This is a genomic window from Cryobacterium breve (assembly GCF_004402375.1).
GTDB lineage: Bacteria > Actinomycetota > Actinomycetes > Actinomycetales > Microbacteriaceae > Cryobacterium > Cryobacterium breve.
The window spans coordinates 111,389-168,215 of record NZ_SOGJ01000011.1; the positions used below are offsets into that span (position 1 = coordinate 111,389).

57 protein-coding genes (2 of these 57 cut by a window edge) are annotated in these 56,827 nt (G+C 67.5%); 13 read left to right on the top strand and 44 right to left on the bottom strand.

Annotation, left to right across the window (positions count from 1 at the left end):
- Positions 1–1,250, top strand: the 3' portion of a protein-coding gene (gene nhaA, locus E3O65_RS03700) for a Na+/H+ antiporter NhaA (protein ID WP_134362395.1). 124 nt of this gene lie to the left of the window's left edge; the window shows 1,250 of its 1,374 coding nt (coding positions 125–1,374); the start codon falls outside the window, past its left edge; the stop codon is at positions 1,248–1,250.
- A 202-nt stretch (positions 1,251–1,452) separates the two neighbouring features.
- Here the strand turns inward: nhaA and E3O65_RS03705 are convergent, their stop codons facing one another.
- Positions 1,453–1,785, bottom strand: coding sequence for a hypothetical protein (locus tag E3O65_RS03705; protein ID WP_134362396.1), 333 nt, complete (start codon positions 1,783–1,785; stop codon positions 1,453–1,455).
- 9 nt (positions 1,786–1,794) lie between these two features.
- Positions 1,795–3,075 carry a DNA polymerase IV gene (locus E3O65_RS03710; RefSeq protein ID WP_134362397.1) on the bottom strand — a complete coding sequence of 427 codons (1,281 nt, stop codon included), beginning with the start codon at positions 3,073–3,075 and terminating at the stop codon, positions 1,795–1,797.
- 170 nt (positions 3,076–3,245) lie between these two features.
- Between E3O65_RS03710 and E3O65_RS03715 the strand changes: the two genes are divergently transcribed.
- Positions 3,246–3,806 (top strand): TIGR03086 family metal-binding protein, encoded by a 561-nt coding sequence (locus E3O65_RS03715; protein ID WP_134362398.1) that lies wholly within the window; start codon positions 3,246–3,248, stop codon positions 3,804–3,806.
- Between the two features lie 221 nt (positions 3,807–4,027).
- On the opposite strand, the gene E3O65_RS03720 is transcribed toward E3O65_RS03715, so the two are convergent.
- Genes E3O65_RS03720 through E3O65_RS03745 form a run of 6 tightly spaced genes read right to left on the bottom strand, consistent with a single transcriptional unit; the run spans position 4,028 to position 10,200 of the window.
- Entirely contained in the window at positions 4,028–5,137 is a 1,110-nt protein-coding gene (locus tag E3O65_RS03720) for a VIT1/CCC1 transporter family protein (protein WP_134362399.1), read from the bottom strand.
- A gap of 5 nt (positions 5,138–5,142) precedes the next feature.
- Entirely contained in the window at positions 5,143–5,439 is a 297-nt protein-coding gene (locus tag E3O65_RS03725; RefSeq protein WP_134362400.1) for a hypothetical protein, read from the bottom strand.
- The gene (gene gatB, locus E3O65_RS03730; RefSeq protein WP_134362401.1) at positions 5,439–6,944 is read right to left on the bottom strand and encodes an Asp-tRNA(Asn)/Glu-tRNA(Gln) amidotransferase subunit GatB; all 1,506 of its coding nucleotides are present in this window, start codon (positions 6,942–6,944) and stop codon (positions 5,439–5,441) included. The genes E3O65_RS03725 and gatB overlap by 1 nt, the downstream gene beginning before the upstream one ends.
- On the bottom strand, positions 6,944–8,506 hold the full coding sequence (gene gatA, locus E3O65_RS03735) for an Asp-tRNA(Asn)/Glu-tRNA(Gln) amidotransferase subunit GatA (protein ID WP_134362402.1): 1,563 nt from the start codon (positions 8,504–8,506) through the stop codon (positions 6,944–6,946). The genes gatB and gatA overlap by 1 nt, the downstream gene beginning before the upstream one ends.
- A gap of 3 nt (positions 8,507–8,509) precedes the next feature.
- The gene (gene gatC, locus E3O65_RS03740) at positions 8,510–8,806 is read right to left on the bottom strand and encodes an Asp-tRNA(Asn)/Glu-tRNA(Gln) amidotransferase subunit GatC (RefSeq protein ID WP_166785644.1); all 297 of its coding nucleotides are present in this window, start codon (positions 8,804–8,806) and stop codon (positions 8,510–8,512) included.
- A gap of 38 nt (positions 8,807–8,844) precedes the next feature.
- Positions 8,845–10,200 (bottom strand): alpha/beta hydrolase, encoded by a 1,356-nt coding sequence (locus E3O65_RS03745; protein WP_134362403.1) that lies wholly within the window; start codon positions 10,198–10,200, stop codon positions 8,845–8,847.
- A 261-nt stretch (positions 10,201–10,461) separates the two neighbouring features.
- Here E3O65_RS03745 and E3O65_RS03750 point away from each other — a divergent pair, with 261 nt between their 5' ends.
- Complete coding sequence (locus E3O65_RS03750) at positions 10,462–11,007, top strand: PadR family transcriptional regulator (RefSeq protein WP_134362404.1); 546 nt, start codon at positions 10,462–10,464, stop codon at positions 11,005–11,007.
- Complete coding sequence (locus E3O65_RS03755; protein WP_134362405.1) at positions 11,004–11,798, top strand: alpha/beta fold hydrolase; 795 nt, start codon at positions 11,004–11,006, stop codon at positions 11,796–11,798. Before E3O65_RS03750 ends, E3O65_RS03755 begins: the two co-directional genes overlap by 4 nt.
- A 2-nt stretch (positions 11,799–11,800) precedes the next feature.
- Here the strand turns inward: E3O65_RS03755 and ligA are convergent, their stop codons facing one another.
- From ligA to E3O65_RS03780, 5 genes are all read right to left on the bottom strand, one after another.
- Positions 11,801–14,119 carry an NAD-dependent DNA ligase LigA gene (ligA, locus tag E3O65_RS03760; RefSeq protein WP_134362591.1) on the bottom strand — a complete coding sequence of 773 codons (2,319 nt, stop codon included), beginning with the start codon at positions 14,117–14,119 and terminating at the stop codon, positions 11,801–11,803.
- The gene (gene mnmA / locus E3O65_RS03765; protein WP_174722257.1) at positions 14,112–15,341 is read right to left on the bottom strand and encodes a tRNA 2-thiouridine(34) synthase MnmA; all 1,230 of its coding nucleotides are present in this window, start codon (positions 15,339–15,341) and stop codon (positions 14,112–14,114) included. Before mnmA ends, ligA begins: the two co-directional genes overlap by 8 nt.
- Before the next feature lie 67 nt (positions 15,342–15,408).
- Positions 15,409–15,648: a hypothetical protein gene (locus tag E3O65_RS03770; RefSeq protein WP_134362406.1), complete on the bottom strand. Its 240-nt coding sequence runs from the start codon at positions 15,646–15,648 to the stop codon at positions 15,409–15,411.
- Positions 15,648–16,016, bottom strand: coding sequence for an ArsR/SmtB family transcription factor (locus E3O65_RS03775; RefSeq protein ID WP_241988656.1), 369 nt, complete (start codon positions 16,014–16,016; stop codon positions 15,648–15,650). Before E3O65_RS03775 ends, E3O65_RS03770 begins: the two co-directional genes overlap by 1 nt.
- Before the next feature lie 119 nt (positions 16,017–16,135).
- Positions 16,136–17,320 carry a cysteine desulfurase family protein gene (locus E3O65_RS03780; protein ID WP_134362407.1) on the bottom strand — a complete coding sequence of 395 codons (1,185 nt, stop codon included), beginning with the start codon at positions 17,318–17,320 and terminating at the stop codon, positions 16,136–16,138.
- Positions 17,321–17,402: 82 nt separating this feature from the next.
- Between E3O65_RS03780 and glgX the strand changes: the two genes are divergently transcribed.
- Both glgX and ybaK read left to right on the top strand, forming a co-directional pair.
- Positions 17,403–19,445, top strand: a complete 2,043-nt coding sequence (gene glgX / locus E3O65_RS03785; RefSeq protein WP_134362408.1) for a glycogen debranching protein GlgX — start codon at positions 17,403–17,405, stop codon at positions 19,443–19,445.
- 2 nt (positions 19,446–19,447) lie between these two features.
- Complete coding sequence (ybaK, locus tag E3O65_RS03790) at positions 19,448–19,942, top strand: Cys-tRNA(Pro) deacylase (RefSeq protein WP_134362409.1); 495 nt, start codon at positions 19,448–19,450, stop codon at positions 19,940–19,942.
- 58 nt (positions 19,943–20,000) lie between these two features.
- On the opposite strand, the gene glgP is transcribed toward ybaK, so the two are convergent.
- Positions 20,001–22,574, bottom strand: a complete 2,574-nt coding sequence (gene glgP, locus E3O65_RS03795; protein ID WP_134362410.1) for an alpha-glucan family phosphorylase — start codon at positions 22,572–22,574, stop codon at positions 20,001–20,003.
- An 80-nt stretch (positions 22,575–22,654) separates the two neighbouring features.
- Between glgP and E3O65_RS03800 the strand changes: the two genes are divergently transcribed.
- Positions 22,655–24,730: an alpha-1,4-glucan--maltose-1-phosphate maltosyltransferase gene (locus tag E3O65_RS03800; RefSeq protein ID WP_174722258.1), complete on the top strand. Its 2,076-nt coding sequence runs from the start codon at positions 22,655–22,657 to the stop codon at positions 24,728–24,730.
- On the top strand, positions 24,727–26,943 hold the full coding sequence (glgB, locus tag E3O65_RS03805; protein WP_134362411.1) for a 1,4-alpha-glucan branching protein GlgB: 2,217 nt from the start codon (positions 24,727–24,729) through the stop codon (positions 26,941–26,943). The genes E3O65_RS03800 and glgB overlap by 4 nt, the downstream gene beginning before the upstream one ends.
- A 99-nt stretch (positions 26,944–27,042) precedes the next feature.
- On the opposite strand, the gene E3O65_RS03810 is transcribed toward glgB, so the two are convergent.
- Both E3O65_RS03810 and E3O65_RS03815 read right to left on the bottom strand, forming a co-directional pair.
- Entirely contained in the window at positions 27,043–28,029 is a 987-nt protein-coding gene (locus E3O65_RS03810; protein WP_134362412.1) for a tetratricopeptide repeat protein, read from the bottom strand.
- Positions 28,026–29,819, bottom strand: a complete 1,794-nt coding sequence (locus tag E3O65_RS03815) for a DUF8094 domain-containing protein (protein WP_134362413.1) — start codon at positions 29,817–29,819, stop codon at positions 28,026–28,028. The genes E3O65_RS03810 and E3O65_RS03815 overlap by 4 nt, the downstream gene beginning before the upstream one ends.
- 230 nt (positions 29,820–30,049) lie before the next feature.
- On the opposite strand from E3O65_RS03815, the gene E3O65_RS03820 reads away from it, so the two are divergent.
- Together E3O65_RS03820 and E3O65_RS03825 are read left to right on the top strand one after the other, a co-directional pair.
- Positions 30,050–31,672, top strand: coding sequence for a coiled-coil domain-containing protein (locus E3O65_RS03820; RefSeq protein ID WP_134362414.1), 1,623 nt, complete (start codon positions 30,050–30,052; stop codon positions 31,670–31,672).
- 83 nt (positions 31,673–31,755) lie between these two features.
- Entirely contained in the window at positions 31,756–32,805 is a 1,050-nt protein-coding gene (locus E3O65_RS03825; RefSeq protein ID WP_134362415.1) for an AI-2E family transporter, read from the top strand.
- Here E3O65_RS03825 and E3O65_RS03830 read toward each other — a convergent pair.
- The 9 genes from E3O65_RS03830 to rpsB form a co-directional block, all read right to left on the bottom strand.
- Positions 32,802–33,530, bottom strand: coding sequence for an alpha/beta hydrolase (locus tag E3O65_RS03830; RefSeq protein ID WP_134362416.1), 729 nt, complete (start codon positions 33,528–33,530; stop codon positions 32,802–32,804). The two genes, E3O65_RS03825 and E3O65_RS03830, sit on opposite strands and share 4 nt — an antisense overlap.
- Positions 33,531–33,555: 25 nt before the next feature.
- Positions 33,556–33,852: a hypothetical protein gene (locus E3O65_RS03835; protein WP_134362417.1), complete on the bottom strand. Its 297-nt coding sequence runs from the start codon at positions 33,850–33,852 to the stop codon at positions 33,556–33,558.
- Positions 33,853–33,889: 37 nt separating this feature from the next.
- Entirely contained in the window at positions 33,890–34,513 is a 624-nt protein-coding gene (locus E3O65_RS17100) for an aggregation-promoting factor C-terminal-like domain-containing protein (RefSeq protein WP_241985650.1), read from the bottom strand.
- A 128-nt stretch (positions 34,514–34,641) separates the two neighbouring features.
- Positions 34,642–35,190 carry a DivIVA domain-containing protein gene (locus E3O65_RS03845; RefSeq protein WP_134362418.1) on the bottom strand — a complete coding sequence of 183 codons (549 nt, stop codon included), beginning with the start codon at positions 35,188–35,190 and terminating at the stop codon, positions 34,642–34,644.
- A 47-nt stretch (positions 35,191–35,237) separates the two neighbouring features.
- Positions 35,238–36,236, bottom strand: a complete 999-nt coding sequence (locus E3O65_RS03850; protein ID WP_241985651.1) for a phosphatidate cytidylyltransferase — start codon at positions 36,234–36,236, stop codon at positions 35,238–35,240.
- A gap of 15 nt (positions 36,237–36,251) precedes the next feature.
- Positions 36,252–36,806 carry a ribosome recycling factor gene (frr, locus tag E3O65_RS03855; RefSeq protein ID WP_134362419.1) on the bottom strand — a complete coding sequence of 185 codons (555 nt, stop codon included), beginning with the start codon at positions 36,804–36,806 and terminating at the stop codon, positions 36,252–36,254.
- A 31-nt stretch (positions 36,807–36,837) separates the two neighbouring features.
- On the bottom strand, positions 36,838–37,554 hold the full coding sequence (gene pyrH / locus E3O65_RS03860; RefSeq protein WP_134362420.1) for a UMP kinase: 717 nt from the start codon (positions 37,552–37,554) through the stop codon (positions 36,838–36,840).
- Positions 37,555–37,691: 137 nt separating this feature from the next.
- A complete protein-coding gene (gene tsf, locus E3O65_RS03865; RefSeq protein WP_134362421.1) occupies positions 37,692–38,519 on the bottom strand; it encodes a translation elongation factor Ts in 828 nt (275 codons plus the stop codon).
- A 9-nt stretch (positions 38,520–38,528) separates the two neighbouring features.
- Positions 38,529–39,434 (bottom strand): 30S ribosomal protein S2, encoded by a 906-nt coding sequence (rpsB, locus tag E3O65_RS03870; RefSeq protein WP_134362422.1) that lies wholly within the window; start codon positions 39,432–39,434, stop codon positions 38,529–38,531.
- A gap of 321 nt (positions 39,435–39,755) precedes the next feature.
- Here rpsB and E3O65_RS03875 point away from each other — a divergent pair, with 321 nt between their 5' ends.
- On the top strand, positions 39,756–40,454 hold the full coding sequence (locus tag E3O65_RS03875; protein WP_134362423.1) for a M23 family metallopeptidase: 699 nt from the start codon (positions 39,756–39,758) through the stop codon (positions 40,452–40,454).
- Here E3O65_RS03875 and E3O65_RS03880 read toward each other — a convergent pair.
- The 8 genes from E3O65_RS03880 to E3O65_RS03910 form a co-directional block, all read right to left on the bottom strand.
- A complete protein-coding gene (locus tag E3O65_RS03880) occupies positions 40,417–41,304 on the bottom strand; it encodes a tyrosine-type recombinase/integrase (protein ID WP_134362595.1) in 888 nt (295 codons plus the stop codon). The genes E3O65_RS03875 and E3O65_RS03880 overlap by 38 nt on opposite strands.
- 38 nt (positions 41,305–41,342) lie before the next feature.
- The gene (locus E3O65_RS03885) at positions 41,343–42,242 is read right to left on the bottom strand and encodes a metallophosphoesterase (RefSeq protein WP_134362424.1); all 900 of its coding nucleotides are present in this window, start codon (positions 42,240–42,242) and stop codon (positions 41,343–41,345) included.
- A 46-nt stretch (positions 42,243–42,288) separates the two neighbouring features.
- A complete protein-coding gene (locus E3O65_RS17385) occupies positions 42,289–42,420 on the bottom strand; it encodes a hypothetical protein (protein WP_277870405.1) in 132 nt (43 codons plus the stop codon).
- 128 nt (positions 42,421–42,548) lie between these two features.
- Positions 42,549–43,817 carry a DNA-processing protein DprA gene (gene dprA / locus E3O65_RS03890; protein WP_134362425.1) on the bottom strand — a complete coding sequence of 423 codons (1,269 nt, stop codon included), beginning with the start codon at positions 43,815–43,817 and terminating at the stop codon, positions 42,549–42,551.
- Positions 43,814–45,349, bottom strand: a complete 1,536-nt coding sequence (locus E3O65_RS03895; RefSeq protein ID WP_134362426.1) for a YifB family Mg chelatase-like AAA ATPase — start codon at positions 45,347–45,349, stop codon at positions 43,814–43,816. Before E3O65_RS03895 ends, dprA begins: the two co-directional genes overlap by 4 nt.
- Positions 45,349–45,705, bottom strand: coding sequence for a YraN family protein (locus E3O65_RS03900; protein ID WP_134362427.1), 357 nt, complete (start codon positions 45,703–45,705; stop codon positions 45,349–45,351). The genes E3O65_RS03895 and E3O65_RS03900 overlap by 1 nt, the downstream gene beginning before the upstream one ends.
- A 243-nt stretch (positions 45,706–45,948) precedes the next feature.
- Positions 45,949–46,650 (bottom strand): SGNH/GDSL hydrolase family protein, encoded by a 702-nt coding sequence (locus tag E3O65_RS03905; protein WP_241985652.1) that lies wholly within the window; start codon positions 46,648–46,650, stop codon positions 45,949–45,951.
- Positions 46,651–46,708: 58 nt separating this feature from the next.
- The gene (locus E3O65_RS03910; RefSeq protein ID WP_134362428.1) at positions 46,709–47,866 is read right to left on the bottom strand and encodes a dipeptidase; all 1,158 of its coding nucleotides are present in this window, start codon (positions 47,864–47,866) and stop codon (positions 46,709–46,711) included.
- 129 nt (positions 47,867–47,995) lie between these two features.
- Here E3O65_RS03910 and E3O65_RS03915 point away from each other — a divergent pair, with 129 nt between their 5' ends.
- Both E3O65_RS03915 and E3O65_RS03920 read left to right on the top strand, forming a co-directional pair.
- Complete coding sequence (locus E3O65_RS03915) at positions 47,996–48,808, top strand: metal-dependent hydrolase (RefSeq protein ID WP_134362429.1); 813 nt, start codon at positions 47,996–47,998, stop codon at positions 48,806–48,808.
- Positions 48,809–48,871: 63 nt separating this feature from the next.
- Positions 48,872–49,318: a nitroreductase family deazaflavin-dependent oxidoreductase gene (locus tag E3O65_RS03920; protein ID WP_134362430.1), complete on the top strand. Its 447-nt coding sequence runs from the start codon at positions 48,872–48,874 to the stop codon at positions 49,316–49,318.
- A gap of 40 nt (positions 49,319–49,358) precedes the next feature.
- Here E3O65_RS03920 and E3O65_RS03925 read toward each other — a convergent pair whose 3' ends face one another.
- From E3O65_RS03925 to rpsP, 11 genes are all read right to left on the bottom strand, one after another.
- Entirely contained in the window at positions 49,359–50,828 is a 1,470-nt protein-coding gene (locus E3O65_RS03925; protein WP_134362431.1) for a glyceraldehyde-3-phosphate dehydrogenase, read from the bottom strand.
- A 73-nt stretch (positions 50,829–50,901) separates the two neighbouring features.
- On the bottom strand, positions 50,902–51,225 hold the full coding sequence (locus E3O65_RS03930; RefSeq protein WP_130176401.1) for a DUF2469 family protein: 324 nt from the start codon (positions 51,223–51,225) through the stop codon (positions 50,902–50,904).
- 12 nt (positions 51,226–51,237) lie between these two features.
- On the bottom strand, positions 51,238–51,882 hold the full coding sequence (locus E3O65_RS03935; RefSeq protein WP_134362432.1) for a ribonuclease HII: 645 nt from the start codon (positions 51,880–51,882) through the stop codon (positions 51,238–51,240).
- Positions 51,883–52,629 (bottom strand): signal peptidase I, encoded by a 747-nt coding sequence (lepB, locus tag E3O65_RS03940; RefSeq protein ID WP_134362433.1) that lies wholly within the window; start codon positions 52,627–52,629, stop codon positions 51,883–51,885.
- 85 nt (positions 52,630–52,714) lie between these two features.
- On the bottom strand, positions 52,715–53,059 hold the full coding sequence (gene rplS, locus E3O65_RS03945) for a 50S ribosomal protein L19 (protein WP_134362434.1): 345 nt from the start codon (positions 53,057–53,059) through the stop codon (positions 52,715–52,717).
- 226 nt (positions 53,060–53,285) lie between these two features.
- Complete coding sequence (locus E3O65_RS03950; protein ID WP_134362435.1) at positions 53,286–53,834, bottom strand: MFS transporter; 549 nt, start codon at positions 53,832–53,834, stop codon at positions 53,286–53,288.
- A gap of 36 nt (positions 53,835–53,870) precedes the next feature.
- Positions 53,871–54,635, bottom strand: coding sequence for a tRNA (guanosine(37)-N1)-methyltransferase TrmD (trmD, locus tag E3O65_RS16870; protein WP_174722259.1), 765 nt, complete (start codon positions 54,633–54,635; stop codon positions 53,871–53,873).
- Positions 54,636–54,644: 9 nt separating this feature from the next.
- Positions 54,645–55,499 (bottom strand): formate/nitrite transporter family protein, encoded by an 855-nt coding sequence (locus tag E3O65_RS16875; RefSeq protein ID WP_174722260.1) that lies wholly within the window; start codon positions 55,497–55,499, stop codon positions 54,645–54,647.
- Positions 55,500–55,587: 88 nt separating this feature from the next.
- Complete coding sequence (gene rimM, locus E3O65_RS03960) at positions 55,588–56,274, bottom strand: ribosome maturation factor RimM (protein WP_134362436.1); 687 nt, start codon at positions 56,272–56,274, stop codon at positions 55,588–55,590.
- Between the two features lie 22 nt (positions 56,275–56,296).
- Positions 56,297–56,533 (bottom strand): RNA-binding protein, encoded by a 237-nt coding sequence (locus E3O65_RS03965; protein WP_134362437.1) that lies wholly within the window; start codon positions 56,531–56,533, stop codon positions 56,297–56,299.
- Positions 56,534–56,535: 2 nt separating this feature from the next.
- On the bottom strand, positions 56,536–56,827 hold the 3' portion of the coding sequence (rpsP, locus tag E3O65_RS03970) for a 30S ribosomal protein S16 (protein WP_134362438.1). It continues 134 nt past the right edge of the window; the window shows 292 of its 426 coding nt (coding positions 135–426); the start codon falls outside the window, past its right edge; its stop codon occupies positions 56,536–56,538.

The window sequence follows — 56,827 nt, forward strand, 5'->3', positions numbered from 1 at the left end:
TCGTCGCGACGGTTCTCGCACTGATCCTGGCTAACACCGGGGCCTCCGATTTCTACTATTCCGTGCGGGATTTCCAGATCGGCTACGAGCCGTGGCACCTCAACCTGAGCCTCGGCGCGTGGGCGGCCGACGGACTCCTGGCGATCTTCTTTTTCATTGCCGGGCTCGAGCTTAAACGCGAGTTCGTCGCCGGTGACCTGCGCACTTTCAGCCGCGCGGTCGTTCCCGTCGCCGCGGCCGTCGGAGGCGTCCTCGTCCCGGCACTGATCTTCACCGCGATCGCGTTCAACTCGGGACCGGAAATGCTTCGCGGCTGGGCAATCCCCACCGCTACCGACATCGCCTTCGCCGTAGCCGTGCTCGCTGTGATCGGCTCCAAATTGCCCAGTGCGCTGCGTATCTTCCTGCTGACCCTGGCCGTGGTCGACGATCTGCTCGCCATCGCCATCATCGCCTTCTTCTACACCGGCGACCTTCAGCCCGCTCTGCTGCTGCTCGCAATCATTCCGCTCGGCATCTTCGCGTTCCTGGCCCACAAACACTCGTACCTGTTCGGCACCACGAAATGGGCCGCGGGTGCCATCCTGCTGCCACTCGGCCTCGTAACCTGGGCCCTCGTGCACGGCTCCGGTATCCACGCGACTGTGGCCGGTGTGCTGCTCGGCTTCGCCGTGCCGGTGCTGCGCAGCCGCCGCGGCGGCGGACCCGACGCCGGCCCGGGCCTGGCGGAGAATCTCGAGCACCGCATCCGCCCGCTGTCGGCCGGTTTCGCCGTGCCGGTGTTCGCCTTCTTCTCCGCCGGTGTGACGATCGGCGGTGTGGACGGCCTGGCGACAGCCCTGACCGACCCTGTCGCGATCGGAATCGTCGTGGCCCTGGTCGTGGGCAAGCCGGTGGGCATATTGCTCGCCACCGTTCTGGTGACCAAGACCACCCGGGCGAGCCTCGACCCGGACCTGGCCTGGGTGGACGTGATCGGCGTCGCCATGCTCGCCGGAGTCGGTTTCACGGTGTCGCTGCTGATCAGCGAACTGGCCTTCGGCCAGGGCAGCCCCCACGACGACCACGCCAAGGTGGCCATCCTCACCGGGTCCCTGCTGGCCGCCCTACTTGCGACGGTGGTTCTGCGGAGCCGCAACCGCCATTACGGCCGCATCGCCGACAAGGAGACGCTCGACGCCGACAACGACGGCATTCCCGACGTATTCCAGGCCGACGCGGCTCGCACCGAGCGCAGCACCGGACGCTGATAGAGCCGGTCGTCGAACCGATTCGACGGAGATTTTGGGTCAAACCCGTGTTTTCGGGCGCAAATGCACTCTCTGGAGCAAAATCTCCGTCGAATTCGTTCGAGACGGAGTTGCGGGAGTCGTGGAGCGCAGTCGTCCGCCCAGCCGCCTCAGCCAGTGAGGTCGTGAGGTTGGGAGGTCGGGAGGCTTGTGCTCTTCGCGGCTAGCGCTTGAGGGCGCGAATGATACGGGCGATCGTCTTGCCGGCAACCCAGACGAACGGGATGCCCACGGCGAGCAGAGAGATGACGTTGGGTTCGAAGCGAGCGGTCGTACCGGACTTCACGTAGGCGCCGATGGGCAGAGACGCACCGCCGCCACCACCGCCCGAGCCGCTGCCGGTGGCCGCAGAGTCACCCTCGCCGCCGCCGAAGCCGTAGTAGACGAGCGCGACGGGAATGAGGGTCACGCCGTCCACCTGGACGGGATCGCCGTAGGCCGACCGAACGCCGGCGGAACGGGAGATGTCTGCAAGTCGTTCTGGAAGGCTAGTCATGCTTTCAGGCTACCCCCTGTCGGGTTTGGGCTGGTCAGAGGTGCGGGGTGCCGGTTCGCGGGTGCCGGGCTCCCGGGCGATCGGCTCGAGCAGGGACGCAGGGCGCACCGTGCCCCGCCCGAACCGGGCCGTCAATGTGTCCACCGCGCGTTCCGCGCCGCGCCAGTCGTCGTCGGGGTCCCAGAGGGCCACGCCGGCTCCGTCGCCGTCGCTGAGCTGCTCGACGCGCACACCGATGAGACGCACCCGGATTCCGCGTGCCGCGAGCACCCCGAAGCTGGCGGCCGCCTCCTCGTAGATTCGACGGCCCACATCTGTCGGCTCGGCGAGAGTGCGCGAGCGGGTGACGGTACTGAAGTCGGCGTAGCGCAGCTTGAGCACCACGCAACGACCGACCAGTCCGGCGCGCCGCAGCCGAGCGGCCACCGCGTCGGACTGCCGCAGCAGTTCGCTGCGAAGCCGTGCGACATCCGTCACGTCGTGCTCGAACGTGATCTCGTGGCCGACGCTCTTCTCCTCGCGTTCCACCGTGACCACCCGCGGGTCTCTCCCCCAGGCCAGTTCGTAGAGCTTGCGACCCGAGGCCTCGCCCACGCTTTTCTGCAGCACGGCGAGGGGCGTGGCCGCCAGGTCACCGATGGTGCGCAGTCCCTGCCCGACCAGGGTCTGCTGGGTGGTGGCGCCGACTCCCCAGAGGGCACCGACGGGCAGCGGATGCAGGAACGCGAGCGTTTCGTCGGCCGGCACCACGAGCAGGCCGTTCGGTTTCGCCCGGCCCGACGCCATCTTGGCGACGAATTTGGTGCTCGCCGCGCCGACCGAGCAGGTCAGTCCGGTCTCCGCCACGACCCGGGCCCTGATCTGCGCCCCGATCTCAGCCGGGGAGCCGTGTAGGCGCCGAGCGCCGGCCACATCGAGGAATGCCTCGTCGATGCCGAGCTGCTCGACCAGCGGGGTGAAGTCGCCGAAGATGCGCATCACCCGGCCGGAGTACTCCTTGTAGCGGCTCATATGTGGTTCGAGCACCACCGCCGCCGGACAGCGCCGAAGAGCGAGAGCCATGGGCATGGCCGAATTGACGCCGTAGCGCCGGGCAACGTAATTCGCGGCCGTGACGACCGAACGACCGGATCGGTGCCCTACGATTACCGGCCGGTCGACCAGCTCGGGGTGGTCGAGCAGTTCCACCGAAGCGAAGAACGCGTCGAGATCGATGTGCAGCAGTGTCGCCGTGCTGTCGTCGACCGCATCGTTCGAGACCGTGCGATCGCTGCCATCCTGCCTGCCCATGGAGAGACCCTAACCCGGACCGGTGACAGGGGGCGACAGCGAGCGCCGGATTCCGCGGTGGGAGAACGGCGCATCCCTCTCGCCCGGAATGCCATGTCACGGATGCCGGTTGTAGCGTTGGAGAGTGACACGGTTCCACCCCCAGAGACCGCACCGAACAGGGAGCCCCGATGCATGACTGGATAACGCTGCAGAAACAGGCCGCCGACGAGTTCGCCGCCCGCCTACACCTGATCACCGATTGGAACGCCGCCACGCCCGATACCGAGTGGACCGTGACCGACCTGGTGCGGCACGTGGTGTTGGAGCAGCAATGGGTCCCGCCCCTGCTGGGAGGCCTGTCCGTGCTTGAGGCCCGACGCTCGCTGGCCCCGCTGGGATCGGACCTGTCGGCGGAATGGGCGACCCATTCCGCCCGGGCGGCCGAAGCCTGGGCGGCAACGCCGGCCGACGCCCCGGTGACTCTGTCGTACGACACCGTGACGGCATCCGACTACCTGCGTGAGCAGGTATCCGACGTTGCGATCCATTCCTGGGACCTTGCCCGGGCAACGGATGCCGACGAGTCCCTGGACGCAGACCTGGTCGCGGCCGTGTGGACGGTGTTCGAGGCGCAACGGGACACCCTCGAGGCCAGCGGCCTCTTCGCCTCGCCGGTGCCGGCCGATGAGGACGCGCCGTTGCAGCATCGCCTGCTCGCCCTCACCGGCCGGGACCCGCGTCGGCCGTAGGCGGCGGACCGGCACGAGGGTGGCCGAGGTCCTGCCGCCCGAACCAGCGGAGGCCTCGAGCACCTCTGCCCAGCCGACCACGCACTGAAATCCGGGACCCGGGGCCGTTCTGCGAGCGGCGTTGCGACGGTTCGCGACACGCCCGACCGCCCGGGTCGGGCCGCCTACTTCAATCGCGGGGGTCTGGCCGCCGGTATCCGGCAGGCTCAACCTCGGTGAAGCTAGGCGATCGAGGTCCCGAACAGGAGTCCGAGGAGGTAGGTGACCCCGGCCGCACCGAACCCGATGATCAGCTGGCGGATGGCGCGACGCCAGGGCGGCCCACCCGACAAGAGCCCGACGATGGCACCGGTGGCCAGTAGGGCCAGACCTACGAGTACAGCGGCGATGATGACCGCCGTGATGCCTTCGAAGCCGAAGAGATAGGGCAGCACGGGCAGGATCGCCCCGGAGGCGAAGAAGCAGAAGCTCGACGTTGCGGCTCCGATGCCCGTGCCGATGGCTTCGTGGTCATCGACCGCCGGGGCCAGTCCGCCGGACGACTTGACGTCGACGGGACCCGTGGCGATGGCCACCGTGCGCAGAACCTCGCGCGCATGGATCTCGGCCGTCTCCGGAGACATCCCCTGGGCGCGATAGACCAGGGTCAGCTCGTTCGCGGCCAGATCGAGGTGGGACAGCACATTCCGGGACGCCGGAATCGGGGTGGACGCCTCGAGAAGCTCCCGCTGCGACCGCACCGACACGTACTCCCCCGCACCCATCGACAGGGCTCCCGCGAGGAGCCCTGCAATACCGGTGAAGAGGATGGTGGTGGCCGGCACCCCGGTGGCGCCGATACCCAGCACCAGGGCCAGGTTGCTGACCAGACCGTCGTTGATTCCGAACACGGCGGCCCGGAAGGTTCCCGCCAGACGCTGCCGTCCGCGGGCGGCCAGCCCTCGAACAACCTCTTCGTGAATTCGCTCGTCGGCCGCCATGGTGTCGGTGGCGTCGGCGTCGGCGTCATACGGCGAGCGAGCCTCGGCACGCTGCGCGAGCGCCAGCACGAACACCGAACCGAAGCGGCGCGCCAGGAACCCCAGGAACCGGGTGCGCAGGGCACCGCGACGCGGCTGTCCGACCTGGTCGCCCAACAACCGCCGCCAGTGCGCTTCGTGGCGGCCCTCGGCGTCAGCGAGGGCCAGCAGAATTTCGCGTTCCTCCCCGGAGCGACGCCCGGCCAGGTCCCGGTAGACGGCGGCCTCGGCCCGTTCGTCGGCGAGATACCGCCGCCAGCGTCGGATCTCCTTCGCCGTCGCCGGCCGTTCCTGCTCCCGCTGCTGCTCCACGACGCTCACGCCTCGGGAGCGGCGTCGAGCGAGCTCTGAGCCACCCGGGCCGACGCATGCGGACCCGAACCGTCGAGACCGAAGAAGGGTTCGTCGAACTGCACAACCCACACGGCCTCACGCCCGGACACTGGGGCGTAGAGTGCCGCCCCGTCGAGTTCTCCGGCCGCCACGATCACACCGCTCGGATCCTCAGCGGTGGCGTCCGGATAGCGCACGCGGTCCAGACGCACCACAACCTGCACGCCGACACCGAGGGCACCGGCCCCGGCGGCGGGCTCGCGCCTGTTCCGCAGTCCCATTACTCGGTCGATCCCGCCCGCTGGAGCACGAGTTCGCGCACGCGGGCTGCGTCCGCCTGTCCGCGCATGGCCTTCATCACGGCGCCGATCACGGCACCGGCCGCCTGCACCTTGCCATCGCGGATTTTCGCGAGGACGTCGGGCTGGGCGGCAAGAGCCTCGTCGATCGCGGCGATGAGCGCTCCGTCATCGGAGACGACCGCGAGACCGCGGGACTCGACGACCTCCAGGGGGGTTCCCTCGCCGTTGATCACGCCTTCAAGCACCTGACGCGCCAGCCGTTCGGTCAGAGTGCCGGCCACGACCAACTCGATCAGGGCCGCGACTTGCACCGGCTGCACGAGCGAGTCGGCGCTGACGCCCGAGACGTTCGCGAGGCGGGCGACCTCACCGGTCCACCACTTGCGGGCAGCCTGGGCTGCGGCGCCGGCCGCAATGGTGGCTTCCACGGCGTCGAGGAGATCGGAGTTGACGACGTCCTGGAATTCGAGGTTGGCGAAACCCCAGTCGGCCTGCAACCGCTTACGGCGGGCGGCCGGGGGCTCGGGCAGGGTGGCTCGGAGTTCTTCCACCCACTCGCGCGACGGGGCCACGGGAACGAGGTCGGGCTCCGGGAAGTACCGGTAGTCGTCGGCGTCGGACTTGGGCCGGCCGGCCGAGGTGATGCCGGTGTCTTCGTGCCAGTGCCGAGTCTCCTGGGTGATGGTGCCGCCCGCATGCAGCAGCGCCGCCTGGCGCTGGATCTCGTAGCGCACGGCCCGCTCGACCGAACGCAGCGAGTTCACGTTCTTGGTCTCGGTGCGCGTTCCGAGAACGTTCGAACCACGCGGTCGCAGTGACACATTCGCATCGCAGCGCACGTTGCCCTCCTCCATCCGGGCGTTGGAGACGCCGAGCGCCTTGACGATCTCACGGATCGCGGCGACGTAGGTGCGGCCGATCTCGGGCGAGTCCGCCTCGCCGCCCTCGATCATCTGCGTGACGATCTCAACCAGCGGCACGCCGCCGCGGTTGTAGTCGACCAACGAGTAGTCGGCTCCCTGGATGCGGCCGGTCGCCCCACCTACGTGGGTGAGCTTGCCGGCGTCGTCCTCCATGTGTGCACGCTCGATGTCGACCGTGACCAGGCGTCCGCTTTCCAGCTCGATCGTGAGCTGCCCGTTGAAGGCGATGGGCTCGTCGTACTGCGAGGTCTGAAAGTTCTTCGCCGTGTCCGGGTAGAAGTAGTTCTTGCGCGCAAACCGGGAGTACTCCGCGATCTCACAGCCGAGTGCGAGCCCCAGACGGATGCTGGACTCGATAGCCTGGGCGTTCACCTGAGGCAGCCCGCCGGGCAGGCCCAGGCAGGTAGGGCAGGTGTTCGTGTTTGCACCCTGGCCGAATTCGTTGGCACAGCCACAGAACATCTTGGTCTTGGTGTTGAGTTCGACGTGCACCTCGAAGCCGAGCACCGGCTCGAACAGCTCCAGGGCCTTGTCGTAGTCCATCAATTCGGCCTTCTTCATCAGACGGCTCCCTCTGTGCTCGTGAACACGGCGTTTGTGTACATTTCCGTCGGCGCCAGTTCCGGCGCCTGGCTGAGGAGAGTGTGCCCCCAGGATGCTTCGAGCAGCGCCTCGACGGCGGCTCCGAAGCTGTAGAGACGGGCGTCCATTTTCGCGGGTGCCATGATCTGCAGGCCGACGGGCAGTCCGTCCTCAGGTGCGAGACCCATCGGCAGGCTCATGCCGGGCACACCGGCCAGGTTGGCCGGAATGGTCGTGACGTCATTGAGGTACATGGCCATGGGATCGGCCATCTTCTCGCCGAACTTGAACGCTGTGGTCGGTGCACTCGGTGACACGAGCACGTCGACCTTCGAGAAGGCGGCGTCGAAGTCACGCTGGATCAGGGTGCGCACCTTCTGTGCGCTGCCGTAGTACGCGTCGTAGTAGCCGGCGCTGAGGGCGTAGGTGCCGAGGATGATGCGGCGCTTGACCTCGGGGCCGAAGCCCGCGTCGCGCGTCGCAGCCATGACCCGCTCGCTGGTCAGGGGGCCGCCCTCCGGGTTGACCCGGATGCCGAAGCGCACAGAGTCGAAGCGCGCCAGGTTGCTCGACGCCTCGGCCGGAAGAATCAGGTAATAGGCGGCGATCGCGTACTCGAAGTTGGGGGCGCTGACCTCGACGATCTCGGCGCCGGCCGCGGCGAGCAGCGCGAGCGTCTCGGTGAAGCGCTGCGCGACGCCGGCCTGGAATCCGTTTCCGCTCAGCTCCTTCACCACACCGACCCGCACCCCCTTGAGGGCACCGTCGGCGAGGCCGGAGCGGGCGGCGGCGGCCATCGACGGCCAGGCATCCGTGAGCGACGTGGAGTCGAGCGGGTCGTGCCCGCCGATCACATCGTGCAGCAGGGCGGCGTCGAGCACCGTGCGGGTCACCGGGCCGACCTGGTCCAGAGAGGAAGCGAGAGCGATCGACCCGTAGCGGGACACACCGCCGTAGGTGGGCTTGACGCCGACCGAACCGGTGACGGCCGCCGGCTGGCGGATCGAGCCGCCGGTGTCGCTGCCGAGCGCGAGCGGTGCCTCGAATGAGCTGACCGCGGCCGCAGAGCCGCCGCCGGAGCCGCCGGGGATCCGGTCGAAGTCCCACGGGTTGTGCGTCGGGCCGTAGGCAGAGAACTCGGTCGACGAGCCCATTGCGAACTCGTCCATGTTGGTCTTGCCCAGGGGAATCAGACCGGCGTCGCGCACGCGCTTGACCACGGTGGCGTCATAGGGCGGGATCCATCCCTCGAGAATCTTAGAACCGGCGGTTGAGGGCATGTCGATGGTGGCGAGCACGTCCTTGATGGCGATGGGGACCCCGGCGAGCGGGCCGAGCGCCTCACCGGCGGCACGCCGGGCATCGACGCGGGCGGCGGCGGCGAGTGCGGCTTCGCCGGACACGTGCAGGAACGCGTGCACACCGGTGTCGATGGCCGCGATGCGGTCCAGATGCGCCTGGGTCACTTCGACGGAGCTCACGGATCCATCGGTCAACAGCCCGGAGAGGGTGGCGGCGGACAACTTGATCATGTCGGTCACGGGTTACTCCTCGTCCAGGATTGCGGGCACGCGGAACTTGTCGCCGTCCCGGTCGGGAGCTCCGGAGAGAGCCTGTTCGACCGTGAGCGACGGAACGACCGTGTCGGCGCGGAAGACGTTGGTCAGCGGCATCGGGTGGCTCGTCGCCGGCACATCCGGGGTGGCCACTTCGGCTACCTTGGCGACCGAGTCAACGATCTGGCCGAGTTCCAAGGTGAGGCGGGAGATCTCCTCAGAGCTGAGGTCGATCCGCGCAAGGTTTGCCAAATGGGCAACCTGCTCGGCCGTGATTTCAGACATGTTGCTCCGTACGATCGTCGGGGGTGGATTCCCCAATTCTATTCGGAGCCGTCGGTGACAAGATCCGCGTTGCCCGTGCCGATCAGCGCCATGTTGTGCAGGGACTCGCTGCCGAGATCGAAATAGGCGTTGTGGCCGACAGATCCGGTCAGCCAGTCGCCGGTGCTCCGGTCGTACGATCCGGAGACGCCGAGGGTGTTCGCCCCATAGGACTTCGCACCCGGATCGCTGCCGAAGAACGCACTGTTCACGGTCGGGTCCCAATCCGCGCTGCCGACATAGACGTTGCGCTGGGCCACGCTCAGGCTGTCAACGGACTGCACCTGGCTGCCCGGGGAGCCCACCAGTACCAGGGCATCCACCCCGAACGTGCCGCGGGCGAGGGCCGTGAGCGCCACTGTCGACCCATAAGAGTGGGCGACGAGGGACACGAAAGGCTTGCGCGAAGCGCGGTCGGCCTCGATACCGAGAACCGACTGCTCCAGGAAGTCCGCGCCGGCTTCCGCCAGACCCGTTCCCCCCACATTGAAGACGTCCGGGGCCTCGTAGCCGATCCAGGCGATGGTGGACACGGTCGCACCGGTCACGCCCTGCCCGGCCGCGCTCGCCTGTTCCTGCAGCACACGGGTCTGCTCGGCGTAGACGGCGTCGGCGGTGTCCGTCCAGTTGACCATCTGCGGCTCGACGCCGTAGTTCATGCCGGGCACGAGGTAGCTGACGAAATCGGCGCTGTCCGGGTTGCCGAGGGCAATCGCGGCCCGGCCGCCATCCGTCGGGTCGAGGAGGATCAGGGAACGACGGGGCGCACCGGCGGGGGTGCGCAGAGCCGCCTTGACCTGGGTCAGAACATCGAATTCCCGGCTGAGCTCGGTGCGCTCGGCGTCATCGGTGGTGTCGGCCAATCTCTGGGCGACGTCAGCGAGGCTCTGCGTGAGGTAGCGGGCATTGGCACGGCCTCGCTCGCGGAACGGGACACCCTCCAGATTGCCGACGACTTTCGGTGCGGCGGCCAGCAGCGACGACCGCTCGGCCCCGCCCAGCTCGTTCCACAGGCCGGCCACTTCAGATGCTGCGGGCGGGGCAGCGAGCAGGGAGTCCACCTGACCTGGGGACTGCACGACGAATGCAGACAGATCGGCGACCGAGAGGCTGGACAAGCCGGCCAGCAGGTTCGTTCCGGTCATCCGGCGCACGGATTCCACCGTGGCGACCGTGGCGGCCCGCGGGACGGATGCGATCGGTTGCGCGGACACCTTCGGGTCGCCGGCGACGGGCACCCCGACAGAGGTGCCCGTGCGCGCCGACAGGTTCAGCCACAGGGGTTCGGCGGCAGCGGGTTCGGCACCCCGGTTCGGCACCGACTGGCCCTGGACTGCGGTGCTGAGAGTGTGCACTTCAAAGGTCTCACTGACTCCGTTGAGAGCCAGAGAGACAGTGAGAACCGCCGCTTCCAACAGCAAACCTGGGTACGTCCCCTCACGAACACCGAGCAGCGATCAACTCGGCCTCTAAAAGACAAGTCTTACTTCTCTAGACTACTGAAACTGATGGTGGGACCGTGCCCCCACAGTGGGTCTCACCGACCCCCGATCGGGGGTTAATTAAGTCAGAATTGGTACTTGCATGATCCCGTATAGGTGTGATCCTATATGAACATGTCTCTGACAATCGCCCTCTTGGGGATCCTGGACCTCACCCCGATGACCGGATACGACCTCAAGAAGAGCATCGCGGCATCCGTCTCCCATTTCTGGTCGGCCGACCAGTCCCAGATCTACCGCACGCTGGCGGTGCTGGTCGCCGACGGTCTCGCCGAGGTGGAGGTCATCCCGCAGGAGGGGCGTCCGGACCGGCACGAGCACCACATCACTCCGGCCGGCCGCCGGGCTCTGGACGAGTGGCTGCGCTCGCCCCTCCAGCCGGAAAAGCCGCATGATGCGTTCTTGATGCGGCTTTTCTTCGTCGGCACACTGGGAGTGCCGGCCACTCGGGCTGTGCTTCGCGCACGGCGCAGCCAGGCCACCGTGATGCTGGCGGGTCTGCAGTCCGTGGTCGAGCAGGAACAGGCCCGCCGAGAGCCCGACGACCGTTCCCCCGACGACCTCGGACGCCGGCTGCGCCATGCCACCCTGCGGAACGGCATCCTGCATGCCCAAGCGGAACTCGCCTGGCTCACCGAGACGAAGGAGGCCCTCGAATGAGCGGTTCCCGCACTCCCCTGGAACCCCGCTATCGCCTGGAACACGGTGCTGATGCGGCGGGACCCGACACGATCGTGTTCCTGCACGGCGGCAATGTCGGCTCCTGGTCTTGGCAGCCGCAGGTGGAGCGCCTGCCCGATCGGCACCTGCTGACCCCCGATCTGCCGGGCTTCGGCGACCGGGTCGGGGAGGACTGGCTCTCCCTCGGTCAGGCCGCCGACGATGTGGCCGGCATCATCGCCGCTCGCGCACGCGGCGGTCGGGCGCATCTGGTGGGGCTGTCCCTGGGCGGCTTGGTGGCCACGCACGTCATGGCCCGGCACCCAGGGCTGCTGCGCTCATGTCTGGTGTCCGGCGTACCGCTCACGGGTGTGCACGGCCCGGCTCGGTTCCTGAACGCACTGCAACTGCCGCTCTGGAACCGCCCCTGGTATTGGCGAGCCCAGGCGAAGGCGTTCGGGCTGCCCGCCGACGCGGTCGACCTGTTCGTGGAACACGGCCTGAGCCTCCGCGCAGACAACACGCGGCGCGTGTTCGCCGACGTGAACCGCGGCGGTGCCCCGGAGGGCCTCGGCGACTACCGCGGCCCGATGCTGGCGGTCGCGGGCGAGCGGGAGTCCCGGCTCGTGCGGGACAGCTTTCCCCTGTTAGTCTCCCATGTGCCGCAGACGCGCACCTGGATCGCGCCGGGCATGCACCACGTCTGGAGCATCGAGAACGTTGAGCTCTTCACTCGGATGGTTTGCGGTTGGGTGGACGCGTCCGAGGTCCCGGCCCGGGATCCCGGCTGAGGTCAGGCTGGGTTGCTGTCCACTACCGGTGTCGCGGCGTCCACATCGGCACCAAACTCGGACTCGGACTCGGCCGACGCCTCGGCCAGCGCCGCAGGCCCATCGGTGACCAGCAGATGGAACTGGGCGGCGTCAAGAATGCGCAGGCCGAGCAGTTCGGCCTTGGCGAGCTTCGACCCGGCGCCCGGACCGGCGGCGACGAAGTCGGTGTTCTTGGAAACGCTGGAAGCGGACTTGCCGCCGGCGGAGATGATCGCCTCCTGGGCCTCTTCGCGGGTGTAGCCCTCGATCGAGCCGGTGGCCACGACCGTGAGTCCGGCCAGCACTCCTCCGGCTGCTGCGGCCGCTCCCGGACCGGGGTGCCCCGGGGTCGTGAACTGAACGCCGGCACGCATCCACTGCTCAACGATGCCCTGATGCCAATCCACCTCGAACCAGCTGATGACGGCGTCGGCGATGATGCCGCCCACCCCATCGACCTCAGCCAAATCCTCGCGGGAGGCGGCCCGGATCAGGTCGAGCGACCCGAAGTGGCCGGCCAGGGCACGCGCCGCCACCGGCCCGACGTGACGAATATTCAGGGCCACCAGGAGCCGCCACAGCGGCTTGGTCTTCGCCAATTCGATCTCGCGCAGCAGTTTGAGCGCGCTCGACGACGGCTGCGGGCCCTGGGCGCCTTGCTTCTTCTCTGCGGCGGTGGGGTTTCGCCGGAACGGCGTGCGCATCCGCACTGAGCCGTCCTCTTCTCCCTTGGCCAGTCCCGTCTCGGCATCACGCACGATGACCTCGATCGGCAGCAGGTCATCGAGGCTGAGGTCGAACAGGCCGGCCTCGGTGGGCAGGGGTGGTGCTGCGGGTCGGGTGGGCTGGGTGAGAGCGGCGGCGGCGACCTCGCCGAGCACTTCGATGTCCAGGGCGCCGCGTGAGCCGATGTGCTCGACCCGGCCACGCACCTGGGCCGGGCAGCTGCGCGCGTTGGGGCAGCGCAGGTCGATGTCACCCTCTTTGGCGGGGGCGAGCGGCGTGCCGCACTCCGGACAGTTCACGGGCATGACGAAGACGCGCTCAGTGCCGTCGCGCAGCTCGATCACCGGGCCGAGCACCTCGGGGATGACGTCGCCGGCCTTGCGCAGCACGACGGTGTCGCCGATCAGGATGCCCTTGGCCCTGACCACGTCCTGATTGTGCAGGGTGGCCTGGCGCACCTCCGAGCCGGCGACGCGAACCTTCTCCATCACGGCGAACGGCGTGGCCCGGCCGGTGCGGCCGACGCTGACGACGATGTCGAGCAGTGTGGTGTTGACCTGCTCCGGCGGGTACTTGTAGGCGATCGCCCAGCGCGGCGCCCGGCTGGTGGCGCCGAGCTCTGCATGCAGTTCCAGCTCATCGACCTTGATTACGATGCCGTCGATCTCGTGGTCGACGCTGGCCCGGTGCTCGCCGTAGTACTCGATGAACTTCTCCGCCAGGGCCGCGGACGATTCCACCCGGAAGTAGGAACTGGTGGGGAGACCCCAGCCCTGTAACAGTTCGTAGACGCCGGATTGGGACGCGACCGGTGGGCTGGCCCACGCGCCGATGCCGTGCACCAGCATCCGGAGCCGGCCGAGCCTGGCCCGCATCAGGCGGAGCGGTTCCGGAGCCTTCCCCTCCGCCTTCTGGCGCAGGGAGCCGGCCGCGGCGTTGCGGGGGTTCGCGAACACGCGTTCGCCGGCGGCGACCTGTGCGGCGTTGAGTTCGAGGAAGGCGGCGACCGGGAAGAACACCTCGCCGCGCACCTCCATCAGTGCGGGATGTCCGGTGCCCTCCAGTTGCGCAGGGATGCCGGGCACCCAGGCGATGTTCTCGCTGACGTCCTCGCCGACGACGCCGTCACCGCGGGTGGCGGCGCTGACCAGCACCCCGCGCTCGTAGCGCAGGTTGATCGCGAGCCCGTCGATCTTCAGTTCGCAGAGGTAGTGCACGGGCCGCGCGGCGTCACGTTCGACCTTCGCAGCCCAGAGCGCGAATTCGCCGATCGAGAACACGTTGTCGAGGCTGAGCATGCGCTCGACGTGCTCCACCGGGTCGAACAGGCTGGTCTCGGCCCGGCCGCCGACGGTCTGGGTGGGGCTGTCCTGGCTGGCCAGCTCGGGAAACTCGCGCTCGAACTCGGCGAGGCGGCGCACCAACTCGTCGTACTCGGCGTCGGAGATGACGACCTCGTTGCGGTCGTAGTACGCGTCGCGGGCTTCCAGAATGCGCTGGGTCAGTTCGGCGACCTCGGCGGCGGCCGCGTGCAGCGTCACGCCGGACCCGGGACCGGGCTCGGGGCTACGCATCGACGGCGACGGTGCTGTCGGCACTCACACTGTCTGCGGAGCCGTCAGTCCCGCCGGCACCATCGCTGTCTGCGCTGACGGCGCTCACCGTGCGGTCGATGGTGCACTGGCCGAGCACGCGCGTGCCAATGTAGACAACAGCGGTCTGCCCGGGGGCCACGCCGGTGAGCGACTCGGCCGGGGTGATGACGAGTTCGGTTCCGGCGCCGGTCCCGTGACTGGCGCTGGTCTCGGCAGTCGAGTCGGCCGAAACCGCCACCACCCGGGCCACGGCGGGAACCGGATCGGCATGCGCGCGGATCTGCACGTGGCATTCGAAGGCGATATCCGGGTGCGCGGGGGCGACACCACACCAGGTGAACGAGGTGCCGGCGATCTCCTTGATCGCGAGGGCCTCTTTCGGCCCCACCACGACAGTGTTGGAGATCGGGCGCACCTCGAGCACGAACCGGGGCTTGCCATCGGCCGCGGGGGTGCCGATCTGCAGCCCCTTGCGCTGTCCCACCGTGAACGCGGCCGCCCCCTCGTGCCGGCCAAGGGTGTTGCCCTCGCGGTCCAGGATGTCGCCGGTCGCCGGCGCGACCCGCTCGGCCAGCCAGCCCCGCGTGTCGCCATCGGGGATGAAGCAGATGTCATAGGAGTCAGGCTTGTTCGCCACCGAGAAACCGCGCTCGGCGGCCTCGGCCCGCACCTCGGCCTTGGACGGCGTGGCACCCAGCGGAAACATTGAGTGCGCGAGCTGTTCCTGGGTGAGCACACCCAGCACATAGGACTGGTCCTTGGCCCAGGCGCTGGCCCGGTGCAGTTCGCGGTTGCCGTCGGCATCCGTCACGATCGTGGCGTAGTGGCCGGTGGCGACGGCGTCGAAGCCGAGGTCGAGAGCCTTTTCGAGCAGGGCGGCGAACTTGATGCGCTCGTTGCAGCGCATGCAGGGGTTCGGGGTTCGTCCGGCGGCGTATTCGGCGATGAAGTCGTCGACCACGTCGAGCTTGAAACGCTCGGAGAAATCCCAGACGTAGTACGGGATGCCGATGATGTTGGCGGCCCGCTGGGCATCCATGGAATCTTCGACGGTGCAGCAGCCGCGGCTACCGGTGCGCAGGGTGCCGGGCATCCGACTGAGGGCCAGGTGCACCCCGACCACCTCGTGTCCCGCCTCGACCATGCGGGCTGCGGCGACGGCGGAGTCGACCCCACCGCTCATTGCTGCCAAAACCTTCACCCGTCGAGTGTATTCGGGCGAACCGGAATGGCCAACGTGGGCGCACCGCGACGCGGCGCGGGGAGGGTCAGGGGATGTCGGTCAGGGTCCGCTCGATCGAGGCGAGACGGATGTCCAGCAGAGCCAGCCTGTCGAGCACGGCCTGGTTGCTCGCGGTGCTCTGTTCGACGAGTGCGCGGAGGTCCGCTGCTCCGGCGAACTCCGTCTGCTTCTCTCGCGACCGCAGTACGGCCGCCACGACGCTCGACGTGACTCCGGCGATGATGCCGACAATGGCGATCCAAGCGAACCAGGGAATGTTGTCCATCAGTGTGTGCTTTCTGTGTCGGCTTCGACCGCCGCAACGATGCTTGCGACGGTGGTGGTGACCGCGAACGGAACGACCTCGAAGAACTTCAGGGCCTTGCCTTCGTCGGAGAGCTCGAGGTGCCCGGTCACGTAACCGGCCGATTCGAGTCGTTGCAGGTGCATGTACAGCAGGGCCCGGGACATCCCCAGCCTGCGGGCAAGCTCACTCACATGGAGGGACTCCTTCGCCAGCAGGGCGATGATGCGGAACCGGTGCGGGTTGGCGAGGGCAGCCAGTCGGGCGATCTCGTCGTCGAGCGTCATGGTGCCCACGCTCCCCTCGACATCCGTTGACCCTACCTGCAAGTAGTAACTTACACGTGACACACTGCCCTGTCCAGTGCCGGCTGGTCAACCGCGCTGGAACTGCGCCGCTACGCGCGTGGCGTGCCAGGCGCGCAGTGGCGCAGCACCCGCGCAAGGGCGATGGATGCCCAGCGGTGGGCTCAGCGCCCCGGCACCCGGTCAGCCAGGCCGGCCTTGGCCGCCCGGGCGTGCGCGGCCGGGAGAGCGGCGAGCAGAGCGTCGACGTCGGCCACGGTGTTGCTGCGCCCGAGGGTGATCCGCAGGGCGCCGCGCGCCTCCACCTCGCTGCGGCCCATGGCTCGCAGCACATGCGAGGGCTCGGGTACACCGGCCTGGCAGGCGGACCCCGTGGACACCGAGATGCCGGCCACGTCGAGCAGGAACAGGAGCGAGTCGCCCTCGCAGCCCGGAAAGCTGAAGTGCGCCGTGCCCGGTAGGCGGTTTTCCGGGGTGGGGTCGCCATTCACCACGGCCGACGGCACGGATGCGGAGACGCCGGCTACGAGACGCTCACGCAGCTCGGCGACCCTCGCGTTCTCCAGCGAAAGATCCTGCAGGGCGTTCGCCGCGACCGCGAACGCCACGGCCGCCGCAACATCCTGGGTGCCGCTACGCACCTGGCGCTGCTGTCCCCCACCGTGCAGCAACGGCTCGACCGTCGCCCGGCGGGAGAGTGCGAGCGCACCGATCCCCACCGGGCCCCCGATCTTGTGCGCCGAGACGCTGAGCGCGGCCACGCCGGCCCGGCTGAGCGCATGGAAGTCGATCGGCACATGACCGTAGGCCGCCACGGCGTCCACGTGCACCGGGATGCCGCGCGAGGCGGCGAGTGCCGCCACCTCCGCCACGGGTTGCAGCGTGCCGACCTCGTTGTTGGCGCTGAGCAGTGTGACGAGGGCGATGTCGTCGGGGTTCGCCGCGATGGCGGCGGCAACCGCGGCCAGGTCGATCCGGCCGAGGGCATCCAACGGCAGCCATTCGACCACGGCACCCTCGTGGCGTTCGAGCCACTCGACGGTGTCCACGGTGGCGTGGTGTTCGCCGCCGGGAACGAGGATGCGGGTGCGCGGCTGCCTGGCCCAGAACAGCCCTTTGACGCCGAGGTTGATCGCCTCGGTGCCGCCGCTTGTGAAGACCACCTCGATCGGGTCGCAGCCGAGGCTGGCGGCGACCTGCTCGCGGGCTTCCTCGAGCATCCGTTTCGCGTTCTGCCCCTGGCTGTGAACGGATGCGGGGTTGCCCACCACAGCCAGCGCCCGCACATAGGCCTCGATGGCGGCGGGCAGCATGGGTGTGGTGGCCGCATGGTCCAGGTAGACAGCCATGTAACTTCCTTCCGCGCGCGCTCGAATCCGGCGGGTGACAGCGTGGTAAAACTCTGCTTCCGCACTCATTACTCTAGAACGCATGACACCGCCTGATCCCCTGCGCAACCTCGGCGTGCGTGTCACGACCCACGGCGGCGAACTCCGCGTATGGTCGGAGACCGCCGACGCCATCGACCTGTGCATCTTCGACTCCACCGATCCCAACTGGATCATCAAGACCGTCCCCATGGTCAAGGATGAGCACGGCGTTTGGACCGGACGGTCCCGCACCCTCTCCGCCGGACGCCGCTACGGCATCCGGGTCTCCGGCCCGACCGCGCCCCGCAACTCCTTCCACCCCGAGAAAACACTGATCGAACCGTATTCCCGGGGGCTCGTGCGGGTCGGCCCCGACCAGTGGCAGTCCTCGGTCGTCGACGGCGACTTCGACTGGGCCGGTTCGATCAAGCCGAAGATCGCCCTGGACCACACGGTGGTCTACGAGGCCCACGTGCGCGGCCTGACCAACCTCAGCCCCTCGGTGCCGCGGCACCTCCGCGGCACATACGCCGGGCTGGCCCACGAGTCGACCATCGCCTATCTGAAGAACCTCGGTGTGACCTCGATCGAGCTGCTCCCGGTGCAGGCATTCGTCTCCGAGCAGCGTTTGATCAAACAGGGTCTGACGAACTACTGGGGCTACAACACCTTTAATTTCTTCTCTCCGCACGCCGACTACGCCACCCAGGCGTCCCAGGCCGCCGGTCCCGAGGCGGTGCTCCGGGAGTTCAAGGGCATGGTCAAGCTGCTGCACGAGGCCGGCCTCGAGGTCATCCTCGACGTGGTCTACAACCACACCGCCGAGGAGGGCCCGAACGGCCCGGTCAGCAGCCTGCGCGGCATCGACAACGCCGCCTACTACCGGCAGAACAGTGCCGGGGGCTACATCGACGTGACGGGCTGCGGCAACACGCTGAACGTGTCCCACGACGTTCCGCGTCGCCTCGTGCTCGACTCGCTTCGGTACTGGGCGAACGAGCTTCAGATCGACGGCTTCCGCTTCGACCTGGCCGCCACTCTCGCCCGCGATGAGAATGTCGAGTTCCAGCAGGACAGTCCGCTGCTCGCCGAGATAGCAGCCGACCCGGATCTGTCTCAGGTGAAACTGATCGCCGAGCCCTGGGACATCGGGATGGGCGGCTGGCAGACCGGCAACTTCCCCTCCGAGTGGACCGAGTGGAACGACCGCTACCGCGACCGTATGCGGTCGTTCTGGCTGACCGACCTCGCGGCCGCCCGCGACGGGCACGCCGTTAGCGGGATCGGACGCTTCGCGACGCGCCTGGCCGGTTCGGCGAACACGTTCTCCCGCGAGCGCGGACCGCTGGCCTCCCTCAACTTCATCACGGCCCACGACGGTTTCACCATCGCCGACCTGACCTCCTACAACGTCAAGCACAACGTCGGCAACGGCGAGTCGAACCGGGACGGCACCGACTCCAACAATTCGTTCAACCACGGCGCGGAGGGCCCGACCCGCAACCGGAACATCCTGACCGCCCGTCGAAAGGCCATGCGAAACCTACTCGCCACCCTGCTGCTCTCGGCCGGAGTGCCGATGATCACTGCGGGCGACGAGTTCGGCCGAAGCCAGCGGGGCAACAACAACGCCTACTGTCATGACGGGGAGCTCACCTGGCTGAACTGGGATCTCGACGACTGGCAAGAGGATCTCCACCGCGTGACGCGGCGCCTGCTCCAATTGCGCCGCGAGAACCCGGCACTGCGCCCGGTGCGGTTCGGACGCCCCGGCGAGACGACACTCAGTGCCAGCGAAATGGACTGGTACAACGTGGAAGGCCGGTCCATGTCCGAAGACGACTGGCACTCGTCCAAGGAGCGCACCCTGCAGTACCTGGCGGCCAGCACTCCGGAGCACGAGGAATTCAACCGGATCCTCCTGATCGTGCAGGGCCGCGAGGAAGAGGTGACGGTGACCCTGCCCGTACACCCAGGTGTCACGTCGTACTCGCTGCTCTGGGACTCCAGCCACGACGACCTGAGCGACGCGGTCATCGAGCACACCCCGGGCGACCAGTTCCTCGTTCCGGCCGCATCGATGCAACTGCTCCGCGCGAACTGACCATGGCGAAACGGGTGGAGGGAAGCGTCGGCACGCCGGCGACGGTGGCGCTGATGCGCGCCGGCATCCCCTTCACCCCGCATGCCTACACCCACGAGGCGTCGTCGACGAGCTTCGGGCTGGAAGCGGCGGACAAGCTCGACGTCCACGCGGGCCGGGTGTTCAAGACCCTGCTGACGGATGTCGACGGCAGGCTGGTCGTGGCCGTCGTGCCAGTCACGGGCCAGCTCGACCTCAAGGCACTGGCCGCCAGCGTGGGCGCCAAGAAGGCAGTGATGGCCGACCCGTCGCTCGCCGAGCGCAAGACCGGCTACGTGGTGGGCGGCATCAGCCCGATCGGGCAGAAGAGCAGACTCACGACCGTGGTCGATGAGAGTGCCCTCGCATTCGACACCGTGTTCGTCTCCGGTGGGCGCCGCGGCTTCGACATCGAGCTCACGCCGGCCGACCTGGCCCGGGCGGTCGCCGCGGTCTTCGCGGCGATCGCCCGCCCCTGACCACCAGAAAGGCACCTCCGTCGAGTGACGGAGGTGCCTTTCTGGTGCGTGAGGCTCTCTAGCCGGCGACGGCGATCAGGCCCATTTCGGCAGGGCTGACCAGGAGCTCGTTGCGCGGCACGACGCGCACCGTGTAGCCGAAAGCGCCGCCTCGGTCGAGTTCGATCGTGCCGATGAAAAGCGTCGGCGCACCGGCATCCGTCACACTCGGCACGGTCGGTTCGGCCGCCAGCGGCATGCTGCTGACATCGGTCAGGTCATCGTTGACGAGGCTCTTCCCGTAGACCACCTCGACGGTGACGTCCTCAGGCGCGAGCCCGTTCAATTGCACGTGCGCGCGCAGGTGCAGCTCGTCCCCGACCTGCGGCACCGAGGCGACGCCGCCGGATTCGACGTGGGCCACGGCGACGCCGGGCCACGCCGACACGATCCGCCCCTTCCAGGTGGCCAGTTCCCTGGCCGCCCGGTAGTTGTTCACGGACAGACGCGCCTCAGCCTTGCCGGCGGGCCGGTACAGCTCCTGCACATACTGGCGCACCATCCGCCCGGCATTCAGCTCGGGTGAGAGCTTCGCGAGGGTCTGCCGGATCGAGGAGACCCAGCGTTCGGGCACTCCTTCGGCGTTGCGATCGTAGAACTTCGGTGCGACCTGATGCTCGATCAGCTCGTACAGCGCGTCTGCCTCGAGCCGGTCACGTTCGGCCGCATCACCGGCGGCGTCTGCGGTAGGGATCGCCCAGCCATTGTTGCCGTCGTAGTATTCCGGCCACCAGCCGTCGAGGATGGACAGGTTGAGGGCGCCGTTCAGGGCCGCCTTCATCCCGGAGGTGCCGCAGGCCTCGAGCGGGCGCAGCGGATTGTTGAGCCACACATCCGTGCCCGGGTACATCAACTGGGCCATCCCGATGTTGTAGTCGGGCAGGAACGCGATCTTGGTGCGCAGCGCGGGGTCGGCCGCGAACTGCACGACGCGTTGGATGAGCCGCTTGCCTTCTTCGTCGGCCGGGTGCGACTTGCCCGCGATCACGATCTGGATGGGGTGCTCCGAGTGCAGCAGCAGGGCGCGCAACCGCTCGGGGTCGTGCAGCATCAGAGTCAGGCGCTTATAGGTCGGCACGCGACGGGCGAAGCCGATCGTGAGCACGTTCGGGTCGAAGACCCGACCGATCCAGGAGGGCACGATGCCACCCGGATTCTGTACCTCCCACGCTGCGGCGATCCGTCGGCGGGCGTCCTCCACGAACTGCAGGCGCATCTGTCCGCGCACCTGCCAGAGGTCCGCGTCGGACACGGCGGGTGACGCCCAGTCTGCCTCGGAGGTGTCGCTGGTGCCCAGTCGGGTCTGCGCGAGGGCAAGCAGGGCCGGGTCGGTCCAGGTGGGGGCGTGCACGCCGTTCGTGATCGAGGCGATCGGCACATCGTCGGCGTCGAATCCCGGCCACAGGCCTTTGAACATGGCTCGGCTGACCTCGCCGTGCAGCTTTGAGACGCCGTTGGCGCGTTGGCCCAGCCGCAGGCCCATGAGGGCCATATTGAAAACGTCCGGGTTGCCGTCTTCGAAGCTCTCCGCGCCGAGGGCCAGGAGGTCGTCGACGGCGACGCCCGGAAGCAGGTCGGTCTCGAAGTAGCGACGCACCAGGCTGCGCTCGAACCGGTCGATTCCGGCGGCGACGGGCGTGTGGGTCGTGAACACGGTTCCGGCCCGGGCCACCTGCAGCGCCTCCGAGAAGCTGAGACCCTCGCCGATCAGGCTGGAGATGCGCTCGAGGCCGAGGAACCCGGCGTGACCCTCATTGGTGTGGAACACCTCTGGGTCGGGCTGGCCGTTGAGGTTGCTCCACAGCTTCACGGCTCGCGCGCCGCCGATGCCGAGCAGCAGCTCCTGAAGCAGGCGGTGCTCGCCGCCGCCGCCGTAGAGGCGGTCGGTGACCAGGCGCAGGTCGTCGGCATTCTCCGGAATGTCGGTGTCGAGCATCAACAGACGGATGCGCCCCACCATGGCCTGCCAGACCCTGGCGTGCAGCGTGCGGTCGTCGGGCAGCGCGAGCGCGACCTGAACGGGCGAGCCGTCGGCCCGGCGCAGCACCGACAGAGGCAGGCCGTCGGGGTCGAGCAGCGGGTAACTCTCCAACTGCCAGCCGTCGGGCGAGATGGCCTGACTGAAGTAGCCGGCCCGGTAGAACAGGCCGACGCCCACCAGCGGCACGCCAAGGTCGGAAGCGCTCTTCAGGTGGTCGCCGGCCAGGATGCCGAGTCCGCCCGAGTACTGCGGGAGAGCGGCGGCAATGCCGAACTCCGGCGAGAAATAGGCAATGGATGCCGGCTTATCACCATCGAGCCCCTGGTACCAGCGGGGCTTTTCGAGATATTCGCGCAGTTCGTCCCTGGTGGCATTCGCCCAGGCCACATAACCGTCATCCTGTGCCAGCGCCTCCAGGCGGGCTGTGTCGACGGCCCCCAGCAACGCGACGGGGTCGGTTCCGCTCTCACGCCACAAGTCAGGGGCGATGTGCTCGAACAGCTGGCGGGTCGGTTCATGCCAGGACCAGCGCAGGTTTCCGGCAAGCTCGTCGAGCGCGGCGAGCGACTCGGGCAGCACGGTGCGGACTGTAAATTTGCGGATCGCTTTCACACGTTCAGCCTAGGGGCGGTGTGTGTCGCGTGGGTTAAGAGCACAAGCATTGGACCCACAATCCGCGCTACGGTCAGTAGGTGGCCAAGACAGCAAAACGCACAGGCGTAGCTCCTGCAACTCCCGACGCGGTTCAGGAACTCCAGACGACAGTCCCGGCAGAACCACGGATCGGCCGGATTCCGATCCTCGATCTGTCCCCTCAGCTGAACGACAATCTGTGGCCCGCGAAAGCATTCGTGGGCGAAGCGGTTCCCTTCGCGGCCACGGCGTTCCGCGAGGGACACGATCTCATCGGCGCCATGCTGCTACTGACCGCTCCGGATGGAACCGAGTCTCAGCATCCGATGTCCCCGGGGGCGCCGGGCACCGATCGATGGGAAGCCCTCGTCACCCTGGGCACGCAGGGCCGCTGGACCTATCGCGTGCGCGCCTACGCCGACGACTGGGCCACCTGGCGCCATAACGCGTCGCTGAAGATTCCGGCCGAGGTCGACGTGGAACTCACCTTCCTGATCGGCTCCGCCCTGCTCACGCGCGAAAGTGCCGACAAAAGCCGGCCTCTCCCCGAGCGCCGCGCGTTCACCACGGCCGCCAAGACCCTGATCGATCCGGCAGGGTCCATTGCCACCCGCTTCGCCGTGCTCTCCGACCCGAAGCTGAACGCCGCGGCCGCGGTGCGCCCGATGGCCGGCCTCGAGTCGGTCTCGGAACCCCGCACCGTATTGGTCGAACGCACCCGGGCCGGCGTCGGGTCCTGGTACGAGTTCTTCCCGCGGTCCGAGGGAGCCGTGAAGCGTGCCGACGGATCCTGGCAGAGCGGCACTTTCCGCACAGCCGCGGACCGGCTGCCCGCCGTCGCCGCCATGGGCTTCGACGTGCTGTACCTGCCGCCGATCCACCCGATCGGCCGATCCTTCCGCAAAGGCCCCAACAATACGCTCAACGCCGGACCGAACGACCCGGGATCACCCTGGGCGATCGGATCCGCGGACGGTGGACACGACGCCATCCACCCTGACCTGGGCACCGTGGCGGACTTCCAGTTCTTCCTCGCGGCCGCCCGCGACAACGGACTTGAAATCGCGCTCGACCTGGCCCTGCAGGCGTCTCCCGACCACCCCTGGGTCACCGAGCACCCGGAGTGGTTCACCACCCTGCCGGACGGGTCGATCGCCTACGCCGAGAACCCGCCGAAGAAATACCAGGACATCTACCCGGTGAATTTCGACAACGACCCTCTGGGCATCCGTGCCGAGGTCCTGCGCGTCGTTCGCCACTGGATCGGACTGGGCGTCAGCATTTTCCGAGTGGACAACCCGCACACCAAGCCACTCGACTTCTGGGAGTGGCTGATCCACGAGGTCAACGCCGAATTCCCGGATGTCTTCTTCCTCGCCGAGGCCTTCACCCGACCGGCCCTGCTGCAGGGCCTGGGCAAGGTGGGGTTCCAGCAGTCCTACACGTACTTCACCTGGCGCAACACGAAGGAAGAACTGTCCGAGTTCTTCGAGGGCCTCGCCCACGAGACCGCGGACTTCCTGCGCCCGAACCTGTTCGTGAACACGCCCGACATCCTCTCCGAGTATTTGCAGTTCGGCGGACCCGCGGCCTTCAAGATCCGGGCCGCCCTCGCGGCCACTGCGGCGCCGACCTGGGGCGTCTACACGGGCTTCGACCTCTTCGAAAGCGTGGCCCGCCCCGGCGCCGAGGAGAACATCGACAACGAGAAGTACCAGTACCGGCCGCGTGACTTCGACACGGCCGAGGCCGCCGGCGCCTCCCTGGCGCCGTATCTCACCCGCCTCAACCGCATCCGCTCCGAGCACCCGGCGCTCGGGCAGTTGCGCAACCTCGACATCCACAGCAGCGAGGACAACGACATCCTCGTCTACAGCAAGTTCCTCGACGCGCCGTTCACCGGCACCGGGCAGGCCGACGCGCTGATCATCGTCGCCAACGTGGACCCGCACTCCGTGCGCCAGACCGTCGTGCACCTCGACGTCACCCGGTTCGGTCTCCCCCGCGGCTCCTCGTTCGAGGTCGAAGATCTGATCACCGGCGCCGTCTGGACCTGGTCCGCCGACAACTTCGTGCGCCTCGACGCATTCACCGAACCGGTGCACATCCTGCACGTGAAGGGACCTACACAATGAAGCACGCGAAGGGGAAGGCTGTGAACGCGCTGCCCGTCGTCCCGGACCACGTTCTGGAGGCAGTCGGAGCCGGCAGCTACTACAACCCGCACGAGGTGCTGGGCCAGCACCTGCTCGGCGAGGCCGGCGTCGCCGACCCGCTCACCGTCATCCGTGCCCTCCGGCCGCTCGCGACCGAGGTGTTCGCCGTGCTGCCCACAGGCGCGCACGTGGAAATGTCCCACCTGGGCCACGGGATCTGGCAGGGTGTGAACACGTTTGGCTTGCAGGACTACCTGCTCGAGGCCCGGTACAGTGACGCGCCCACCTGGATCGTCGACGACCCGTACCGCTACGCCCCCACCCTTGGCGAACTGGACCTGCACCTCATCGGCGAGGGCCGCCACGAGCGCCTCTGGGACGTGCTCGGTGCCCACTACCGGCCGACGGCCGGCCCGCTCGGCACCTCCGTCGGCACCTCCTTCGCCGTGTGGGCGCCTCACGCGCGGGCCGTGCGGGTGATCGGTGACTTCAACCAGTGGAGTGGCATCCTGCACGCCATGCGCAACATGGGCAGCACCGGCGTCTGGGAGCTGTTCGTCCCGGGGCTGACCGCGGGCTCCAACTACAAGTTCGAGTTGCAGACCCGCGCGGGCGACTGGGTGCGCAAGGCCGATCCGATGGCCCGCTACACCGAGATCCCCCCCAAGACGGCCTCCGTGATCGGCGAGACCGCCTACGAGTGGGCGGATGCCGGCTGGCTCACCGAGCGCTCCGCCACCGACGCCCACAACCGGGCCATGAGCATCTACGAGATGCATGTGGGCTCGTGGCGTCCGGGGCTCAGCTACCGCGACCTCGCCGACCAGCTGATCGACTACCTGCACGAGCTGGCGTACACGCACGTGGAGTTCATGCCGCTCACCGAGCATCCGTTCGGCGGTTCCTGGGGCTACCAGGTCACCGGCTACTACGCGCCGACGAGCCGGTTCGGCCACCCCGACGACCTGCGGTACCTCATCGACCGGCTGCACCAGGCAGGCATCGGCGTGCTGATGGACTGGGTGCCAGGGCACTTCCCGAAGGATGACTTCGCTCTGGCCCGCTTCGACGGCGAGGCGCTCTACGAGCACCCCGACCCGCGGCGCGGCGAGCAGATGGATTGGGGAACGTACGTCTTCGACTTCGGTCAGAAGCAGGTGCGCAACTTCCTGGTCGCGAACGCGTTGTACTGGCTCGAGGAGTTCCACATCGATGGCCTGCGGGTCGACGCCGTGGCCTCGATGCTCTACCTGGACTACTCCCGCGAAGACGGCCAGTGGGAGCCCAATGTGCACGGGGGCAACGAGAACCTCGAGGCGATCAGCCTGCTGCAGGAGATCACGGCCACAGCGTACAAGCGCAACCCCGGCACGGTCATGATCGCCGAGGAGTCCACTAACTGGGGCGGCGTCACGGCGCCGACCAGCGCCGGAGGCCTCGGTTTCGGCTTCAAGTGGAACATGGGCTGGATGCACGACACGCTGGAGTACATGGCGGTCGACCCGATGTACCGGGCGCACCACCACAACCAGATCACGTTCTCGTTCGTCTACGCGTTCAGCGAGAACTTCTTGCTGCCGATCAGTCACGACGAGGTTGTGCACGGCAAGGGCTCGCTCGTCGCGAAGATGCCCGGAGACTCCTGGCAGCAGCTCGCGAACATGCGCGCCTACTTCGCGTTCATGTGGGCACACCCCGGCAAGCAACTGCTGTTCATGGGCCAGGAGTTCGGGCAGCGCTCCGAGTGGAGCGAGGCACGCGGTCTGGACTGGTGGACCCTCGACCAGCCCGCCCACCGCGGTCTGTTCACGCTGGTCGGCCAGCTCAACCGGGTGTATCGCGCCAACCCGAGCCTCTGGGCCCTGGACAACGACCCGAGTGGATTCGAGCTGCTCGACGGCGGGGCCGCGGCCCAGAACGTCGTCTCGTTCCTGCGCTGGGACGCCGACGGCACGCCCATCGCCTGCCTGTTCAACTTCTCCGGTCAGCCGCACAACGACTACCAGGTGGGACTGCCGTTCGCCGGGGTCTGGGAAGAGATCCTGAACACGGATGCCGACGAGTTCGGCGGGTCCGGGGTCGGAAACCTGGGTGCCGTGACCGCGGTCGACGTTCCGTGGGCCGGGCGCCCGGCATCCACTGTGCTGACGCTGCCTCCACTGGCCGGTCTCTGGTTGCGCCTCACGCGCTGAGCGCAGTCCGGCTCAGGCAAGAAGGGTCCTCTCACCACCGGTGAGAGGACCCTTCTTCGCGCAGTTCAGGCGCGGAACCTCGAGGTCGGGCGCGGAGGTCTAGTAGAGCAGAGCGGTGAGGCGGGAGCGCGTGGGCGGCACCCGCGGGTCATCTTGTCCGACGACCTCGAACAGCTCCAGGATGCGCTGACGGATCTCATTGCGCCCGGCCGGGTCCTGCGCGGGGAAGAGAGCCAGCAGACGGTCGAAGGCGTCCTCGATGTGCCCGCCGGAGAGGTCGAGATCGGCCACCGTGAGCTGCGCCTGCAGGTCGTCGGGGGCGGCCGCGGCGGCTGAGCGGATTTCGGCCATGGTCTTGCCGTGCAGCCGGGCCAACAGGCTCACCTGGGCGAGGCCCGCGACAGCCATCTGGTCCCGCGGGTCCCGGGCCAGAGCGGTCTTGTAGAGCGCGATCGCGGCGTCGTAGTCTCCGCGCTCGATGGCGTCGTAGGCCTCCTGGTGCAGCGGCGGCACCTCGGGCTCGGCGGGGGCGGACGCCTCGGCGGCCTCGCCCTCGGCGCTGCCGGCGGCCTCGGGGGGCAGCGCCGTGGCGGTGACGCCGTGCTGCGCCGCGAGCTCGAAGACGCGGTGCAGAACCTCGCGCACCTGACCCTCCGGCAACGCGCCGCTGAAGAGCTGCACGGGCTGGCCACCGATGACGGCGGCCACCGTCGGGATGGATTGCGCCTGGAAGGCCTGGGTGAGCTGTGGGTTCGAGTCCACGTCGACCGTGGCCAGCACGAACCGACCCGCGTACTCCAGGACCAGCTTCTCCAGGATCGGGGTCAGCTGCTTGCACGGCTCACACCATTCGGCCCAAAGGTCGACGATGACCGGAACGCTCATCGAGAGTTCCAGGATCTCGCCGAAGTTCGCATCCGTGCCCTCGAGTACGAGGCTGGGTACGGCGACGGGACCGGCCGCGGGCGCACCGGGCGCACCGACCTCCGCCGTGGCACCGGGCGCCGGCGCCGCCGGACGGTTCACCAGGGAGGACAAGTCGACGGCACCGCGCAGGTTCATGCCGGATGGGGGGACAACACTCATGGAAGCTCCGTTGATGAGATCAGACCCTGGGAGAAGCCAAGGAGGACTATTTTTTCGTTCGAACCGGCGGCCGGCACGTGGAACAGGAGCTGGTCGCCGTACGTGCTGGTGATGCCCTTGGCTGTGGCCGAGATGCCGGAGAGCGCCTTGCTGGCACCTTCGGTGCCGACCGTCGCTCCGGGATCCACCGGCTTGACCGTCTCGGTCTCGGTCAGGCTCACGGCGACGATACTGCCGGAGTCATTGGTCGCCAATGCCACGGTGCGACCGGTACCTGCGGCTGCGGCGAATTCGATCGACGCGGTGCTCGGCAACTTCTCCCGGCGCGAGGTTTGCAGCTCGGCGACCTGCGTACGGAAGCTGTCGCCCTCCGCCTCGAACAGCGGGAAAGAGGTGCTGGCCTCACCCAGAGACAGCACGTCCGCATAGGCTGCCGCGACCTGGTCGGGCGAGAGTAGGAGGAAGGTCGAGTCCGGTGCGATGACCGGGGCGCCGATGGTGGCCGGAGCGACCTTCGGCACGATGGCCGCGGCCTCGAGCTGGATCATGTACTCGACCAGGTAGTCGGCGCGGGGCGTCTCCTGGCGCAGGACCAGCGCCGTGGGAGCAGCGGAGGGGTCCGCCTCGTCCTGCAGGACGGTCATGACGACGCGAGGCCAGGTGGAGGACTGCTGCGGCAGGGTGAGCCGCAGGGACGTTGACGGCAGCGTCGGCAGGCCGGCTATGGCCGGGTCGGCGGCACGGATCGTGTAGTTCGCCAGGCGCTTCTCCAGGGCAGGCCCGGTGAACCGGGTGGCGAGGCTGTCCGCGTTGAGGTTCGCATCGGCATCCGCCGTCACCGTGGCGATCTCGGTCACAATGCGTTCCAGCTGCGGAACGGTTACGGCGGGAGGCGGAACGTCCTGGGTCGGCGCCGCGGTTCCGGTCGGGGTCGGCGTCGCGCTCACCGCGGCCTCGGGAGACGTGCCCCTGGGCCAGAAGTCTGCCGAGCAACCGCTCAGCACGAGGCCGCTGACCAGTATCACCGGAATGGCGACCATGGACCGGGTGATGGGCTTGCGCGGGCCCGTGATCTGGCTCGCCTTGATCCCCTTCGGGCGCGGCACGCGCGGAAGCCGCGGCATCCGTGGGCCGCGGGGAAGGTTGCGGCGCGGTCCGTGGGAGCGCCGCAGGTGCAGCAGCGCGAGCAGGTAGATGATCAGGCCGATCACGCCGACGACACCACCGCCCACGATCAGCGGGCCGGCTAGCGGTGTGGAGTTGTCGGTGGGCCAGGACAGGCTCACCTCGGTCGGCGCGGGGGCCGTGCCGTCGGAGGCGAGGATCATCGAGATGCCGTCAGGCACCTTCACCGTTGTGGTCAGCGTGTCCGCTGCGGTGAACTCCTGCAGCCAGAGGTCGGAGCCAGCGGGATTGGTGATCGTCTCCGGCTCGGCAGCAGGGGCGGTCGAACCGGGCTCGACGACCGGCTCGACGACCGTGCTGCTGAGCGTCGCTGCGTTCTTGGCCAGCCGGATATCGGCGTAGGGTTCGTCGCCGAGCCACGCCTTCACGTCGCCGGTGCGGCCGTAGGCCATGAATACCGTGTCGGAACCGCTGATGGTGATGGTCTGGCTGCCTGGGCGGGCATTGAGCGCACTGGGCGCGACGACCGCGAACCGGGCGTCTGCGGCAACGGTGGCACTCAGGCTCACCGAGGCAGGCTCGAGGAAAATGGTCCGTTGGGCGATTCCGAGAACAATCATCGCCGCCGCTAGGACGAATGCCGCAATGGCAAGAACAAAACGCACGTCAACCCTCCTGTGTCGCCGGCCGCTCATCACGCGCTCAGGCGCGCACGACCCGGATTCGGACCGGATCAGCAACAGACAGGACGTCTCACGATACTGGATGCCCCTGAGAGGCACCTAATAGCCCCTCAAGTTGGGACATGCCACCTCCGTCACAACAGACTAAAATCATGGGGGCTCCCCTTGTAAGTCCATAAACAGGGGTCAGAGCTCCATTTTGAGGAGATAGCGTGGCGAACGAAGAAGCCGATTTCACCCAGGTATTCCGGGGATATGACCGGGATGAGGTCGACAAATCCATCCAGGGGCTGCGCCGCGACCTGATCCAGGCGAACACTCTCGGTACCGAGGCGAAGAAGGAGATCAAGCGCCTCAACACGCACATCGACGACCTGAACGCTGAAATCGAAGAGGTGGGAAGTCCCACATTCTCGGGCCTCGGCACCAAGCTCGAGAACACCCTGCGCGTTGCCGAGGAGCAGTCGACTCGCGTGATCGCCCAAGCCGACATCGACGCCGAGCGGCTGCGCGCATCCGCTGCCAGTGAGGTGCAGACGCTGCGCCGGGAGGGTAAGGAAGCTGTCGATCGGGCGTTGTCGGACGCCGCGGTGAAGGCCGGGCGCATCCTCGACGACGCCGTCGCCGAGGCCGACGACCTTCTCGCCCGCGCCCACGACGACTCCACCACCCTGACCGGGGACGCCGTACACGAAGCGGCGGCCATCCGGGGCGCCGTGGCTACCGAGGCCGCCGAGTTGCGTGCCACCGTGAAGCGGGAGGTGGCCGCGATCCGCTCCGAAGCGGAGCGCGAGGCCTCCGAGATGCGCGTCGTGGCTCAGCGTGAGGCGACTGAGGCCCGCGAGGTCGCTGCCGGACTTACCAGCGAGACCGAACTGACCCGTGCCGAGGTCGCCCACGAACTCGATCAGCAGCGTGCCGACCTGGCCAGGGAGACCGAGCAGGCCCGCATCGACCTCGCCTCCGAAACGGACCAGCACCGCATCGACCTGGCCAGGGAGACCGAGCAGGCCCGCATCGATCTCGCTCACGTGACCGAACAGGCCAACACCGACCTGGCCATCGAGATCGAGCAGGCCCGGACAGACCTCGATCGAGAAATCGAACAGTCCCGCGCCGAGTTGGCAATCGAGCGCGACCAGGCCCAGACCGAAGTGACGCGCGACCTTGAACGCCAGCGCGCTGACCTCGCCCGCGAGATCGAGAAGGCGCGCGCCGACGTCGTCGCGGAGATCGAGCAGTCCCGAGCCGACCTCGGCCGCGACCACGAGCAGACCCGGGCCGATTTCGCCGCCGACAGCGAGCAGTTGCGCATCGACCTGGAGAATCACCTCACAGCCGCACGCAAGCGCGGTGAGCACGAGGCCGCGAAGCTCAAGCGGGAGATCGATCAGACTCGCGCCGACCTCGACGTTGAGCTGAAGGCCCGCCGGGACGAAGCAGAGCAGGGCCAGCTGGTCCGGCACCAGGAAGCCGTGGCCCAGACGCAGAAGTTCGTCAGCGACGCCACCCGGCAGCTGACCGAGACCAACCAGCGCACGGTGGAGTTGCGCGCTCTGAACGACCAGCTCGACGCATCCGCCCGGGACGAGGCCAAGGTGTCCAAAAAAGCTGCGGAGGACACCTCCGAGCGCATCGTCAGGGACGCCGAGGCGCGGGCGACCGCCCTCGTGAGCGAAGCCGAAACGCGCACTCGCGTTCTCGTAGCGGATGCCGAGGAACGCCTCTCCCAGATTAGGATTGAGCGTGACGCTGTTGCAGGCTACTTCGAGAGCCTGCGCGGACTGCTCACGCAGGCGGAGAAGGTCACCGCCGGCGACGGCGACGAGTCCTGACACCCGCAGTCGTCACGACCAGCACCACCAGCACCCGCCCAGCACCGCCGTAATACCGACGTCCAGGCGTCGTGGGGAGAACCGTGAAGATTCAGAATGCCTTTCGCGTCGGGCTGATCGGGACCCTCGGCGTCGGCGTCGGTCTGTTGATCATCTCCTCGGTGATCACCTTGCAGACGATCATCACCTACATCGGTGCGGCGCTGTTCCTCGCGCTCGGGCTCGATCCGGCCGTGTCCTGGCTGGAGAAGAAGAAATTTCCCCGGTGGGCTGCCATCCTCACGGTTCTCGTCGCCGTGATCGGGGTGCTGACCGGAGTTATCTTCGCCGTCGTGCCGATCATCGTCGACCAGGTCTCCAAGCTCTCCAAGGCCGTCCCGGACCTGATCGAGTCGATCAACACCTCCACCTTCCTCTCCGATGTGCAGAAACAGTTCCCGGCCCTTCCGCTGTCGAAGATCACCGAGTCGGTCACCGAATTCGTCGGTGGCAACATCAGCAGCATCACCAGCACGATCATCCAATCCGGCCTGGCCATCGTTAGCGGGCTTTTCGGCGCCCTGATCATCCTGATCCTCACGCTTTACTTCACGGCGTCGCTGAACAGCATCAAACAGGCCATGTATCAGCTGGTACCGGCCTCTAAGCGCGCTCGGTTCGCTGATCTCAGCGAGCAGATCACGACATCCGTCGGCCGCTTCGTCATCGGCCAAGGTGCCTTGGCGCTCTGCAACGGTGTGCTGAGCTTCATCTTCTTGTCGATCATCGGCGCGCCGTTCCCGGCACTGCTCGCGCTGATCGCGTTCCTCTTCTCGCTGATCCCCCTCGTCGGCACTATCACCGGCTCGATCATCATCGTGCTGACCTGCCTCATTCCCGGGATCGGCAGCTCGACGTTCACCGCACTGGTCGCCGGGATCTACTACCTGATCTACATGCAGGTGGAGGCATACCTGCTCAGCCCCAACATCATGAACCGGGCCGTGGCCGTTCCCGGCGCAGTCGTCGTGGTTGCCGCCCTCGCCGGCGGCAACCTTCTGGGCATTCTGGGCGCTCTGATCGCCATTCCTGTCGCCGCGGCGATCATCATGATCATCAAACAGGTCGTGATCCCCCGTCAGAACGAGCTCTAGACCGGAGTGGTCCACTCCTGCGGCAGCGGTGCGGCCGCCGGATTGACGACCGCGACGATCTCGTCGAGCACCCTCCGTGTGGCACTCTCTCCCACCCACAGGTGTTTCCCGCCCTCCACGGCGATGAAACGAGTGCCTGGCACGCTCGCGAAGCGCTGCCGGGCCTCCTCTGGGCGAAGGTAGTCGTCGAATTCGGGGATGACCGCGACCAGCTGTGCGCCGCGGCCCGCCCACGCGGCCAGCTCGGCGCCGGTCGCCCGGTGCAGGGGCGGCGACAGCAGAATTGCGCCCCGGATCGGGTGCTCAAGACCGTACTTGACGGCCAGTTCGGTGCCGAACGACCACCCGAGCAGCCAAGGGTCAGGCAGGCCGCGCTCGGCGATGAACGCCATGGCCGCCGCCACGTCCAGCCTCTCGGCCACGCCGTCGCCGAAGCTGCCGTCGCTCGTGCCGCGCGGCGAACTCGTGCCGCGGGTGTTGAAACGCAGCACCGCCAGGTCTGCGAGGGCCGGGAGTCTCGCCGCCGCCTTGCGCAGAATGTGCGAGTCCATGAAGCCGCCGTGGGTGGGCAGCGGATGCAGCGTCACGAGAGTCGCGACCGACGGCCGGCCGAGTGGGGTGGCCAGCTCACCGACCAGGGTGAGCCCGTCCGCCGTGTGCAGCTCGATTTCTTCGCGCACGGCCGGCAACTCGATACCGCCACGAATCTCGACGCTGGAACCCATGGTTTCTCCCTCGGTGCCGAATCGGCTATTTGATCTTCCAACAGTGCGAGTGCCAGTGGCGCCTCGCGGCAAGGTCTGCTGCCTCACCCATCACGCCGTCGCCACGCCAAGCCACGACGTGCGCGGTTCCCGGGGACACCTCGCCGTGGCAGCCCGGACAGACGTACGATTTCACGGCCTGGGGGCCGGATACGGGCTGCACCGTCCAGAGTCCGTCCCGACGGGTCTCCGTGCGCCGCCAGCCGGCACGCATCCGTTCGATACCGTCGTCACCCGAAGCCGGACCGGGCTTACGGCCACGGGGTCGGTTGCTGCGGGCCATTGGGACAGTCTACGTGCGGCCTCGGAATGGACGAGCGCTAGTACCAGCCGACGTCGCCGGAGTGCGCCCACGCGCCGCACGGAGTTCCGTAGCGACCGGAGATGTAGCCGAGGCCCCAGTCGATCTGGGTGGCGGCGTTGGTCTGCCAGTCATCGCCGGCCGTGGCCATCTTGGAGCCGGGGAGGGCCTGCGGAATGCCGTAGGCGCCGCTCGAGCTGTTCTCGGCGTTGACGCGCCAGCCGGACTCCTTGTTCCACAACGACACCAGGCAGTTGAACTGATCGTCACCCCAGCCACGGGCGGCCACGGCGTCAGCCGCGATCGCCTGGGCGGAGCCCGGGTCGGGGACTGCGGCGGACGGAGCGGTGCTCGACGTCGACTTGGCTGCGGAAGGCGCTGCCACCGGAGCAGCGACGGGAACGGGCTTGGGCTTTTCCGTGACGGTGAATCCGTCACGAGTGAACGTGTTCGCGGCCACGGCACCGGCCACTTGGATCTGCTGAGTGGCCTCACCCCCGAAGCGGTCACCGGCGACCTGGAAATAGGGGGACGCAGTCGCACCGGAATACGGGTCCACGACGCTCACGAGAACGAAAGCCGCAGCAGCCGTGAAAGCGAAGACGAAGAGGGACACTTCCCCGCGGGAGCGAGACCTGTTCATTCTGACCTTGACGGGTCTGGTGGCGTGTTCGGACGAAATGATCTCTAGATGTCTACCCACGATTTGTCGATCTTATCTGAAATCCGCCATAACAGCCAGATAACGGGCCGATCGACCACAGGGTTGATTCAGCGGACGGCCAGGATGACGTCGACTACACCGTCGAGAACCACGTCTACCTGGGCTTCGCGGTAGCCACCGCGCTGCGGGCGGAAAACGGCGCAGCGCACATCATCGACCGTGATCGGGGAACCATCTTCGAAATACCGCACCAGTCGCTGGGAGAACCGGTCGACATCCGCCCGGTTGTAGCCGACATTCAGAATGCTCACCCGGTGGAAGCGGTGACCGTCTGCGCGGCTGAGCCGGTTCACGAGCACCTGGGCCACATCGTGCACCTCGGCGAGCCAAGCCTCTCGGCCCTGGGTCTGCGCCGCCCGGTCACGGTCGCGGGTTGCGAAGGCGTCCTCCAGCCGCTCGAGGGCCGCGTCCACATGTGCGGGCGAGTAGCCGCCCTTGTGCATGTTGAACGCGGTGTGACGAATGTCTTCGGCCGTCAAAACGGCACCGTCGTCGACGCCGTCATAGGCCCTGCGTGCAACGGCGAGGAACTCATCGACCTGCACAGCGCTGTAGCCGAGCGTCTTCTTGCCGGTGCGGGGGAACGTGGTGGTCACCGCTTCATTCTGCCTCACGTGCTCTCGCCTCACGAATCCGACGGCAGCTAGGCGAAGATCAAGTAAAGGGCGTATGCGGCCGCGGCAGACGGCAGGATCGAATCCAGCCGGTCCAGGAATCCGCCGTGGCCTGGCAGCCAGGAGCTCATGTCCTTGATGCCGAGGTCACGTTTGATCAGGGATTCCGCCAAATCGCCGAAGGTGGCGCTGAGCAGGATGACTGCCCCGAAGATCAGGCCGAACCACCAAGGCTGACCGAGCATGAAAACGGAGAGTAGAACGCCCACGCCGAGGCAGGCCACACCGGCGCCGGCGAATCCTTCCCAGGTCTTCTTCGGGCTGATCGTGGGAACCATGCGGTGCTTGCCGAAGCTCAGGCCGGCCGCATACGCCGCCGTGTCGGAGGAGATCACGAGCAGGAGAAAGGCGAGGGTCCACCACTGTCCATCGGGTTGGGCGACCAGAAGCACCGAGAAACTGCCCAGGAACACGACATAGGACTGGATGAGGAAGCCGCCGCCGATGTCACCACGCACGTCCCTCGCCGGGGCGCGGTGTTCCTTCCGGAGCAGGAGCGCAAGGCGCCAGAGCCCGATCAGCACGATGCCTGCGAGCGTGGCCAGCCACTGCCCTGCCGCACCGAGGTAAAATGCCGCTGGCACGACGCCCACGGATGCCAGCACCACCGGTACCCGAGGAACGTTGCGACCGGCGTGACGGAGCGCCTGGGCCAATTCAAACGCCGTGAAGCCCACGAAGGCGATCGCGCAAACCATGAACAGGTCTTTGATGAAGATCAGGCTGAACAACATGAACAGCCCCAAGGCGAGACCGATCAGGGTGGCCAGGATCAGGTTGCGTCCTGTGCGCGCCTGGATGCGTTCCTGGGTAGCGTCCAATTGCGCCCGGGTCGCCAGCATCTGACGTTCGATGTCGGCACGTTTCGACTGCATCTGGGCGCGGAATTCGGCACGGCTGACGCCACGCTCGCGCTTGCCGGGCAGCCCCTGGCGTGAATCGCCTGAATCGCCTGAATCGTCCGTCATGAGGCTGGCTCGTCCTTAGATCTCGAGGAGTTCGGCTTCTTTACGCTTGAGGGCGTCGTCGATCGCGTCCACGTGGGCCTTGGTGATGAGCTCGAGTTCCTTCTCAGCGCGAGCCACGTCGTCGTCCCCCACTTCGCTCTTCAGGGCGTCGAGCTCGTCCTTCGCCTTGCGGCGCAGGTTGCGCACGGACACCTTGGCGTCTTCGGCTTTGGTGCGTACGATCTTGACGTACTCCTTGCGGCGGTCGGCGGTCAGCTCCGGCAGTGTGGCACGGATGACGTTGCCGTCGTTGCCGAGGTTGGCGCCCAGGTTCGGCGTGTCGCGGATGGCTTGCTCGATGTCGCGCAGGGCACCCTTGTCGTACGGGCCGATCAGGAGCGTGCGCGCTTCCTGGTTCTGAAGGGACGCGAGCTGCTCCAGCGGCGTCTGGGTACCGTAGTAGTTGACCAGGATCTTGGCGAACATCTGCGGGTTCGCTCGTCCGGTTCGAACGGTCGCGAAGTCGTCTTTGGCGGCTTCGACGGCCTTGTTCATGCGGGCGGTGGCGTCGGACAGAACATCCGTGATCACGGTGACTCCTTCTTCGATGGCAGTGACAAGCTTAGTTGGAGACGAGGGTTCCCAGATCGGCGCCGAGAATGGCGGCCGTCACGTTGCCGTGGGGAGCCATGCCGAAAACCTGCATGGGCATCCCGTTGTCCATGCACAGGCTGAACGCGGTCGAGTCGACGACCTTGAGACCGCGCTGCAGGGCATCCTGGTACGTGATGCGGTCGATCTTGTGCGCATCGGGGTTGGTGCGCGGGTCGTCGGAGTAGACGCCGTCGACGCCGTTCTTGGCGACAAGCACGATGTCCGCGTCGATCTCGAGGGCTCGCTGCGCGGCGACGGTGTCGGTTGAGAAGTAGGGCAGCCCGGCGCCGGCACCGAAGATGACAACTCGGCCCTTCTCGAGGTGGCGCTCCGCGCGACGCGGGATGTACGGTTCGGCAACCTGTGTCATCGCGATGGCGGACTGAACCCGCGTCTCGGCCCCGGCCTGCTCCAGGAAGTCCTGCAGGGCGAGGGCGTTCATGACGGTCCCGAGCATGCCCATGTAGTCGGCCCGCCCGCGGTCCATGCCGCGCTGCGACAATTCGGCGCCGCGAAAGAAGTTGCCACCGCCGACGACGATCGCGATCTCGACCTGCTTGGCCGCTTCGGCGATCTCTCGGGCGAGGGCGCTGATCACGTCGGGGTTGACACCGAGGCTGCCTGCCCCGAACGCTTCACCGGAAAGTTTGAGGACGACCCTGCGCTTCTTGACCGTGTCTGACATGCTGTGCGCTTCTTCCCGTTGTGCTCTGCGTTCTGTGCTTCTTCTAAAGCTACTGTGTGGACTACTGGGTGCCCACACAGAGAAGGAGACCGGATTGCGATTGCAACCCGATCTCCTTCAGTGAATCAAACGACCGGTTACGCGCCGACCTTGAACCGGGCGAAGCCCGACACGGTCAGTCCGGCGTCGGCCAAGACCTTGCTGACGGACAACTTGTTGTCCTTTGCGTAGTCCTGCTCGAGAAGTGCGACCTGCTTGAAGTACGCGGTGACGCGACCCTCGACGATCTTGGGCAATGCCGCTTCCGGCTTGCCCTCGTTCTTCGAGATCTCAGTGACGATCCGGCGTTCGGCCTCAACGGCGTCGGCGGGGACGTCTTCGCGAGCGAGGTACTCGGGGTTCGCGAAGGAGATGTGCTGGGCCACGCTGCGCGCGGTGTCTGCGTCGTCTCCGGTATAGCCGAGAACAACGCCGACCTGCGGGGGCAGGTCCTTGCTGGTCTTGTGCAGGTAGATCGCGAACTTCTCACCGGTGACGGATGCGACGCGGCGAAGTTCGAACTTCTCGCCGATGATCGCGGCTTCGCCGTCGATGAGCTGGCCGACGGTCTGGCCGTCAACCGGAGCGGCCAGGCCTTCCTCGATCGTGGTGGCGCCGGCAGCGGCGACCGCGTCCAGAACCTTGTCCGCCAGCGCGACGAACTTGTCGCCCTTGGCGACGAAGTCGGTCTCGCAGGCGAGCTCGATCAGGGTGGCGACGGTGCCCAATTCCTTGGCAGCGACGAGTCCCTCGGAGGTGGAACGGTCGGCGCGCTTGGCGTTGCCCTTCGCACCCTTCATCCGGAGGAGTTCGACGGCCTTTTCCATGTCGCCGTCGGCTTCAACGAGGGCGTTCTTGGTGTCGACCATGCCGGTACCGAGACGCTCGCGCAGCGCTTTCACGTCTGCGAGGCTGATGCTTGCCATGCGGGGTCCTTACTTGGTTTCTTCGGCGGAAGCGTCAGCTTCAACGACGGGTGCGGCTTCTGCTTCTGCGGCGGGGGCTTCGGCGGCGACCTCTTCGGTGGCCGGCTCGGCGACGACGGCCTCGGTGGCGACGGTCTCGTCGGCAGCCGGGGTGGCCTCGGCCGGAGCGGCCAGGAGTTCGGCTTCCCACGCGGCGAGAGGCTCGATTTCAGCCTCCGGCTTGGCGTGACGCTGAATGAGGCCCTCGGCTGCGGCGTCCGCGATGATGCGGGTCAGCAGGCCGACGGAGCGGATGGCGTCGTCGTTGCCCGGAATCGGGTACTGAACGTCGTCCGGGTCGCAGTTGGTGTCAAGAATTGCGATGACGGGGATGCCGAGCTTGCGGGCTTCGTCAATGGCGAGGTGCTCCTTGTTGGTGTCCACAACCCACAGCGCCGACGGCGTCTTCGTGAGGTTACGGATTCCGCCGAGGCTCTTGTGAAGCTTGACGAGCTCGCGCTTCTTGATGAGCATTTCCTTCTTGGTGAAACCACTCTTGGCGGTGTCCTCGAAGTCGAGCTCTTCGAGCTCTTTCATGCGGGCCAGGCGCTTGGAAACGGTCTGGAAGTTGGTGAGGAGGCCACCGAGCCAGCGCTGGTTGACGTAGGGCTGGCCCACGCGGATAGCCTGTTCGGCGATCGATTCCTGAGCCTGCTTCTTCGTTCCGACGAAGAGAATGGTGCCGCCATGGGCAACCGTCTCCTTGACGAAGTCATAGGCCTTGTCGACGAACCCGAGCGACTGCTGCAGGTCGATGATGTAGATGCCGGACCGCTCCGTGAAGATGAAGCGCTTCATCTTCGGGTTCCAACGGCGGGTCTGGTGCCCGAAGTGCACGCCGCTGTCGAGCAGCTGGCGAATGGTTACGACGGCCATGAGCCGTTCTCCTTGTCCGGCGCGCGCTGCGAAGCAACGAACGCCAATCGGTTTGTGTCGTGATCGGATGACCACTACTCCTGGTGCCCGGCACAGAACCGCCCAGCTTCTGGAAGAAGCGAGGACCGAGTGGATCTGGAGGCCGAATGGGCACGCGTAGTCAGCGCATGAAGCGCTGCTCCAAGGAGTTTAGCACCCATGCCAGGTGGCCTGCGCGCGACGACGGGTGCGGGCATCCCTCCCCAACCGGCGCGGTCGCGGCGTCGCCACGAATGATGCACCCGTCGGTGTCTGGCGTATCGAGCGCTGCACGGTGGGAACATGAATCCCTCCCGACTCTTAGTCGCGGCGCTGCTGGTGCTGCCGCTGGCCGTCCTGTTCACCGCCAGCCCCGGTGGTGCGAGCGCCGACGGCCGGGTTTCGCCCGGGGGCAGGGTCACTCACGCCGACCCGGGTGCCGCAGTGCTCGCTGAACCGGACCCGGCGGACTCCTGGGTGTGGCCGCTGGCTCCGCCGCACCCAGTGCTGCGGTCCTTCCAGGCGCCGGTCACCCGCTATTCTCCCGGTCACCGGGGTCTGGACCTCGAGGCGCGGCCGGGCCTGGAGGTGGTCGCTCCGGCCGACGGCGTCGTCTCCTTCGCTGGCGTGGTGGTGGATCGTCCTGTTCTCTCCGTCGAGCACGCCGACGGGCTGGTGTCCAGTGTCGAACCGGTGTCGGCCGTCGTCGCCGTCGGCGACCGGGTCTTCGCTGGACAACCCGTCGGCCAGGTGGCCGACGGCGGTCACTGCGCCGGGCGGTGTCTGCACTTCGGTGCCCGGCTGCACGGGGGCTATGTGACCCCGCTGCTGTACCTGGTCGGCGTTCCGCGCGCGGTGCTGCTGCCACCGCCTCCCTCGGCGGCAGCCGCGCACGGAGACGGGCACGGAGACGGGCACGGAGACGGGCACGGAGACGGGCACGCGGAGCCCACCGCACCCGGGGTCAGGCGCGCGGGTGCGCGGTGCGGTAGCTCTGTTTGAGGCGCTCCGCGGAAACGTGCGTATAGATCTGGGTGGTACCCAGGCTCGCATGGCCCAGGAGCTCTTGAACAGCGCGGAGGTCCGCTCCGCCGTCGAGCAGGTGTGTGGCGGCTGTGTGCCGCAGCGCGTGCGGGCCAGCCGGACCGTTGCCGGGAACATCGGCGAGCAGGGCGGCGACCAGCCGATAGACGGCCCGCACCCCGAGGCGCTGGCCGCGGGATCCGAGGAACAGTGCGCGGGTCTGAGCCACCGTGCCGGGGTGTGCGGCGAGTGAGGGCCGGCCCCGGTCAAGATAGCCGAGAATCGCAGCCTGGGCAGGCACGCCGAAGGGAACCACACGGTCCTTGTCGCCCTTGCCGGTGACCCGAACGGTGAGGCGGTGGAGGTCGACGTCGGCAACGTCAAGGCCGATCAGTTCGGAGACCCGAAGCCCCGACGCGTAGAGCAGTTCGACGAGCGCGAGTTCGCGCAGGGCCGACGGGTCCTGGCCCGCCGCGCGCAGTTCGAGGTGGGTGAGCAGCTCCTGCATCTGGTCGTGGTTGATCACTCGCGGAAGCGGGCGTCCGGGCTTCGGTGAACGCAGCCGCACGGCTGGGTCGACCGCACTGCCGCCCGTGCGGGCCAGCCAGGCCGTGAAACTCCGCGCGGATGCGGACCGTCGCGCGATGGTGGCCCGGGCGAGCCCCGCCTGGTTGCCCTCCCAGAGCCAGTCACGGAGCAGGTCCAAGTTCAGATTATTCGCTGCGTCCACGTTCCTCCCGGCGGCGAACGCAACCAGGCCGACCAGATCGGTGCGGTAGGCGCGCACGGTGTGAGGTGAATAGCCTCGCTCCACGGCGAGGTAGACCATGAAGTCGTCGAGCTGCGCCTGCAACGGCCCGGGCACGGTCAGACCTGCCGTGAGAACGCTTCGGTGCGGTCGTCGGGGGTGAGCGCCTCGATGCGGGCAACGAAGGCGGCGTCGAAATGGGTGGCCCCCGGGAAATCACCGAGCGGAACCAGTGAATGCACGACCTGGTCCTTGTAGACGTGCACGAGGTTGATGGACTGGCCGCCTCGTACCCCGGTGAGTTCTCGGCTGGGACCCGTGGGGTCGATCGTGTAGCACGTGGCCGCCGCGACCGAGACGGGAATTCCAGCGAAGAGCCCGGTAGTGGCGTGGTGCAGGTGACCGCCCAGAATCGCGCGAATATCGGAGCCAGCGACCACCTCGGCCAACCGCGCCTGTCCCCGCAGCTCGAGAATGCTCATCAGAGGCAGCAGCGTGGGAAGCGGCGGGTGATGCAGCGCGAGCAGGGTGCCCTGCGGTGCCGGTTCCCTAAGCACGTCGGCCAGCCAGTCCAGTTGCGCACCGGAGAGATCGCCGTGGTGGTACCCGGGCACGCTGGTGTCGAGGGCCACGACGCGCACTCCCCCAAGGTCGACGACCCGGTCGACCGGCGACCCGGAACCGGGCTCACGGAGAAGCTCGGTGCGGAATGCCTCGCGGTTGTCGTGATTGCCCATCACCCAGATCACCGGGGCGCCGAGGCGCTCGGCCGAGGCCTCCACGATGTCGCGAACTCGGCGGTAGGCGTCGGCCTCCCCCCGGTCCGCGATGTCCCCGGTGAAGAGCAAGGCGTCGGGGCGCAGTCCGGATCGTTCCAACTGCTCCATGGCCCGGCGTACGGGTCCGTCGGTGTCGACTGTGCCGTACAGTGCCCGATTGTCGCTGAGAAAGTGGGTGTCGCTGATGTGCGCGATGAGGTGGGAAGCGGGCGGGTATTGGCCCAGTTGCACGGCGGACATGGCTTACCTTTCTTCGGTCCCGCCAGACTACGGTGTGCCGCCGACGTCAGGCCCGCGTGAAGACCGCGTCCACGTTCAACGGCGCAACCTCAGCCTCGGCGAGAGCCTCAGAATCCGCGCCAGACGCACCGAGACGAGCATCCGTCATCTGCCAGACGTCATCCGCGGTGGTGGTCATGATCGGTGAATCGCGAACACGACACATACCGTCGATAGCCTGTCGCCTATTCGTCGACTGGGCTCAGAAATCATGTTCTACCGGTGCGACTGCAGTCTTGCCCGATCTCGATAGGCTCGACCACCCGTCTAGCGTTGGCGTACCCAGCCGGTCTCCTTCTCTCGCACCACCCCCTCGAGGTCGAGGGCACCGAGCGACCCCTGCACGGCCCCGACCGAAAGGCCGGCCCGGCGGGCAATGTCGGGCACGGTGCGCGCTGCCCGCGTGCTCAGTGCATCGAACACGCGCACCTGGTCACTCGTGCGGGCGCCGAAACCCGCCGTCTCGCCGTCGGTGCCCGGCAGATCGAGGGTGAGGCTCAGCATCCGTTCGCCCACGAGTTCGGCCATCTCCTCGGCCGTGGTCACGCACATGGCGGCGTACTCGCGGATCAGCCGGTGGCAGCCGGCTGAGGTGGGCGAGGTGACCGGTCCCGGCACGGCGCCCAGAGGGCGCCCGAGGGCCGCCGCATGCCCGGCAGTGTTGAGCGAACCGGAGCGCCAGCCGGCCTCGAGCACGACGGTCGCCGCACTCGAGGCTGCGATCAGCCGGTTGCGTTGCAGAAACCTCCACTTGGTGGGAGCGGCCCCGCACGGCAATTCGGACACGATGGCTCCGACGGTTGCGATGCGGCTCAGCAAAGCGTCATGGCCGCTGGGATAATAGCGGTCCACTCCCCCGGCAAGGAACGCCACGGTCAGTCCTGAGCTGGCCAGCGCCGCCCGGTGCGCCATCCCGTCGATGCCGTAGGCGGCCCCGGAGACGATCAGGAAGCCACGGTCGACGAGCCCCGCGGAGGCCTCCATGGCCACGTGCTCGCCGTAGCCGGTAGCAGCGCGTGCGCCGACCAGGGCGATCGAGTTGGAAAGCGCGCTCAGAGCCGTCGGGACGCCCCTCCACCAGAGCGCGATCGGCGCGTGCAACCCGAGATCATCGACGCCCGCAGGCCAGCACGGGTCGGTGGGCACCAGTAGACCGGCGGATATACGGGCCGCCTGTTGCAGGGACCGGATCACCTCGGCCGAGGACAGCCGGGGCCGCCAACGCTGCAGTCCCTGCTCGAGCAGGGCCGGGAGGTCGTCGGTCAACGGCACCCCCGTGGCGGCCACGGCATGCGCGAGCCGGGTGCCCGACCAGACATCGAGCACTGCGGTCAGCGCCGGCCCGGCCCCCAGCCCCTGTAACAACAGGCCGGCGGCGGCGTCCCCCGGCTCTGCGATACCGGTCCACGCCGCGCGCGCGAACAGGTCGGCGGCGGACGCGGCATCCGCGGCATTTGTCGACGCAGTCCCGATGGATGCCCGCACGCGCCCGGTCAACTCGACAACCGTGGATTCCTCCAGCCCGAATAGCGTCATGATGTCATTCCTTTCCGCAGGTAGAGGGCCTGCCCTACCTGCTCGATGCCCGGCCGGGTGACGCCGTCGAGGTCGGCGATAGACCAAGCCACGCGGAGCACGCGATCGTAGCCGCGCATGGTGATGCCACCGCGTTCGAGCGCGCGATCGAGGGTGGCCGTGGCCGCGCCGCCGAGACGGGCCTGAGGGCCGCGCAGCCAGGGCCCTGGCACATCGGAGTTCAACGTCCACGGGGTTCCGGCGAGGCGTTCAGCGGCGGCGGACCGGGCCTCCACCACCCGTTCCCGGGCGACGGCGCTCGTCTGTCGAGGTGCCTCGGCGGCGAGACGCAACTGGGCCGCGGTGATGCGCTGCACCTTCAGCTGGATATCGATGCGGTCGAGCAACGGGCCGGAGATGCGAGCAAGGTACCGCCGCCTGGAGCTCGGCGGGCAGGTGCAGTCCAGGTCGGGTGCGCCGTACTGACCGCAGGGGCACGGGTTGGCCGCCATCACAAGCTGGAATCGGGCGGGGAAGTGGGAAACCGCGTTGGCGCGGTGGATGCTGATCACCCCCGATTCCAAGGGTTGCCGGAGCGCGTCGAGCACCGCCGAAGCGAATTCAGGAGCTTCATCGAGAAAGAGCACGCCGTGCGAAGCCCGGGCTGCGGCCCCCGGCCTGATCTGCCCACTGCCGCCGCCGACCATGGCCGCCGCCGTGGCCGTGTGGTGCGGAGCCTCGAGCGGCGGCCGGGTGATCAGCGTGCGCCCGACGGCGCGCCCGCTGAGCGAGCACATGGAGCTGACCTCGAGGGAAGCCTCGGGGTCGAGGTCCGGTAACAGCCCCGGCAGCCTGGCGGCCAGCATGGTCTTGCCTGCTCCGGGCGGCCCGACCATAAACACATGGTGACCGCCGGCGGCCGCGATCTGCAGGGCCAGGATGGCGTCATCGTTGCCGATGATATCGGCCAGATCCGGTTCGACCGCCTCCGAGGTCGCATCGCCGGGTGCACAGATGGTGTCGACAGGCACGGGTTCGAGTTCGGCGCCGTGCCAGATGGCGGCGTCACGGAGGGAGGCGACGCCGATCACGCGCACACCCGGCACGAGCGATGCCTCCTCCACATTGCCGGCCGGGACCATGACAGTGTCGTGCCCGAGCCGGGACGCCGCGATCACCGCCGGCAGCATGCCCGGCGTCGGCCGTAGCCGCCCGTCGAGGGCCAGCTCGCCGATGTGCACCACCCGGCCTACGGAGGCCGCCGAAACCACCTGGTCGGCCCCGAGGCAGGCCAGCGCGATGGCCAGGTCGAAGCCCGATCCGTGTTTGGGCAACGATGCCGGGGACAGGTTGATTGTGAGCTTGTTGCGGGTGAGCGGGCAGCCCGAGTTCTTCGCAGCCGCACGCACCCGTTCCGTCGCCTCTGACAGAGCCGCATCGGGCAGCCCGATCAGGATGATGCCCGGCAGCTGGCCGGAGATGTCTGCCTCCACCTCCACCAACGCCCCGGTCAGCCCGACCAAAGCCACCGCATGCGTGCGCGCGAGCCCCATCAGAACACCCCCGTCAGGTGCTCGATCACGGGCTCGGTGCCGGGACGGATGATCACGGCGATAGCGTCGACGCGGATGCGGGCGGGCCGGGCATCCGCCTGCTCGCACCAGGCCGCCGCGAGGCGACGCAGCCGAGCGAGCTTGGTGACCGTGATTGCCTCGAACGGATGCCCGTAACGCGTTCCCGACCGTGTCTTCACCTCGACGAAGACGACCTCTCCCCCGACCTCGGCGATCAGGTCGATCTCACCCTGCGTGCACCGCCAGTTGCGCTCCACCACCCGGTAGCCGGCTGCGGCGAGAAAGACCGCGGCGCACTCCTCGCCCTGCCTGCCCAGTTCGTCTTTGCGTGCCACGAGCACCTCCGCCCCCAGCGTGGCGGGCAGCCATTCCCCGCACTCGCGGGGCCGGAAAGCTGTGCGCTCGCCTGAACGGCCCTCCTTGGGGAGGACCGGCCCCAGCCTGGAATTCAGCGACTCCATCCCGAACGGATTCGACGGAGATTTTGCCGGAATCGGGCGATAATCCGCCGAAATGGCGGTTCTGACCGCAAATCTCCGTCGAATTGGTTCGACGCCGATTCCGGTGCCCCACCTCCGCTACAACGTGAGGGCGGCCAGCTCTGCGTCCATCCGCGACGCGAAGGCGGCGTTGCCTGCGTCGTTGGGGTGCAGTCCGTCATCGGCCATCCATTCGGGGTGCCCGTCGAGCCAGTGCGAGGCTCCGGCGATGTAGTCGGCATCGACGGCGAGCGCGGCCGCCCGCACCCAGCCGATGATCTGCTCCACGGATTCCGGTCGCTCGTCGGTATACCAGAACGGCTCCAGGACGACTATGCGCGCCTCCGGCAGGGCCGCCCGGATCCGCTCGAAGTCACGCATGATCGCGACCTCGATCTCGTCAGCACGGGCCGGCATCGAGAAGTTGTCGTTGAGTCCCATGGTGCAGATCACGATGTCCGGCCCGGCGGCGATCACCTGGTCGACGATGTCGTCACCCATCCTGCGGTTGTTCACGAAGCCGAGGCCGTCACGGCTCGGGTTGACCTCGGTCCACCCGCGCTCGGACGAGACGATGGTCGACCAACGTCGGTCCGGCGCCGACGTCCCCGTGCCGCGCGTGTAGGAGTCTCCGTAGAAGGCCACCACGGTCTCACCGGGGGCGCGGTTCGCGGTGTCGGGATCGGCCTCGCCCGACCCGCGGCTCAGGTTGCCGCCGGCGACGACCAGGGCGACGATCGCCGCCACCGCCAGCATCACGGCCGCGGCGATCCAGAGGGCAGGGTGTCGAGGGAAGGTCATGACACTGATTCGGAGCAGCACACCACACGGGTTGGTCGCCCGCGCCGGCCCGTCATGATCAGCGCACGAACAGGGGGACCGAAGCACCGGATGCCGCTTGCCCGGCGGCCGCGAACGCAGCATCCGTCTCCCGCAGCACGCGCAGCACGTTGGCGCCGGCAAGCGCGGCAAGGTCCGCGGCCGGCCAGCCGCGCCGGGCCAGCTCGCCCAGCAGTGCGGGGTAACCGTCGACGCCCTCGAGGCCGACGGGAAACTCGTCGGTGCCGTCGAAGTCGCCTCCGAGGCCGATGTGGGCCACCCCGGCGACGCGGCGGGCGTGCTCGACGTGGTCGGCGACATCCGACAGCGTCACGACGGGCGCGGGCGCGGCCTGGTCGCCCTCGAACCAGACGGAATGACCCGCGGACAAGAACTGGGGCACAAAAGTGAGCATGATCACGCCGCCGTTGGCCGCCAGGCGCCGCAGCACATCGTCGGGCACGTTGCGCGGGTGGTCGCTGAGGGCCAGGCAGCAGCTATGGCTGAAGATGACGGGCGAGTCGGTGGTATCGAGCGCCGCGTGCGCCGTGGCCGGGGACACGTGGGAGAGGTCGACGAGCATGCCCAGCCGGTTCAGTTCGCGCACGTAGTCGCGGCCCCGTGCCGCGAGGCCGCCGTGCACGGGTTCGTCCGTGCCCGAATCGGCCCAGCTCGTGTTGTGCACATGCGTGAGGGTGAGGTAGCGCACGCCGAGCCGGGCGAACATGCGCAGCACGGCCGGGGAATCGTTGAGGCTGTGCCCACCCTCTGCGCCGAGTAGGGAGGCGATGCGCCCGGCGGCCCGGGCGGCCTCCACATCGGCGGCGCTCAGCGCAATGCCGAAGTCGTCGGGGTAGCGCGCGGCGAGGCGGTAGACCCAGTCGATCTGCTCGAGCGTGCCCTGCACGGCGTCGGCGCCGGCGTGGTCGTCGCTGACGTAGACCGACCAGAACTGGGCCCCGACCCGCCCGGCGCGGAGCCGCTCGATATCGGTGTCGGTAGCCAGCCCGTGCTCGAGTCCCTCCACGGAGTAGTCCCGGCTCTGGCGGCACTCCCACGCCCAGTCGTTGTGTCCGTCGATCAGCGGGGCCAGCGCGAGGGCCTGTTCCACCACGACGGATGCCCGGGCAAATTCGGCGGCAGACGCTGCGGCGGATGCCGCGGCCGACGCGGGCCCGGAGGGAACTGGTGTGCTCATGACACCACGCTAGTGCCGGCCGGCACGGCGGGGAATGGAAGCAACCTACAGTTGTACCGGCCCGGTCGGGGGGTTCGGCATGCCCCCGTTGGCCGAAAACAGACAGCCTGAACCAGATAGGACCCTCTCATGATGGGTGCGCACCATGCCATGACCGGCGCCGCCGCCTGGGTCGCCGTGACGGCGACCGCCGGGCACGGCCTCGGCCTCTTCCCCGTGACCCCGGTGGGCACGATCGCTGGCGCTCTGCTCTGCGCCGGAGCGGCACTCCTGGCCGACGCCGACCACAACTCGGCTACCATCTCCCAGTCCGTGCCGGTGCTCGGCCGGCTGGTCACCACCGGCATCTCCCGGGCCTCCGGCGGGCACCGGCACGGCCTGCACAGCCTTCTCGGCCTCTTCTCGGCCTGGCTGCTCGCCACCGTGATCGGGCGCGTGCTCTGGGAACCGGTCTGGGTGACGGAGCCGCTGCGCGTGGGCCCGGCCCTGCTGAGCGCCGCCGCGATCGCGTTCGCCGCGAAGGCGCTGGGCCTGTCGAACAAGTCGTGGGGTGTGGCCTGGCTGATCGGCTTTTCCGTGGCGGCCTTCATCGCCGTCTTCGCCCCCGAGCAGCAGTCGTGGTTCGTGGTCTGCTTCACGTTGGGCTACGGCGTTCATCTGCTCGGCGACCTGCTCACCACGGGCGGGCTGCCCCTGCTCTGGCCCTGGATTCCCAAGCCGCCCCGATGGTGGCGGAAAGTGCCGGTTCTCGACAACGTGTGGTCGTCGGGCGGATACCTGGCCGTGCCGCTGCTCGGCAACGCCGGTTCGCTCCGGGAATGGCTCCTGCTCATCCCGGTCACCGTCTACGTGGGCTACGGCATACTGTTCGCCCTGCTGGAGACCTGGCACGTGAACCTGGAGTCGGTGCTCATGGATATCGCGGCCGCGCTGCCGCTGTAGCGCCGGCGTGGTCCGCTCCCGTCATCCGTCCCCCGACGCGCGGGCACCTCGTAGGCTGGGGGCATGGGACTGCGCAATCGACTGACGGATCTGCAGATGAAGACGATGAGCGTGCTGCACCGCGCAGTGTTGACGGCCTCCGGCGGACGTCTGCTCGCCTCGTTCGGGTCGATGCCGGCGGTCGAGCTGCACACGATCGGGCGATCCAGCGGCAAGCGTCGCACGACCATGCTCACCGCCCCCGTGCACGGGAGCCGGCGCTTCGTACTCATCGCGTCGAAGGGCGGCGACGACCGGCATCCCCAGTGGTACCTCAACCTGGTCGCGAACCCCGACATCGAGTTGACCGTGCACGGCAGCACCCTGAAGCTCAGGGCGCGCACCGCCTCCCCCGAGGAAAAGGCCGAGCTCTGGCCACAGATCGTGGCCGCCTACCGTGGCTACGACGGCTACCAGCAGAAGACCGACCGGGACATCCCGGTCGTCATCTGCGAGCCCCGACCCCGCTGACCCGTAGCCCTCTGATCCGACTTGGCCAGCGGGGCGGTGATCAGACCAGGACAGCGGATGCGCTGTGCACCCTCGGGAACACCGGCGGGTGCACGCCCGCCATCTCCTCCAGCACCCGGATGACCTGGCAGCTGTAGCCGTATTCGTTGTCGTACCAGACGTACAGCACGGCCTTGTTGTCGGTGCAGATGGTGGCGAGGCCGTCGACGATGCCGGCCCGCTTGGAACCCAGGAAGTCGCTGGAAACCACGTCGGGCGAGTCGATGTAGTCGATCTGCTTGTGCAGCTCGGAGTGCAGCGACATGGTGCGCAGGTACGTGTTGAGCTCGTCCCTGGTGGTGCCCCGCTCGAGGGTGAGGTTGAGAATTGCCATGGACACGTCGGGCGTGGGCACCCGGATGGCGTTGCCGGTGAGCTTGCCGGCCAGCTCGGGCAGGGCCTTGGCCACCGCTTTCGCGGCCCCTGTCTCGGTCAGCACCATATTCAGGGCGGCGCTGCGCCCGCGACGGTCGCCCGAGTGGAAGTTGTCGATCAGGTTTTGGTCGTTGGTGAACGAGTGCACCGTCTCCACATGGCCGTCCCGAATGCCGAACCGGTCGTTCACGGCCTTGAGCACGGGCGTGATTGCGTTGGTGGTGCAAGACGCCGCCGTGACGATGGTGTCGTCAGCGGTGATGGCGTCGTGGTTGATGCCGTGCACGATGTTCTTCAGCGCACCCTTGCCCGGTGCGGTGAGCAGCACCCGGGCGACACCCGGGCAGGCCAGATGCTGGCTAAGGCCTCCGGCGTCGCGCCAGCGTCCCGTGTTGTCCACCACGACCGCGTCGTGGATTCCGTACCGGGTGTAGTCGACGGTGGCCGGGTCGCTGGAATAGATGACCTGGATCAGCGTGCCGTTGGCGAGGATCGTGTTGCCCACCGGGTCAACGGTGATGGTGCCCTCGAAGGGACCGTGCACCGAATCGCGGCGCAGTAGGCTGGCCCGCTTGACGAGGTCGTTGTCGGAGCCGCGGCGCACCACGATAGCCCGCAGACGCAGGCCCTGGCCGCCTCCGGCATGATCGATCAGGATGCGCGCCACGAGACGGCCGATCCGACCGAAACCGTAGAGAACGACATCCGTGCCGGCACTGTCGACGTCATCCTGGCGGTCGACGACGTCCGCGAGTTCGGTGCGGAGGAACTCCTCGAGGCTTCGCCCGGAACCCTCCAGCTTGTACGCCATGGCGAGTCGCCCCAGGTCGATCGAGGCCGTGCCGAGCCGCAGCGTGCTGAGCATCTGCAGCAGCGGCAGAGTCTTCTCGAGGGGCAGTTCGACGTCGTCGATATGCCGTGCGAAGCGGTGCGCCTTGAGAAGCCCGATCACCGACTGGTTGACCAGCCCCCGCCCGTGCACGCTCGTGACAACGTGGTTCTCCCGATACAGCCGGCCGATCAGTGGAATCATCGCTTCCGCGAGTGCCTCCCGGTTGATCCACGTGGCCCTGGCGCGATCGGATTCCTGAAGCAAAAGACATACCCTTCGTTCTCGACCGCATCGTTGCGCCGAGTGTGCAGGCCTTGCGGCCTGAGTATTCGTTGTGCTACTCGTCGAGCGCGAGTTCCTTCGGGAGTTCGAATTCCTTGGAGGCGAGCTCCTCGACGTTGACGTCCTTGAATGTCAGAACGCGCACAGATTTCACGAACCGGTCGGAACGGTAGACGTCCCAGACCCAGACATCCTTCATGGTCAGTTCGAAGTAGAAGTCATGCTCCGTGTCACGGCGCACCAGTTCCACCTCGTTCGCGAGATAGAAGCGTCGCTCGGTCTCGACGACGTACTGGAACTGCCCCACAACGTCTCGGTACTCGCGGTACAGGGCCAGCTCGACCTCGCGGTCGTAGTCCTCGAACTCTTCTTCTTCCATGGTTCCTCAATCTTACGCTGTGATCTTGAGCCAGGATTTGCGGTGCAGCACGCTGGGGCCGAGCAGGGCGATGGCATCCATGTGGGCAGCGCTGCCGTAGCCCTTGTTGCCGGCCCACTGGTAGCCGGGCGTCACGGCATCAGCCTCGATCATCAGCGCGTCGCGGTGCACCTTGGCGATCACGGATGCCGCCGCCACCGACGCGCAGTCCTGGTCAGCCCGAACCCGGGTCACCACGTTCAGCGGGGTACTCAGCGCCTTGTTCAACCAGTCGTCGTTCCCGTCCAGGAGCACCACGGCGCCGGTCACATCGACCCCGGCCGCGTGCAGCCGGCCGAGGGCGCGCTTGCCGGCCAGGCCGAGCGCGGCGATGATGCCGAGCCGGTCGACCTCCAGCGGCGACGCAAGGCCCACCGCGGAGTGCAGGGCCCACGCCATCGCCAGCGGGGCGAGGAGCTCGCGTCGGCTCTGGCTGAGCATCTTGGAGTCACGCAGTCCGGCTGGGAAGGCCGCGGCGGCGGCGTTCACGACGGCCACGCCCACGCCCACGGGCCCGGCGAGTGCACCCCGGCCGACCTCGTCGCAGCCGATGACGCAGGTTGCCCCGGCGGCCAGCAGCGCCAGTTCGACGTCGAGGGTCGGATCTACGACCGCCACCTACCTCGTCTCCGTGGGGACGCCCTGGAAGACCGCCGGGTAGTCGTCGAGCCAGGTCCAGCGGGACATGGGCCAGCTGATCACCATGGCGCGTCCGACGACGTTGTCGATCGGCACGAATCCCTTGCCCGGGGTCTCGGTGTTGTAGCGGGAATCCTTGGAGTTGTAGCGATTGTCGCCCATCACCCAGAGCGACCCCTCCGGAACGACGGTGTCGAAGTCATCCTTGGACACGATCGTTTCGCCGGCAGGGAGGGAGACGTAGGGTTCGGCGATCGGAACGTCGTTCACGCTCATCTGGCCGAGCACGTTGCAGCACACGACATGGTCTCCCGGCAGGCCGATGACGCGCTTGATGAGGTGGTCGTTGCTGTCCGGCGCGGACAGGCCCACCACGGACATGACCCAGTCCGCGGCGGCGACGACGGGGTTCTGCTCGAGCGGGGTCTGCGGCAGCAGCCATCCGCCCGGATCCCGGAACACGACGACGTCCCCGCGCTCGATCGCGATCAGCTTCGGCTCGAGCTGGTTCACGATGATGCGGTCGTTGACCAGCAGCGTCGTCTCCATCGATCCGGACGGAATATAAAACGACCGGATGAGGAAGGTCTTGATCAGGAACGAGATGAGCAGGGCCACCACGAAGATGACCAGGAGGTCGCGAATAAAGCGTGCAACGCCGCGCTTGGTGCGCTTCGTTTCTGTTCCCCGGCGATTGGATCGCAAGGGCAGAGGATTGTCTGTCATTAAACCGCCTGAGCTCCTGACCCAGTGTACGGGTGAGGAGCTCAGGGGGAATCCAGCTCGAGCTGGGAGTCGACTGCGACAGGTGTTAGTCGCGCTTCTCCTTGATCTTGGCCTTCTTGCCACGCAGGTTGCGCAGGTAGTACAGCTTCGCGCGACGCACGTCACCACGGGTGATGACCTCGATGTGGTCGATCACCGGGGAGTGCACCGGGAAGGTACGCTCGACGCCGACCTGGAAGCTGACCTTGCGAACGCAGAACGTCTCGCGCACGCCTTCGCCGGAGCGTCCGATGACGACTCCCTGGAAGACCTGAACACGAGAGCGGGTGCCCTCAACGATGTTGACGTGGACCTTGACGGTATCGCCGGCGCGGAACGCCGGGATGTCCGTGCGGAGGGATGGTGCATCCACCTGGTCGAGAATATGCATATTGATTCGCTCTCTGTACCCGCCACAGGACGACTACGGCTTATGCTGCGCGACACGCGAAGCGTGCGGAACAGCAAATGAATGAGTGTGTTTCATGCCGATACGGTGCAGCTCCCCTGTGGCAGAGGCATGCTACGGCACAGTCGATCATTATGTCACGAAAGAGACCGCGCCTGCAAAAGGAGCAGGCAGGCCGAGGGAATATACCGGAGCCGAGCCTCCGGAGCTATCCGGCTCTGTTGCTGTCTGTGCGATCGTCGTCATCGAGCGGGCTCTCCCGCACGATGATCACCGATGGATCCGGCGTGGGGATGAAACCGTCGGGCGGCGGGATCGTCGGCGGCACCCCGTTCACCGAGACGGGACCGCGGGCCGTCTCCTCGACGAGCAGCATCATGGCTCGCATGCTGCGCCGGGCGGCGGTGACCAGTTCCCGGATCGAGAACCAGAAGGCACCAAGCCCGACCAGGACCACCAGGGCGGCGAGTCCCGGCGCGACGCCGTCGGTGAACCCCATGGCAAAGATAAGACCGTGCCAGAGCGTGAGGATGCCCACGTCCGGCCACGACACCATCCGGGCGCTGCGCACCTCGGAGCGGGCGAAAAAGATCAGGCTCACGACCAGCAGGCTCACCCCGACCACGAGGCCGGTGAAGAAGCTGCCGACCACGTCCCAGCCGCCGCTGCCGTAGACGGAGGCGCCGATCAGGAGCCACGCCGGAAGAGCGACGACGGCAATGAACTGCCAGTAGTAGAAGACCCTGCGTACGAACACGAGATCAGACTACCCGGGCAGTCCGGGCGGAGCCCCTCAGTTCGCTGGCGGCAGAAGGTCCGGGCGCACCCGCGCGGTGCGCTCGAGCTGCTGCTCGCGACGCCAGATGGCGATGGCGCCGTGGTTGCCGCTCAGGAGCACCGGGGGAACTCCGAGTCCCCGCCAAGCCGACGGCTTCGTGTAACTCGGGTATTCGAGCAGGCCGTCCTCGTGGGACTCCTCGACGAGGCTCTCCGGATTGCCGACGACGCCAGGGATCAGACGGCCGACGGCCTCGATCATGGCCATCACCGCTACCTCTCCCCCGTTCAGCACGTAGTCGCCGAGGCTCACCAGGCGCACGCGTCCGGTCACGGCGAAGTGATCGAAGACCCGTTGGTCGATGCCCTCGTATCGGCCGCAACCGAAGATCAAGTTCGACTCCCCGGCCAGTTCGCGTGCCATGGCCTGGGTGAACAGCTCACCGGCCGGAGACGGGAAGATCAGGAGCGGAGCGGCATCCGGTGCCGGAACGCCTGCTGGAGGTGCGTCGGTGGTCGACAGGTCCACCTCGGGCGCTGCCGCGGTCTGAACGTTGGTGAGGATCGCATCGATCGCGTCGCCCCAGGGCTCCGGCTTCATCACCATGCCGGCGCCGCCGCCGTAGGGCGTGTCGTCGACGGAGTGGTGCCGGTCGTGCGTGTGGTCGCGCAGGTTGTGCACCCGCAGGTCGATCAGGCCCGACTGCCGGGCCTTTCCCACCAGGGAGACGTCGAGGACGGAGAAGAACTCCGGAAAGATCGTGATGATGTCGATGCGCACGGGAGAAGTCTACGATCGAACGAGCACGGACTCGGCAGGCACGGAAACCGGTGCGGCGACCGGTTCCTCGACCCGGTTCACGCGCGTTCGGTGGGAGAAATAGACCGGCAATGCGGTGAACAGGATGGCGCCGAGGAAGTTGCCGACGAGCACCGGTGCCTGGTTCCAGACCCACCACTCACCGATCGTGACGTCCGCACCGACCATGATGCCTGCCGGAATGGCGAACATGTTGACGACCGCGTGTTCGAATCCGAGGCTGAAAAAGATGGTCACCGGAAGCCACATCGCAACGATCTTGCCCCCCGTTGACTTCGACGTGTAGAACATGATGGTGCCGATGGCCACCATCCAATTGCACAGCATCGCTTTGATCACCACGACGAGGATGCCGCCGGCGCCGACCGCCTCATAGGGCAGCACCTTGTGCTCGGCCAGGTTGATCAGGGCCTGGACCATCGGGTCGGACATGTCCGTGCCGAGGTAGGTGATCGACGTGGTGTAGAGGACGGCGTAGAGAACGGCTCCCACGAGGTGGGCGAGGATCACCACGAAGAAGTTCCGCAGCCCCCGAGCGAGGGTTGCGCGCCCCTCCATGATTGCGAGCGGGATAAGGGCGAAGCTACCGGTGACCAGTTCGAGATCCAGCAGGAGGATCACCGCGAAGCCGACGGGGAAGAGCACGGCCCCGACGATCGGCAGGCCGGTCTGGGCTGCGGCGGTTAATGCGACTGTCGTGGCCGCTCCGAGGATGGCCCCGGCGAGCACACCCCGCACGGCCATTTGACCTAATGTCAGTCTCGTTTTCCGGAGACCGGATTGAATAATGTCATCGATGAGTTGGTTCGGTTTGACGTACGACATGCGACGGTACTCCTTGAAAAGGGTCTGCCGCGTCGTGACGAGGTGGGGAGCCGGTCGGGCGCGGCGCGCCTCTCCCCAGAGGGGTGCTTCAGCTCTGGCCGGGGACTCCGTCGACTTCGGCCTGGGATTCTGATTCGGTCTCGGGGGCAGCCGTGGCTGCGGTGCTGGTGCCAGCGGCGTCGGCGACGTGGTCGCTGTCGTCGTCGTCGTCCGGTTCCTCCGGGAGCTCTTCGAGCAGGCCGGGAGGCGGGGTGATGGTCACGATACCGGTCTTGATGTCCACGGACGGCACGATGGCCTTCACGAACGGGATCATGACTTCGCCAGCGGGGGTCTTCACAATCAGCAGGTCCTGCGCGGGGAGATGCTCCAGCCGGGCGATGGTGCCGATCTTCTCACCGTCGCGAACGACGGAAAGGCCGATTAGCTGATGGTCGTACCAGGCGTCTTCTTCGCCGGACTGTTCCGCGTCGTCCTGGTCGATCCAGAGGATCGCTTTGGCGAGGGCCTCAGCCGCTTCGCGGTCGGGGACATCCTTGAAGAAGCCCACCGCGTGCTGGTTGTACCAGCGGAGCTCGACGAGCTCGATTTTCTTGCCGTGCCACGGGGAACCGGTGGGCACCTGCAGGGTGAACACGGCGCCCGGGACGAAACGCCGTCCCGGGTCATCCGTGAACAATTCCAGCTTGATCGCTCCCTTGAGTCCGTGCGCCTTGGTCAGGCGCCCGACTCTCAACTGGCTGCGAGGGGTCGTGCCGTCGTTCACCGAACTCATATCCAACTACTCATTTACCAGTTCAAAAATCGGTGTCGACGACGTCGACGCGCACACGCCGGCCGTCGGCCAGCGCGGCCACGAGGGTGCGCAAGGCCTTGGCGGTGCGCCCGGAGCGCCCGATCACGCGACCGAGGTCCTCAGGGTTCACGCGAACCTCGAGCACCTCGCCCCGAGGGGACGTCTGGGCGGCAACATGCACATCGTCCGGGTGATCAACGATCCCCTTGACGAGGTGCTCAAGCGCGGGAGCGAGCAAAACTACGCCTTGTCCTCTTCGGATGCCTCTGCGGCAGCCTCTGACTCCTTGGGTGCCTCTTCCTTGGCCACGGGCTTATCAGCCTTCGGCTTCAGAACCGGCTTCTTCTTCTCGTCGGCGACGAAAGGAACCTTCGGCTCCTTGAACTTGACGGTGGAGACGGCGTTCTTGTCACCCTTGAAGATGCCCCAGTCGCCGGTCAGCTTGAGGAGAGCCTCAACCTGCTCGGTCGGCTGTGCGCCTACGCTCAGCCAGTACTGGGCACGCTCTGACTTGACCTCGATGACGGAGGGC

Bases quoted from the DNA above. Each gene is read 5' to 3' on its own strand.
- E3O65_RS03705 (WP_134362396.1), bottom strand. From the start codon at position 1,785: ATGACTAGCCTTCCAGAACGACTTGCAGACATCTCCCGTTCCGCCGGC.
- E3O65_RS03710 (WP_134362397.1), bottom strand. From the start codon at position 3,075: ATGGGCAGGCAGGATGGCAGCGATCGCACGGTCTCGAACGATGCGGTC.
- E3O65_RS03715 (WP_134362398.1), top strand. From the start codon at position 3,246: ATGCATGACTGGATAACGCTGCAGAAACAGGCCGCCGACGAGTTCGCC.
- E3O65_RS03725 (WP_134362400.1), bottom strand. From the start codon at position 5,439: ATGGGACTGCGGAACAGGCGCGAGCCCGCCGCCGGGGCCGGTGCCCTC.
- gatB (WP_134362401.1), bottom strand. From the start codon at position 6,944: ATGAAGAAGGCCGAATTGATGGACTACGACAAGGCCCTGGAGCTGTTC.
- gatC (WP_166785644.1), bottom strand. From the start codon at position 8,806: ATGTCTGAAATCACGGCCGAGCAGGTTGCCCATTTGGCAAACCTTGCG.
- E3O65_RS03750 (WP_134362404.1), top strand. From the start codon at position 10,462: ATGTCTCTGACAATCGCCCTCTTGGGGATCCTGGACCTCACCCCGATG.
- E3O65_RS03755 (WP_134362405.1), top strand. From the start codon at position 11,004: ATGAGCGGTTCCCGCACTCCCCTGGAACCCCGCTATCGCCTGGAACAC.
- ligA (WP_134362591.1), bottom strand. From the start codon at position 14,119: ATGCGTAGCCCCGAGCCCGGTCCCGGGTCCGGCGTGACGCTGCACGCG.
- E3O65_RS03770 (WP_134362406.1), bottom strand. From the start codon at position 15,648: ATGGACAACATTCCCTGGTTCGCTTGGATCGCCATTGTCGGCATCATC.
- E3O65_RS03780 (WP_134362407.1), bottom strand. From the start codon at position 17,320: ATGGCTGTCTACCTGGACCATGCGGCCACCACACCCATGCTGCCCGCC.
- glgX (WP_134362408.1), top strand. From the start codon at position 17,403: ATGACACCGCCTGATCCCCTGCGCAACCTCGGCGTGCGTGTCACGACC.
- ybaK (WP_134362409.1), top strand. From the start codon at position 19,448: ATGGCGAAACGGGTGGAGGGAAGCGTCGGCACGCCGGCGACGGTGGCG.
- glgB (WP_134362411.1), top strand. From the start codon at position 24,727: ATGAAGCACGCGAAGGGGAAGGCTGTGAACGCGCTGCCCGTCGTCCCG.
- E3O65_RS03810 (WP_134362412.1), bottom strand. From the start codon at position 28,029: ATGAGTGTTGTCCCCCCATCCGGCATGAACCTGCGCGGTGCCGTCGAC.
- E3O65_RS03830 (WP_134362416.1), bottom strand. From the start codon at position 33,530: ATGGGTTCCAGCGTCGAGATTCGTGGCGGTATCGAGTTGCCGGCCGTG.
- E3O65_RS03835 (WP_134362417.1), bottom strand. From the start codon at position 33,852: ATGGCCCGCAGCAACCGACCCCGTGGCCGTAAGCCCGGTCCGGCTTCG.
- E3O65_RS17100 (WP_241985650.1), bottom strand. From the start codon at position 34,513: ATGAACAGGTCTCGCTCCCGCGGGGAAGTGTCCCTCTTCGTCTTCGCT.
- E3O65_RS03850 (WP_241985651.1), bottom strand. From the start codon at position 36,236: ATGACGGACGATTCAGGCGATTCAGGCGATTCACGCCAGGGGCTGCCC.
- pyrH (WP_134362420.1), bottom strand. From the start codon at position 37,554: ATGTCAGACACGGTCAAGAAGCGCAGGGTCGTCCTCAAACTTTCCGGT.
- tsf (WP_134362421.1), bottom strand. From the start codon at position 38,519: ATGGCAAGCATCAGCCTCGCAGACGTGAAAGCGCTGCGCGAGCGTCTC.
- rpsB (WP_134362422.1), bottom strand. From the start codon at position 39,434: ATGGCCGTCGTAACCATTCGCCAGCTGCTCGACAGCGGCGTGCACTTC.
- E3O65_RS03875 (WP_134362423.1), top strand. From the start codon at position 39,756: ATGAATCCCTCCCGACTCTTAGTCGCGGCGCTGCTGGTGCTGCCGCTG.
- E3O65_RS03880 (WP_134362595.1), bottom strand. From the start codon at position 41,304: ATGGTCTACCTCGCCGTGGAGCGAGGCTATTCACCTCACACCGTGCGC.
- E3O65_RS03885 (WP_134362424.1), bottom strand. From the start codon at position 42,242: ATGTCCGCCGTGCAACTGGGCCAATACCCGCCCGCTTCCCACCTCATC.
- E3O65_RS17385 (WP_277870405.1), bottom strand. From the start codon at position 42,420: ATGACCACCACCGCGGATGACGTCTGGCAGATGACGGATGCTCGTCTC.
- dprA (WP_134362425.1), bottom strand. From the start codon at position 43,817: ATGACGCTATTCGGGCTGGAGGAATCCACGGTTGTCGAGTTGACCGGG.
- E3O65_RS03895 (WP_134362426.1), bottom strand. From the start codon at position 45,349: ATGGGGCTCGCGCGCACGCATGCGGTGGCTTTGGTCGGGCTGACCGGG.
- E3O65_RS03905 (WP_241985652.1), bottom strand. From the start codon at position 46,650: ATGACCTTCCCTCGACACCCTGCCCTCTGGATCGCCGCGGCCGTGATG.
- E3O65_RS03910 (WP_134362428.1), bottom strand. From the start codon at position 47,866: ATGAGCACACCAGTTCCCTCCGGGCCCGCGTCGGCCGCGGCATCCGCC.
- E3O65_RS03915 (WP_134362429.1), top strand. From the start codon at position 47,996: ATGATGGGTGCGCACCATGCCATGACCGGCGCCGCCGCCTGGGTCGCC.
- E3O65_RS03920 (WP_134362430.1), top strand. From the start codon at position 48,872: ATGGGACTGCGCAATCGACTGACGGATCTGCAGATGAAGACGATGAGC.
- E3O65_RS03930 (WP_130176401.1), bottom strand. From the start codon at position 51,225: ATGGAAGAAGAAGAGTTCGAGGACTACGACCGCGAGGTCGAGCTGGCC.
- lepB (WP_134362433.1), bottom strand. From the start codon at position 52,629: ATGACAGACAATCCTCTGCCCTTGCGATCCAATCGCCGGGGAACAGAA.
- rplS (WP_134362434.1), bottom strand. From the start codon at position 53,059: ATGCATATTCTCGACCAGGTGGATGCACCATCCCTCCGCACGGACATC.
- E3O65_RS16875 (WP_174722260.1), bottom strand. From the start codon at position 55,499: ATGTCGTACGTCAAACCGAACCAACTCATCGATGACATTATTCAATCC.
- rimM (WP_134362436.1), bottom strand. From the start codon at position 56,274: ATGAGTTCGGTGAACGACGGCACGACCCCTCGCAGCCAGTTGAGAGTC.